Origin of the sequence: Flavobacterium sp. Sd200 (assembly GCF_009826935.1) — a bacterium.
GTDB lineage: Bacteria > Bacteroidota > Bacteroidia > Flavobacteriales > Flavobacteriaceae > Flavobacterium.
This window is the reverse complement of sequence record NZ_WUMN01000004.1, coordinates 403699-445035: the sequence shown is the minus strand read 5'-3', so window position 1 is coordinate 445035 and position 41337 is coordinate 403699. Positions and strand designations below refer to the sequence as shown.

General features: G+C 39.4%; 27 protein-coding genes. 4 read left to right on the top strand and 23 right to left on the bottom strand.

Annotated features, from left to right (window positions below; translation table 11 throughout):
- Nucleotides 1–804: 804 nt before the first annotated feature.
- The 6 genes from rpsA to GR160_RS13765 form a co-directional block, all read right to left on the bottom strand.
- Complete coding sequence (gene rpsA, locus GR160_RS13790) at nucleotides 805–2574, bottom strand: 30S ribosomal protein S1 (protein ID WP_160750451.1); 1770 nt, start codon at nucleotides 2572–2574, stop codon at nucleotides 805–807.
- Nucleotides 2575–2825: 251 nt separating this feature from the next.
- Nucleotides 2826–4202: a nucleoside permease gene (locus GR160_RS13785; protein ID WP_160750450.1), complete on the bottom strand. Its 1377-nt coding sequence runs from the start codon at nucleotides 4200–4202 to the stop codon at nucleotides 2826–2828.
- Between the two features lie 166 nt (nucleotides 4203–4368).
- Nucleotides 4369–5388 (bottom strand): type IX secretion system protein PorQ, encoded by a 1020-nt coding sequence (gene porQ, locus GR160_RS13780; RefSeq protein WP_160750449.1) that lies wholly within the window; start codon nucleotides 5386–5388, stop codon nucleotides 4369–4371.
- A 166-nt stretch (nucleotides 5389–5554) separates the two neighbouring features.
- Nucleotides 5555–8008: an endopeptidase La gene (gene lon, locus GR160_RS13775; protein ID WP_160750448.1), complete on the bottom strand. Its 2454-nt coding sequence runs from the start codon at nucleotides 8006–8008 to the stop codon at nucleotides 5555–5557.
- 195 nt (nucleotides 8009–8203) lie between these two features.
- The gene (locus GR160_RS13770) at nucleotides 8204–9496 is read right to left on the bottom strand and encodes a DUF6252 family protein (RefSeq protein WP_160750447.1); all 1293 of its coding nucleotides are present in this window, start codon (nucleotides 9494–9496) and stop codon (nucleotides 8204–8206) included.
- A 57-nt stretch (nucleotides 9497–9553) separates the two neighbouring features.
- Nucleotides 9554–10843, bottom strand: a complete 1290-nt coding sequence (locus tag GR160_RS13765) for an MFS transporter (RefSeq protein ID WP_160750446.1) — start codon at nucleotides 10841–10843, stop codon at nucleotides 9554–9556.
- 207 nt (nucleotides 10844–11050) lie between these two features.
- On the opposite strand from GR160_RS13765, the gene GR160_RS13760 reads away from it, so the two are divergent.
- Together GR160_RS13760 and GR160_RS13755 are read left to right on the top strand one after the other, a co-directional pair.
- Complete coding sequence (locus tag GR160_RS13760; RefSeq protein WP_160750445.1) at nucleotides 11051–12157, top strand: AI-2E family transporter; 1107 nt, start codon at nucleotides 11051–11053, stop codon at nucleotides 12155–12157.
- 293 nt (nucleotides 12158–12450) lie between these two features.
- The gene (locus GR160_RS13755) at nucleotides 12451–16869 is read left to right on the top strand and encodes an S-layer family protein (protein ID WP_160750444.1); all 4419 of its coding nucleotides are present in this window, start codon (nucleotides 12451–12453) and stop codon (nucleotides 16867–16869) included.
- A 152-nt stretch (nucleotides 16870–17021) separates the two neighbouring features.
- Here GR160_RS13755 and tsaB read toward each other — a convergent pair whose 3' ends face one another.
- The 3 genes from tsaB to GR160_RS13740 are packed head-to-tail and all read right to left on the bottom strand — an operon-like array spanning nucleotide 17022 to nucleotide 20355.
- Entirely contained in the window at nucleotides 17022–17681 is a 660-nt protein-coding gene (gene tsaB, locus GR160_RS13750; protein WP_160750443.1) for a tRNA (adenosine(37)-N6)-threonylcarbamoyltransferase complex dimerization subunit type 1 TsaB, read from the bottom strand.
- Nucleotides 17682–17686: 5 nt separating this feature from the next.
- The gene (locus GR160_RS13745) at nucleotides 17687–18967 is read right to left on the bottom strand and encodes an efflux RND transporter periplasmic adaptor subunit (RefSeq protein WP_160750442.1); all 1281 of its coding nucleotides are present in this window, start codon (nucleotides 18965–18967) and stop codon (nucleotides 17687–17689) included.
- 5 nt (nucleotides 18968–18972) lie between these two features.
- The gene (locus GR160_RS13740; RefSeq protein ID WP_160750441.1) at nucleotides 18973–20355 is read right to left on the bottom strand and encodes a TolC family protein; all 1383 of its coding nucleotides are present in this window, start codon (nucleotides 20353–20355) and stop codon (nucleotides 18973–18975) included.
- Nucleotides 20356–20504: 149 nt separating this feature from the next.
- On the opposite strand from GR160_RS13740, the gene GR160_RS13735 reads away from it, so the two are divergent.
- On the top strand, nucleotides 20505–21899 hold the full coding sequence (locus GR160_RS13735; protein ID WP_160750440.1) for a DUF4403 family protein: 1395 nt from the start codon (nucleotides 20505–20507) through the stop codon (nucleotides 21897–21899).
- 101 nt (nucleotides 21900–22000) lie between these two features.
- Here the strand turns inward: GR160_RS13735 and GR160_RS13730 are convergent, their stop codons facing one another.
- From GR160_RS13730 to GR160_RS13665, 14 genes are all read right to left on the bottom strand, one after another.
- The gene (locus GR160_RS13730) at nucleotides 22001–22255 is read right to left on the bottom strand and encodes a hypothetical protein (RefSeq protein ID WP_160750439.1); all 255 of its coding nucleotides are present in this window, start codon (nucleotides 22253–22255) and stop codon (nucleotides 22001–22003) included.
- Complete coding sequence (locus GR160_RS13725; protein ID WP_160750438.1) at nucleotides 22255–22806, bottom strand: DUF420 domain-containing protein; 552 nt, start codon at nucleotides 22804–22806, stop codon at nucleotides 22255–22257. The genes GR160_RS13730 and GR160_RS13725 overlap by 1 nt, the downstream gene beginning before the upstream one ends.
- Complete coding sequence (locus tag GR160_RS13720) at nucleotides 22806–23429, bottom strand: SCO family protein (protein ID WP_160750437.1); 624 nt, start codon at nucleotides 23427–23429, stop codon at nucleotides 22806–22808. Before GR160_RS13720 ends, GR160_RS13725 begins: the two co-directional genes overlap by 1 nt.
- A 4-nt stretch (nucleotides 23430–23433) precedes the next feature.
- Complete coding sequence (locus GR160_RS13715) at nucleotides 23434–24102, bottom strand: hypothetical protein (RefSeq protein WP_160750436.1); 669 nt, start codon at nucleotides 24100–24102, stop codon at nucleotides 23434–23436.
- 78 nt (nucleotides 24103–24180) lie between these two features.
- Complete coding sequence (locus GR160_RS13710; protein WP_160750435.1) at nucleotides 24181–24537, bottom strand: cytochrome C oxidase subunit IV family protein; 357 nt, start codon at nucleotides 24535–24537, stop codon at nucleotides 24181–24183.
- Between the two features lie 20 nt (nucleotides 24538–24557).
- Nucleotides 24558–25541: a cytochrome c oxidase subunit 3 gene (locus GR160_RS13705; protein ID WP_160750434.1), complete on the bottom strand. Its 984-nt coding sequence runs from the start codon at nucleotides 25539–25541 to the stop codon at nucleotides 24558–24560.
- A gap of 45 nt (nucleotides 25542–25586) precedes the next feature.
- Nucleotides 25587–26174 (bottom strand): cytochrome c oxidase subunit 3, encoded by a 588-nt coding sequence (locus GR160_RS13700; protein WP_160750433.1) that lies wholly within the window; start codon nucleotides 26172–26174, stop codon nucleotides 25587–25589.
- Nucleotides 26175–26180: 6 nt separating this feature from the next.
- Nucleotides 26181–27083 carry a heme o synthase gene (gene cyoE / locus GR160_RS13695; RefSeq protein WP_202390792.1) on the bottom strand — a complete coding sequence of 301 codons (903 nt, stop codon included), beginning with the start codon at nucleotides 27081–27083 and terminating at the stop codon, nucleotides 26181–26183.
- 263 nt (nucleotides 27084–27346) lie between these two features.
- Nucleotides 27347–28090, bottom strand: coding sequence for a deoxyribose-phosphate aldolase (deoC, locus tag GR160_RS13690; protein ID WP_160750431.1), 744 nt, complete (start codon nucleotides 28088–28090; stop codon nucleotides 27347–27349).
- A 45-nt stretch (nucleotides 28091–28135) separates the two neighbouring features.
- Nucleotides 28136–28438, bottom strand: coding sequence for a VanZ family protein (locus GR160_RS13685; protein ID WP_160750430.1), 303 nt, complete (start codon nucleotides 28436–28438; stop codon nucleotides 28136–28138).
- Nucleotides 28439–28499: 61 nt separating this feature from the next.
- Complete coding sequence (gene gcvH, locus GR160_RS13680) at nucleotides 28500–28880, bottom strand: glycine cleavage system protein GcvH (RefSeq protein WP_160750429.1); 381 nt, start codon at nucleotides 28878–28880, stop codon at nucleotides 28500–28502.
- A gap of 66 nt (nucleotides 28881–28946) precedes the next feature.
- On the bottom strand, nucleotides 28947–36338 hold the full coding sequence (gene sprA, locus GR160_RS13675; RefSeq protein WP_160750428.1) for a cell surface protein SprA: 7392 nt from the start codon (nucleotides 36336–36338) through the stop codon (nucleotides 28947–28949).
- Nucleotides 36339–36342: 4 nt separating this feature from the next.
- A complete protein-coding gene (ruvA, locus tag GR160_RS13670) occupies nucleotides 36343–36924 on the bottom strand; it encodes a Holliday junction branch migration protein RuvA (RefSeq protein ID WP_160750427.1) in 582 nt (193 codons plus the stop codon).
- A 192-nt stretch (nucleotides 36925–37116) separates the two neighbouring features.
- Nucleotides 37117–39405, bottom strand: a complete 2289-nt coding sequence (locus GR160_RS13665; RefSeq protein WP_160750426.1) for an NADP-dependent malic enzyme — start codon at nucleotides 39403–39405, stop codon at nucleotides 37117–37119.
- 135 nt (nucleotides 39406–39540) lie between these two features.
- Between GR160_RS13665 and GR160_RS13660 the strand changes: the two genes are divergently transcribed.
- Entirely contained in the window at nucleotides 39541–41319 is a 1779-nt protein-coding gene (locus tag GR160_RS13660; RefSeq protein ID WP_160750425.1) for a DUF885 family protein, read from the top strand.
- Nucleotides 41320–41337 lie beyond the last annotated feature (18 nt).

Here is a 41337-nt window from a genome sequence, read left to right as displayed (position 1 = left end):
GTGCAAACTTTTTTTAAACTTTTTTTTCGATGCTTTCCTCTATAAATACAGCTCCGCCTTTACAGCAAAACTCTTATTATATAAAGGTTTTCTCTTCTTATTGCTTGTATCAGTCTGTCAGTGAACTTGTGCTTGATTGCGGGTGCAAAAGTACCACTCTTTTTTACTTTCGCAAGCTTTTATATAACCTTTTTTTAATCTTTTTTTTAAGTTTTTATTAACTCACTGTTTACCCATACTTTACAACAACACTTTTCCTGAAAGTTTTTTAGGACATTGCCGAATTAACAACACCAACTGTGATTTTTTAAAAGAAATACACCATAACCACCCTTTTTAAGGGCATGATTATAGATTTAGCAAAACAACAGATTTATATTATTAAAGAACTAAAAGAAAAAACATCATTAAGCAAAAAACTTACAATATACTATAGAGAAGAAGACAAAAAAGAATTAAATCTACTCAACTCTCTTGCGCAAAAAGCACCTCACAAAACCTTTTAGTTCTTGATTAAAACCAACCACCTATTTCAAAAAGCAACTTTACATATACATCCTTATCGATTGGAAAACAAAACACTTCTTCTGCACTTTAATTAAATCTTTAAGAGACGTACTTCATCCAACCATAATTTAGCACACCCATTAGAGACTGCTTATCCGAGATAATTCAATAATGAACAGAAAAAACTGATCTCCACCCCTATTGTTTTCTTAAACACATTTCAAGAATTATATCATAAAACAAAAAACCTCCGCATTACTGCGGAGGTTCATTATAAAAATTTATGAATATCAGAGATTATTTGTTTTCTCCTCTTTCCATTCTTTCTTTAAGTTCTGCTAATGCATCGATATCACCAAGAGTGGTTTTCTCTGCAGCGTTAGAAGAAGAAGCAACAGTTTCCTGAGAAGCTCTTACATTTTTCTCTTCTTCATCTTTAAAAGTAGCAGTGTGCGAAGCAACTACTCTTTTAAATTCTTTGTTGAACTCGATTACTTTAAAATCAGCAGTTTCGCCTTTTTTAAGTTTTTTACCGTCTTCTTTCTCAAGGTGTCTTGCAGGAATGAAAGCAACGATATCGTCACCAAACTCTACAGTAGCACCTTTGTCAACGATTTCAGATATTTCACCGTTGTGTACAGTACCTACAGCAAAAGAATCTTCATATTTATCCCAAGGGTTAGCCTGAGTTTGTTTGTGACCAAGAGACAGTTTACGACCTTCAACATCAAGTTCAAGAACTACAACATCAAGTTTATCACCAACATTTACAAACTCACTTGGGTGTTTGATTTTCTTAGTCCAAGAAAGATCTGAGATATAGATAAGTCCGTCGATACCCTCTTCAAGTTCTACGAATATACCAAAGTTTGTAAAGTTACGAACGATACCCGTGTGTTTAGAACCTACAGGATATTTAGACGTGATGTCTGTCCAAGGATCCTGAGAAAGTTGTTTGATACCAAGAGACATTTTACGATCATCCCTGTCAAGAGTAAGGATAACAGCTTCTACCTCATCACCAACTTTTACGAAATCCTGAGCTGAACGCAGGTGCGTAGACCATGACATTTCAGAAACGTGGATAAGACCTTCTACACCTTCTGCAACTTCGATAAATGCACCGTAGTCAGCAATAACAACTACTTTACCTTTAACTTTATCACCTACCTGTAGGTTTGCGTCAAGCGCATCCCATGGGTGAGCGTGAAGTTGTTTAAGACCAAGTTGGATACGTGTTTTCTCGTCATCAAAGTCAAGTATAACCACGTTAAGTTTCTGGTCAAGTTCAAGAACTTCACTTGGGTGGTTGATACGGCTCCAAGAAAGATCTGTAATGTGGATAAGACCATCAACACCACCAAGGTCGATGAATACACCGTATGAAGTAATGTTTTTAACAACACCTTCAAGAACCTGGCCTTTTTCAAGCTGACCGATGATCTCTTTTTTCTGAACCTCAATATCAGCCTCAATAAGAGCTTTGTGAGATACTACTACGTTTTTAAATTCGTGGTTGATCTTAACAACTTTGAATTCCATAGTTTTGTTTACATACTGATCGTAATCCCTGATAGGTTTTACGTCTATTTGAGAACCAGGAAGGAACGCTTCGATGCCAAATACATCTACGATCATACCACCTTTAGTTCTGCATTTAACGAAACCGTTAACGATCTCGCCAGTTTCATTAGCATTGATAACCCTATCCCAAGCTTTGATAGTACGTGCTTTTTTGTGAGAAAGCACTAACTGGCCTGATTTATCTTCACGAACGTCGATAAGTACTTCTACTTTATCACCAACTTTTAGGTTTGGATTGTAACGGAACTCGTTAAGAGAAATAACACCTTCCGATTTTGCGTTGATGTCTACAATTGCATCCCTGTCAGTGATTCTTACTACAGTACCTTCTACCACCTCGTCACTGTCAGTTGAAATGAACGTTTTTTCAACTAAGTTTTCGAACTCTCTCAGGTTTTGCTCATCTACTGCATCAATACCTTCTTCAAAGTTGTGCCAGTTAAATTCCTGTAAAAATTGTTCGTTTGTTTTTTGCTCAGACATATTCTGAATTTAAAATTTGTATCCTGAGTCCTATGGGTTTTTTATGCATCTAAAACAGCAGGAGCGTTTTACATAAAAATAGTTTTTATTTTCCTCTTCTAAACCCTATATGCAGAAAAGGTGCGCAAAGGTACGTTTATTATTTTAAATAACAAGCACTTTGCACACCTAATTTTATAATCCTGACTACTTTACGCTTTAATCAGGTAATTTGTTTATTCGATAAATCGGTAATTTGAAAATATCAGAATTTAATGTTTAACCTCTGCCACAGCATTGGGGGCATGTTTATGCTTAAATAATATAGCAAATGCAACCGCCACAACTAATGCATATCCTGCAAAAGCCAGCCATATATCGTGCCACTCACGTAGCATAATAGGATTACTCAACATTCCATTAGATGTTAGCCCTGCTCCTCTTTCTTTTATAAAATCAAGAAGATGGCTGTTATCAACATCAGTATCTAAATGAACAGCAAGTTCGTTTAGATTAGTAAATGTTTCGGTATAATAAGTAGCTATCACCCATCCGGCAATAGTACTGCCCGCCCATGCTCCAAATCCATTAGTCATCATCATAAAGATGCCCTGTGCTGATGAACGTATTTTAGGGCTCGTAGTAGTTTCTACAAACAAAGAACCCGAAACGTTAAAGAAATCGAATGCCATGCCATAAACAATACATGAAAGTATGATCATCCACAAACCGTTTACAGGATCGCCATAAGCAAAAAGCCCAAAGCGAAGCACCCACGCCAACATACTGATAAGCATTACCTGTTTAATACCAAAACGTTTTAAGAAATATGGGATAGCCAGTATAAAAAGCGTTTCTGATATTTGGGAAATAGACATTATTATGGTTGAATATTTTACCACAAATGATTCGGCATATTTAGGAAATATCCTGAACTCATCTAAAAACACATCGCCATAGGCATTGGTAAGTTGTAATGCTCCTCCTAAAAACATAGAGAATATAAAGAAAAGAGCTATTTTGTAGGTTCCGAAAAGTTTAAAAGCCTCTAACCCCAGCGTTTCTATTAAAGTAGCATTAGCCTTAGTGTTTTGTGGCGGACATTTTGGCAATGTAAACGCATACACTCCTAAAAGTATTGCAAAACCACCTGCTATATAAAACTGAAACTCCGATGCTTTACTGCCTGTAAGATTGGTCATCCACATGGCAGCAATAAAGCCAACGGTTCCCCAAACACGAATTGGTGGGAAATCCTTAACCACATCGCTTCCCGGATTATTCTTTAAAGCCGTATAAGCAATAGAATTGTGCAGGGCAATTGTAGGCATGTAAAAACACATAGCTACAAGCATTACATATATAAACGTCGACGGATCTTCTACTCTTGTAAGGGTAAATAAGGCACATGCATATAAAAAATGCAGCACTCCATAAAGTTTTTCTGCATTTACCCACCTGTCGGCAATAATACCGGTAAGTATAGGCATAAATATAGATGCTATGCCCATAGTTGCAAACACCTGTCCAAACTGGGTTCCTTCCCACTGTTTGGTGCCAAACCAATAATTAGCAACTGTTATAAGCCAGGCTCCCCAAACAAAAAACTGAAGGAAACTCATTAAAATAAGGCGATTTTTAATTCCCATAAAAAGGCAGGTAACTTGAATTAACATTTAATTAACGGTCGTAAAACTATTAATAAAAAATGGAATTCAAACAAATACAGCAGTTAAAGTTACAGGATTAAGTATAGGGAAAGTTTTACAGTTGTTTTTTTTGACTTTACAACTTTATGACTTTCGCACTTTAGACTTATTGCAGGTTTATCATCAAACCGAATAAACTGGTATTTGCAGCAAGCGTATAACGCGAGTAAGAATAATCGAAACGTATTTTATTAAAGCGCAACGACATTCCTAATGATATACCCGAGAAGTTTCTTTTTTCTACCACACGCAGCTCCTCACTCCTTCTAAAGTTATACCCAAGTCTTATATTGAAAGGTTTTCCAGGAAAAAGCTCAGCACCGGCAATTACGTGGCGCAGTGCATTATTAAAAAATGATACTTTTTCTTCTGTACTGCCGCCCTCAATATTTTGCTCAGCACGGTTAGGGTTCGAAAAGGCAATATTCCATTGCTGAAGATTTTCCAGAGTTAAATGCCAGCGAATAGGCACATTTTCCATTTTTTGCGAAATCCCGGCAATTATTTCAAACGGTAGCGGTTCAAACTCTCCGGCATAAGTAGTAAACTGCGACCCTATATTTCTCAGTGAAATACCATAGGTAATTTCGTTATATTCGTCTATATACAAAGCTCCAAGATCCAAAGCCCCTCCAAAAGAGTTATAACTTTCCAGTGTAGAAGAAATTAGTTTAGCATTGAAACCAATATAAAAATCAGAATAGGGAATATTGTATGAAGTACCTCCCGATAAAGCTATTTCGCTTCCTGTAAAATCTCCGGTAAGTAAACCGGCCTCGTCCCTACCCTCAAAAGTGCCGTAGTTTACATAGTTAACCCCTAACTGAATTGTGGGAGTATAACGATCGTATTTATAAGCATAGGCAGCTGTACCATAAGTAACCTCACCATAATAGCTGCCATAATTTACAGATAGTTGCTTATCCATTTCGTCATTAATGGTAGCAGGGTTAAAAAAGCCCTGATTTACATCATAATCATAAAGGGTAACTATTTTACCTCCAAGTGCGGCCTGGCGGGGCGATGTAACAAGATTTAAAAACTGATAAGTATATTTACCGCCTATCTGACCATATGACACAGCTGTTACAAAGAATAATAGGACAGGGTAAATTTTTTTAAACATGTTACTTTTTGGACGTTTTGCATTACTATTAACGCGAATGCGAAGATATTATTTTTTAAATAAATTTAACAGGTAAAAAAATAGCCGTAACCATTAGGTTAAAAATAGACCTAAAACAAAAAAGGCGGTCAAAAAACTGACCGCCCGAAATATGATCGAATGTGTTTTACACAAGAGTTTTGGCGTTTTTAGCCGTTTCATCTGTAAGCGCAAATTTAAGCACATCACTCATTTCGCGTACGTAATGAAAAGTCACGCCTTCAAGATACTCCTGCTTGATTTCATCTACATCGCGTTTGTTCTCTACACACAGTATTATCTCTTTTATATTAGCCCTTTTAGCAGCTAATATCTTTTCTTTAATACCGCCCACAGGCAACACACGCCCACGAAGGGTAATTTCGCCCGTCATGGCAAGATGTTTCTTTATCTTTTTTTGCGTAAAGGTAGACACCAACGATGTTAGCATAGCCACGCCTGCACTTGGCCCGTCTTTAGGGGTTGCCCCCTCAGGCACGTGTATATGCACATTGTAGTTTGAAATTACCTCCTGTGCAATACCCAACTGCTCGGCATTAGATTTTATATACTCTAAAGCTATAGTAGCCGACTCTTTCATTACCGTTCCAAGATTACCTGTCATGGTTAAATGACCTTTACCTTTGCTCAATATACTTTCTATGAACAATATATCGCCACCAACACTTGTCCAGGCAAGCCCCGTTACAACTCCGGCTACATCATTATTTTCATACTTATCGCGCTCCATTTTAGGCGCTCCCAGTATATTTATAATATCCTCATCAGTCAGCTTACTATTATATTCCTCCTCCATAGCTATAGATTTGGCAATATTTCTAATTACTTTAGCAATTTGTTTTTCAAGACCACGAACACCGCTCTCGCGTGTGTAACCCACAACTATTTTTTCTAATTGTTTTTTTCCAATGGTAACATCTTTGGCAGTAAGACCATGTTCTTTTATTTGCTTAGGTAATAAATGCTTTTTAGCTATCTCTATTTTTTCTTCAATAGTATAACCCGTCATGTTTATGATCTCCATCCTGTCGCGAAGTGCAGGCTGAATAGTACTCATATTATTAGACGTTGCTATAAACATTACCTTAGAAAGATCAAAACCAAGTTCAAGGAAATTATCATAGAATTCCTTGTTCTGCTCCGGGTCTAATACTTCCAGTAAGGCAGATGAAGGATCGCCATGATTGCTCACACTAAGTTTATCTATCTCATCAAGCACAAAAACAGGATTTGCCGTACCCGCCTTTTTAAGGCTTTGGATGATCCTGCCCGGCATAGCACCAATATAGGTTTTTCTGTGCCCCCTTATCTCAGCCTCATCACGAAGGCCACCTAAAGATATACGAATGTATTCGCGTCCTAAAGCTTCTGCTACTGATTTACCAATAGATGTTTTACCTACACCCGGAGGCCCGTAAAGACACAATATTGGCGATTTCATATCATTACGCAACTTTAATACGGCAAGATGCTCTATAATACGCTTCTTAACATCTTCAAGCCCGTAATGATCGCGGTTAAGTATCTTATCGGCACGTTTAAGGTCGAAATTATCTTTGCTAAACTCATTCCATGGGAGGTCTATCAATAGCTCAAGATAATTGCGCTGGGTTCCGTAATCCGGAGCCTGAGGGTTCATACGCTGCAACTTGGAAAGCTCCTTTTCGAACTGTTGCTTTGTTTTATCGTCCCATTTTTTGGAACGTGCTTTTGCACGTATATCTTCTATCTCCTGATCGTGAGATACACCACCCAGCTCTTCCTGAATGGTTTTCATTTGCTGGTGCAGAAAATACTCACGCTGCTGCTGGTCAAGATCAAAACGAACTTTGCTTTGAATATCATTTTTAAGCTCCAGTTTTTGCAGCTCAAGGTTCATAAACCTCAACGTTTCGAGTGCACGCTCCTTAAGGTCGCTCACAGCAAGAAGGTCCTGCTTTTCTTTGACCAAAAGGTTCATATTACTGCTTACAAAATTTATCAGGAACGAATCGCTCTCAATATTCTTGATAGCAAATGTAGCTTCGGTAGGAATATTAGGGCTCTCCTTTATGATCTGTATAGCAAGATCCTTAATACTTTCAATGATAGTACTAAACTCAGCATCTTTTTGTTCCGGTCGCGTTTCTTCAAACTCCTTTATGATAGCCTTCAGGTAAGGCTCCTCATCGGTAACTGTATCGATCTCGAAACGTTTTTTTCCCTGTAAGATAATAGTGGTATTTCCATCAGGCATTTTAAGCACTCTTAAAATGCGTGCCACTGTACCCACCATGTTAATATCGGCAGGTGTAGGATCTTCAATACTCTCATCTTTTTGAGCAACCACACCAATTACCTTACCGGCAGCATTGGCATCGTTTATAAGCTTTATAGATTTGTCCCTACCTGCTGTAATTGGTATTACCACCCCTGGAAAAAGCACCATATTTCGCAACGGCAAAATAGGAAGGCTTTCCGGAAGAAGTTCATTATTCATTTCCTCCTCGTCTTCGGGGGTCATTAACGGAATCAATTCGGCATCCGTATCCAGCTCCTGCAGTGACAAACTGTCAATATTTAAAATTCTTTGCTTAGACATATCCTTATTAAAGTCATTTTGTCATTAAAAACTTAGTTATGTACAGAGGGCTTTAAAAAGAATAAGCCATGTAAATGCTGTAAATCAATACTTATCAATCAACAAAGCAGTTTGCAGCACCAGTATATGACAATGATTGTGCCATAAAAAAATCCGCCCAAAGTGGGCGGATCAATATTCTATAAGATCAATGTATTAGAAGTCGTACTCAACATCAAAAGATCCGGCAGTTACAGTATGTATAACTGCGCCCGCTTCATTCTTAACATCAAAGCTAAATGTACCTTTTATTCTTGTACCTGTATTTTCTGTTATAACAAGGCTTCCACCGTTAATGTTATAAGTAACACCTGCAGCTGTAGTATAAGAAGCTCTCGTATTTGCATTGATAGAGTTAACAAAAACATACGTGCCGGGAACAGTGGTTTCTTTTACATAAATACCAATCGTTTCGTTAGTATGCGTTCCACGAATAAATACAATATCTTCCTGAGCATTCACAACAATAATATCAGCAGGGGCATAAGTATTGGCTGTGCCATCTACAGTTGCTCCAAAAAGATCAGGGTCAGACTGTTCGATATCATAAGGTATGTTTTCAAAAACACCGTTTGTAAATGTAATGTTTGGCAATCCGGCAGCAGTATCAGTATAAATACCAACAAAATTAAATGTTCCGGATACGGTATGGTTTACCTCATCAACTGCAGTAATAACTACTGTACCTGTATTATCTGCATTAACATAGCTGTTATCTGCGTCATCATCTGTAACATAGCTCATAACAGCATTAGTATATGTACCAACATCGTTACCGCCCTCTAAATATATTGCAACAGTCTCACCATTAGTACCTCTTATACCGCCTACAGCCAATGTACCTGCTCCCATAGAAGCACCAGCTTCTGAAGCAACAAACGTTTGACCGTCAAACTGTACTGAGAATAAAGATGTACCGGGACCAGGGTTAACCGGTGGTGCTGTATAAGCTATATTTGTAAACGAACCGTTTGTAAATGCTATAGACGGAAGATTTTCGGCAGGAAGCGAATAATATCCTGTAAAGCTAAATATACCTGTAATTGTGCGGCGTGCAGTATCTATGCTGTAAATAGTTACCGAACCTGTTGGCACATTAGCAGGGTTTATATTAGAATAATAGTTAGGGTTAACACCAGGATCGTAAGTAATGTTAGTTACTGTATAAGTACCTGTTGTTGTGGCAGGAACTGTTATTGTAAAATTTTCTCCAAAATTACCTGCATAACCTTTAATAACTATTTCACCATCACCAAGATAAGCAACAGTGCTGTCGGCAACAAATGTACGCTCCCCAAAATCTACCTGAAAATTGGCAGGTGTCTGTACCGGTTCATCATCAGAATCATCAACTAAAAGTAATGGGTCTACAGGCTCTGTTTGACATGAGACAACGCCCATTAGTGTAAACAACACCATGAAAATCGACAGTATTCTCATTCTTTTCATAACATTAATTTATTGAATTTTTTAAAGTTCCAAATATAAAGCAATAAAATTAAAAACCTAATGTTTTTTTAATACTCGCGTCAATAAAAATATGCCTGCCAAAAAAAACACTGTAAGGAAAATTACCGAATAGCGCATACTGCCAAAAGCCTGGTCTATAGCCCCATATAGCAGCATCCCTATTACAATACCTATTTTCTCTGTAACGTCATAAAAACTGAAATAAGATGCAGTGTCATCTGTTTGAGGTAAAAACTTAGAATAGGTACTTCTTGACAACGATTGTATGCCTCCCATTACCAACCCCACAAAACCTGCCGTTATGTAAAAATGCAGCGGAAGGGTAACAAAATAGGCACATATACATATTACGGCCCATATACTGTTTATTGCTATAAGTGTCTTTATATTTCCATATTTAGCCGACATCCGTGAAGTAATTATTGCTCCTGCCACAGCCACAAGCTGTATTAAAAGTATGCTCACTATAAGTCCCATGGTTTTAGCTCCATTGCCACCCCATTCAACTTCCTCGGCACCAAAATAAGTAGCCACAAGCATAACGGTCTGTACCGCCATACTATAAACAAAAAAAGCTCCTAAATAGCGCTTAAGCGTAATATCTGCGCTAAGCTGTTTCCATACCTTACGAAGTTCTTTGAACCCGTTAAACACCACATCACCGGTAACCTTATTTTTTTTATTGCCTTTTGGCAGATAATAATAGGTGTACTGACTAAAAACTATCCACCACACCCCTACCGATACAAAAGAGTAACGCATCATCTGTTCTTTTTCGCTGTCTTCTACAAGCATAACCATGGCAAGGTTTATAATAAGGAGTATAACGCTGCCAATATATCCCATAGAATAGCCCCGGGCACTCACGGCATCCTGCTGTTCAGGATAGGCAATATCCGGCAGGTAGGAATTGTAAAAAACAAGGCTTCCCCAAAAACCAATAAGTCCAAAAAAATAAAAAACAAGGCTGACATAAATATTCTCGAGACTAAACCAATAAAGACCAATACATGACAATGCACCTATATAACAAAACAGTTTAAGGAAACTTTTTTTGTTACCGGCATAATCAGCAATACCCGAAAGCAACGGAGATATAAAAGCCACTACCAAAAAGGCAAATGCTGTTACAAAACTTATAAGTGCTGTGCTTTTAACCGATGTGCCAAATACCTCAATGTGCTTTACGCCCCTGAGTTCGAATATCAGGTCATAAAAAATAGGGAATATTGCCGAAGCTATCACAAGGCTGTACACTGAGTTTGCCCAGTCGTAAAATGCCCATGCATTGAGCAGCTTTTTGCTGCCTTTTTCTAATTGTGCCATAAAGTGTGGTTTGTACCTCAAAACTAATCTATTTTTTTAAATATAAAACAGCCGTTGGGTTATGGCTCTATGAAATTTACAAAGAGTATTCCAGCCATGAAACTTCACTACTTCTATATTGAGCAAATCATAATTACTGCTTAAATTATAGCAGAGATTACAAAAAACAAGTAGCTTTGGTAACGTAAGAAAAAATCCTGCTAAACCATGGTAAAAACCACTCCCCCATTTTATACAAAACTGGCAAATATAAGTATCAGTATACTCGCCATAGGCTATATAGCAATAATAGGCAAAACTATACTCGCACCGCTTATTATTGCTTTACTGTTTGCCATGCTGCTCATTCCGGCAGCCAGCTTTTTGGAGCGCAGGTTAAAATTTCCAAGGGCATTATCGTCGTTTGCAGTACTTATAATTTTAGTAGGGCTCATTAGTGGGGTAATGATTTTGCTGGGCAGCCAGCTTTCGGAATTCTCTCAGGATATACCCGCCTTTGAGAATCAACTTATGGATTCGCTCGAAGCATTACAAAACTGGATAGCACAATCATTTCATATTGACAATAACAAACAGGCTGAGTATATAAACAACACCACATCTGAAGCATTAGGTAAAGGCACAGCACTTGTTGGTGCAACCCTTATGTCGTTATCGTCTTCGTTACTATTTATGGTCTTCATTTTTTTGTACACCTTTTTCCTGCTCATGCACCGAGGCCTGCTGCTTCGATTCGTGTTAGCCTTGTTTCATGACAGCCATAGCCCTGTGGTGCGCGAGGTAGTAAGCAAAATTCAATATATTATAAGGAAGTATATAATGGGACTACTGTTGCAAATGGCAATTGTTGCTACATTAAGCTGTACAGTTTTTACTGTATTGGGCATTAAATATGCTTTTTTATTAGGCACACTAACGGGCATATTGAACGTAATACCTTATGTAGGTATTTTTATTTCACTCTTGCTGTCGGTACTGGTAACCTTCGCCACAGCCACAACTACCGATGTACTTTTTGTAATCATTGCCCTGACGGTTATACACCTGATAGACGGCAACTACATTATGCCAAAAATTGTAGGTTCTAAAGTAAAGCTCAACACACTAACATCGGTATTAGGACTGGTCTTGGGCGAAATGCTTTGGGGCATTACAGGCATGTTCCTGGCTATACCTGTAATTGCCATTGCAAAAGTAATTTTTGACCGTGTAGAAGGGCTCAAACCATGGGGCATGGTATTAGGAGAAGATGAAACCCCAACAAGCATTGAAACCATACCTTCGGATGAAGAATTGCCGCCACTGAAAGACTAGATACGAATTAGTATAACAAAACAATCCCGTAAATTTTGTCCGATAATTTGGTGCAAAGTTTACGGGATTTTCTTTTTCCCTTCAAAAACAGCTACACATAACCGTTCGACCAACAGTATTTTAGCAACAATTACAACCCAATAAAAACCAATCATCTACACATAAATACCACCCACCGAAAACTTGCCCCAAAGGCAAACTCATAACTGTTACTTTGTTTAAAATTAAAGGATTAAAATTCTTTACAGCATCCAAATACTAAAAACAATTATTATTTACAAAGTAGTTTAGTTATGAGAAACCAATACAAAATAGGGGAATACATACTAATGTTAATGTTGTTTGTTGCAGGAAATATGTTTGCACAAGCTCCCACTTTATCATCTTTTACACCAGTAAGGGTAACACAAAAAACAGTGGTTACTATTACAGGCACTAATTTTACAGGTGCCACTGCCGTAAAATTTGGAGGCACAAATGCTTCATCTTTTACAGTGGTAAACAGCAGTACTATTACTGCAATGGTAGCATCGGGTACAACAGGAGTAGTATCGGTAACTACGCCATCGGGTACGGTTAACTCTACTGCAAATATAACCTACATAGCACCTACGGCTACCCCGGCCACGGCAGCTATTAACCGTATTATTACCGACTGGAATGGCTATTGGTCTTCTACATCGGCAACAGTAGCACCAAACCAGCCTAATACCCGCCATAACCTTACGGCTTTTAGATATGGTACAACAATATACTCTACAGGTGTAGACAATGCAAGACTTAATACCAGCATAGGAGCAGCAAACTATACCGCTGCCGACTTTAGGGCGCTTCCTATTAACACCATTACTGGTGTTACCGGAAATGCGAGTTATCTTGCAATGGGAAGCCTTATAGACGGGAGCATATCTACAGCTACTCATACCGCTCCGGGTATAGCAGGATTAAAAGTAAGAGATGTACTTATAGACGGTGCTAAAGGCTTAGATCTTGGCACAGGTGTTACTAATCTTAGTTCAACAGCAGTTTTATACTTTGATGTAAATAATATTGTGACTTCTAAAATTTCAGATACTGAACCGGATATTCTTATCACTCAGATTGCTTCGCCAAGCAGCGTTGAAGATATTTACTGTTTTGTTGATGCCGATGGTAATATTATTGGTAACCCTATGTCGGCCAGCCTTAGCTCTGTTGGCATTGTAGGCACATACAGGCTCGACCTTTTTACTTTGCAGACCGGACAGCCTTACAGCACGGTAACTCCATCGGGAAGCGGGGAGAACAACAATACCAGAGACATAAGGATGATTGCTTTTAAACTTTCAGACTTTGGAATTACAAGTACAAACGCAGCCAGCGTAGCAAAATTTAAATACATGCCCGGCGGCGACAGCGATACTGCTTTTACTGCATACAATGCCGGAGCATTTGTTATACCTGCTCCGGTAATTACGACACAGCCTGTATCTCAGGTAGTATGCCCCGGTGCGGGCAGTGCAACCTTTAGTGTTACTGCTACAGGAGCTCCCCTTACCTACCAATGGAGAAAAGACGGAATTGATATTACAGGAGCAACCGGTTCTACTTATACAATTCCTAATGTACAGGCATCTAACGTTGCAACCTACAGTGTAGTGGTAAGTAACGAGTCGGGATCTGTTATTAGTAACTCTGTTTATCTAAATACTATAATTGCAGTGCAGCCGGTATCTGCCGCTACATGCCAGGGTACAGCAACAAGCATTAATGTAGTGGCTAATGGGGCTAGTTTAACTTACCAATGGTACAGGAATACTATAAACTCTAACAGTGGAGGCGCTCCTATAGCAAACGCAACTTCATCTACTTATTCACCTGTGGTTACAGCAGCATCTACAGTATATTACTACTGTGTAATATTAAATTTAGGCTCGGGCTGTGCAGGAGCAACAACAAATGCCGTGGCCGTAACCGTATCGGCACCAAGTGCAGCAGGTTCAACATCTGCAAATCAGTCAATATGCAACAATAGTAGTACAACAGTAAGTATAACAGGATCAACAGGCAGCATACAATGGCAGGAATCTACAGATAACAGCAACTGGACAAATACTACAGGTGGCAGCGGTGCAACAACAGCTACTTATACTACACCAACACTTACAGCTACTACTTACTACAGGGCTATTGTAACCAGTGGCACTTGCGGAAGCGCAATATCATCAACCATTACAGTTACTGTTTCACCGGTATCTGTATCAGGAACAATATCTGCTGACCAATCTGTGTGTAACGGATCGATAACAATTGTAAGTATTAGTAATTATACAGGTTCTATACAATGGCAAAGGTCTTTAAACAATACTACATGGGCAAACGTTACAGGTGGTAGTGGATCAACCTCTGCTACTTATACCACTCCTGCGCTTACTGCTACAACATACTACAGGGCTATTGTAACCAGCGGAACATGCAGCAGTGCTACAAGCAATACAGTTACCGTAACCGTTAACCCTACGGTTAATGCAGGAACAACATCTGATAATCAAACCATATGCAGTGGCAGCATTACTACTGTAAGTATAACAGGAGCTACAGGAAACATACAATGGCAGCAATCTGCTAACAACAACACATGGTCAAACGTAAGCGGAGGCAGTGGTTCTAATACAGCAACTTATACTACTCCGGCTCTTAACGCACCTGTCTATTACAGAGCACTGGTAACAACCAGTAGCTGTGGTACAGCTACATCTTCTGCCATTGCAATAAGTGTTTCGCCTGCATCAGTGGCAGGTAATGCATCAGGCAGTACAACTATATGCCTTGGTGCTACAGCAAGTGTTAGTGTTAGCGGCACGGTTGGTAATATACAATGGCAGCAATCTGTAAACAATACTGTATGGAATAACATTGATGGTGCAACCGCAGCAACTTACAACACACCAGCGCTTACAGCTACAACATACTACAGGGTTACTGCAACAAGCGGAGTATGCAGTAGTGCTGTAAGCAATATTGTAACAGTAACTGTAAACGAAACCAACAGTTGGACAGGAGCTATAAATACCGACTGGAATACTCCTGGCAACTGGGCCTGTACTATGCTGCCAACGCTCAATACTATTGTAGTTATACCTGCAGCTCCGGCAAACCAGCCACAGGTACATGGCATAAGCGGACTTGCAAAAACCCTTACCGTAGATGCAGGAGCACGTGTTACCATACTTACAGGAGGAACACTAAGAGTGGCTAATCAGGTAACAGTAGCATCTACAGGAAATGTAACCGTGCAAAACAACGGTGCTCTTGTTCAGGATAATGATGTGATAAACGATGGTGCTGTTACGGTTATAAAAAACAGTAACCCTTTATACAGGCTTGATTACACTATGTGGTCTTCTCCTGTACAGGATCAAAACCTGCTTGCCTTTTCACCACAAACATCGGTAGGGCGCTTTTATGAGTACAAATACGGATTCGACACTACACTTAATGCCAGCGTAGAGCAATACTTTATAGTTCCACCGGCAACAACAACTTTTGAGGCTGCAAAAGGCTATCTTATACGTATGCCAAATAGCGATAATACCCCAGGATATAATGGCGGTACCTCTTCAATGACTTATATTGGCACATTTACAGGAAGACCTAACAATGGTACGATAATCAAAACTGCATCTGTAGAAGGCAATAGATATACCGCAGTAGGTAACCCTTACCCATCACCAATAAGCATCGAAGACTTTTTTAACCAAAACGAGGGTGTGTTAGATGAAGATTCTGCCTTATATTTTTGGAGAAAAAGGAATAATTATCTTGTGTCATCTTACGCTACAGTAACCAAAGCCTGCTATACATCAAACAGTGCATTGGGTGGTGGTGGCGAACAGGCCGATTATTTTACAGGTACTGAAACAAACTGGCTGATAGCACAAGGACAGGGATTTATTGTAAAGACCGCTCAAAACCCAACAAATGCCAATATTACATTTACCAACAGCATGAGGAGGGCTGCCCCAACAAGCGGTACTCAATCTTTCTTTAGAACGGCACAATCTACAGCATCTCGCATATGGATTAACCTTACCGGTGCCGAAAGCAGCTTTAGCCAAACAGCTATTGCCTATATGGATAATGCAACACTGGGTATAGATTATGGTTATGATGGCAAACAACTTGGTGATGGTAACAACATATCGTTTTACACCCTGGCAGGAGAAACCAACCTGTCTATACAGGCAAGGCCGGCTTTTACGATAAGTGATGTCGCACCTATGGGTTTTAAAGCTACAGCTACCGGACAATATACTATTACAATTGACCATACAGACGGTTTGTTTGCCCAGGGTCAGGAAGTTTATTTAAAAGATAACCTTACCGGAACCACAACAAGCCTTGAGCAGGCGTATACTTTTACAAGTGAGGCAGGTACATTTAACACAAGGTTTGAGCTTATGTATACTGATGCACAACTTGGTACAGATGCACCGCAGCTTAACAATAATAGTGTGATTGTTTATAAAGAAGGAAATACTATCAATATAAACACAGGAACTGCTGAAATGACTAATGTAACTATCTATGATGTTCGTGGCAGGAAACTTTACAGCAACAACGAAGCTAATACTACCAGAACCGCCGTATCAAATCTTCAGGCAGCACAGGAAGTACTTGTGGTAGAAATAAATACTGTAAAAGGTAAAGTAAGCAAAAAGATAGTGTACTAATTAAAATCAGGTATATTCATCCCCATTGTTTTAAAAAGCAATGGGGATTTTTTGCATTTTACACCAACACAAAAGATATTTAAATATTTCAGAGTAGGGAAATAAAAAGAAATCAAATCACTTTCGAAGTGATGCCTCATTAAAAGATAAAGTTATTTCCCTACAATAAAATCTTTGAGGTAATACGGTTCAAAGTAGGCAACATCTTCAAAGACATCTTGTGTAAATTTATTGTAAGACAGCAAGCCCATTTGAGCAGCCGAAGGATATATTACATCATCATGATACACAAATTTTCCCGCAGGCAGGACTTCATTATATTTTGCGGCACCATCGCCCACTAAGTGTATGGCACCACTAATATCGTCATAAAAACCTTCTGTAATAATTTCGGCTTTGGTCTCACGTACCTTGTTATATCCGGCATCAAAAACAGCAGTATAGGCTTCCATACGACGGGCATCTATCATTGGTATAATAGCGCCATTTTCAACACTTATTTTTCTGGCTAAAAGTTCCAGTGTGTCTACAGCTATTAAAGGTAAATTTAGGGCATAACAAAATCCCTTCGCCGCAGAAACCCCTATGCGCAATCCTGTATAAGACCCCGGCCCCATACTTATTGCTACTGCATTGAGATCTGAAAATTGTATATTACTTTGCTGTAACACCTCTTCAATAAAAACATGTAGTTTTTCGGCATGGGCATAGCCTTCTCCTGCAAATTCTTTGAGGGCAATTGTAACCCCATCTTTAGCAACCGCCACAGAGCAGTTTTTTGTAGCCGTTTCTATATTTAAAATAAATGCCATCCTGCTTATTTTCCTCCTTTAGGTTTTAGAACCACTTTATCGTTGGGGTTAAGTTCTTTGCTAACCAGTGTAAAAGGTCCGGTTATAACTTCATCACCTTTTTTAAGGCCAGATATTATTTCTATATTAGTATCATCCTGAATACCTGTAGTAATAGTTTTTAATAGTGCCTTATCACCCGAACGCACAAAAACACATTCATACCTTTTTTCGTGAGCATTATTTTCCTCTTTATTATTGTTTGGAACAGGTGCCTTAACATCGTCCTGTTTAACTGCGGTAGTATCTGCCTTTACAACAACAGCACTAATGGGCACTGCTAATACATTTACTTTTTTCTCGGTAATAATATCTACAGTAGCAGTCATACCCGGCCTGAAAGGCGAATAGTTTGCAGGCTTACCTTTAAGCATATCTTCATACGATTCTTTAAGAATACGCACTTTTACTTTAAAATTCGTAACCTGATCGGCAGTAAGATCGTCACTGGCAGAGTTAGAAATGCTTGTAACAGTTCCTTTAAATTTTCGTTTCAAATAAGCATCAACTTCAATATCGGCATCATCGCCAATCTCAACTTTTACAATATCATTCTCATTAACCTCTACCTCTACCTCCATATTATTGAGGTTGGCTACACGCATAATTTCTGTACCTATATTTTGTTGTGTACCTAAAACACGCTCGCCAAGTTCTGTGCTCAATAAGGATATGGTACCATCTACCGGAGAATATATAGTAGTCCTGTTAAGGTTATCGCGTGCCTCCGTTACACTCGCCCCTGCACTCTGCACATTAAAATAGGCTGATTGTTTGGATGCCTGCGCCACCTCGTAGGCCGAGACAATTTTATCCCACTCTGATTTGGAAATAACACCTCTTTCAAAAAGCCTTTTATTCCTTTCATGGTTTGCCTTGGCTTCTTTTAACTGAGCGTCGGCCTGGCTCAGACCTGCCTTGGCAGTAGACATTGCTGCAGAGGTCCTGCTTACACCCGACTCATAAAGATCGGGATTTACACGCACCAAAAGCTGTCCTTTTTTTATTGCCTGTCCTTCTTTAACCGGAAGCTCTATAATTTCTCCTGAAACTTCCGAAGATATTTTTACTTCTACTTCGGGCTGTATCTTTCCGGTAGCCGACACGGTTTCTACTAAAGTTATCTCTTTAACACTGCTGGTCTCTACTTCTTTACCCTTGTCTTTGTCCTTATCTTTAAACACAAAGAAAAGCACAATACCCAAGGTTATTATGGCCAGTAAAATATAAATTGTTTTTTTAGACATAGTGGTTAGTTTTGATAAAGAGGGATGCCAAAGTAAAACTCCAGTATTTTTACCCTGAATATATAATCGTATTTTGTTCGTAAAACTTCTGATTGTGCATTAACCGAAAGAGTTTGCGCCTGGTTAAGGTCGAAAACATTTATAAGTCCTACCTCATATCTTTCTTTTGCATAGTTTAATGCTTCTGCCCTTGCCGTTTGTGCTGCTACCGCTGCTTCATAAGAACGCAGTGCGCCCTGGGCATCGGTAAAAGCTGTGTACACATTTCGCTCAAGGTCTACCTTTTGCTGTTCATAGGTTAGTTTAGCCTTTTCGAGTGCCACCTTATTGCGCTGCACATTGTTTCGAACACTCAAGCCGTTTAGTATAGGAATGTTTAACTGAAATCCGAAAGCATGACCTTTATTATCTACAAACTGGTTCCAAAAAGACGGTTGGTTTGTTAAAACCGGAACCGGAGTACCTCCATCTTCGGGTGTTACATAAGTTACATTATCCGCATAACTAATACGGGTGTTAATACTGTAAAAGCCCCTTAGTGTTGGCTGGTAAGCACCGCGGGCTATTTTTATATCCTGCTGGGCCATATCTAAATTTGCAAGAGCAAGTTTAATCTCTGTACGTATATCTTTAGCCTTATCAAAAATAGCCTGTGGTGTTTGCAGCAACACTTCACTTTGGTCACTGTCATATTCTTCATCGGCAATATCAAAAGCTGCAAAGTCTTCAAGCTGCAATAATTGGGCTAGGCTTAACCTTGAAAGTAGCAACTGATTTTCGGCAGCAATAACCTTTTGCCTGTCAGATGCCACAGTGGCCTCAATATCCAAAAGATCACCTCGCGGAATCTGTCCTCCCTCTACCAATTCAGACGATCTTTTTCCCTGCTCTTCATCTATAGCTAATTGCTGTTGCTGAACTTTCAAATTTTCTTTATTAAAAAGAATTTCTAAAAAAGCATTGGCTACATTTAGCGCAGTATCGTCTTTCATTTTCTGCACCTGATACTGTCCTGCAATTATTGCCATTTTGGCACGCCTGTAGTTCATTTGGTTTTGCAGTCCTTTATAAATATCAAACTGAGCACTTGCACCTGCATTACTATATTGTATAGTTTGCTGTTGCAAAAGGTTGGTTAGCGGATTAATATTTAAACCCACATTCCAGGTATGGCTTCCGGTAACATTTGCCGATGGAAGAAAAGCTCCTAATGCATCCTTTTTTGCAACAGCTGTGGTTTGCAGGTCAAGTTCGGCCTGCCTCACCGAAATGTTGTGTTGAAGGGCATAATCCACACATTCCTGCAAAGTCCATTTTTTTTGCTGTGCTGTAGCTGTAAATACAACTGCAACAAACAATATCAGAGTTTTATAGCGTGTTTTTATCATTAGCAATTGGTTTGCACAGTGGCGCAAAGCAAATTTATTAAATATTGTTTTTATATGTACAGTATTATCTTTTTATTAGACTGTTTATAGTTGATTTTGTTACAAATTAAATTATAATTTTGCGGCGCTATTTTTATAAGATAATATATATGAAATCCCTACTATTCCCTATTATTTTTGCAGCAGGTATGCTTGTATCCGGCTGCTCTACAACAAAAAAAATCGAAGCCTTAAAACCTTTACCCAGCAATACTAACGATGTGGTGTATCAGCAAACCACCTCTTTTATAAGCCTTCCTGTTACCATTGCCATAAGCGATGTGGAAAATCAGATAAACAAATACCTGAGCGGCCTTATTTATGAGGATAAAAGCATGGAAGGCGACGACATAACCATGAAGGTATGGAAAACAGCACCAATAAAATTTACTGAGCAAAAAGGCAAACTGCAAACTATAGTACCAATTAAGGTTACCGCAAACGTGCGCTACGGAACATCGGCTATGGGCATAAACCTATATGACACCCGTGAGTTTAACCTCGATGCAAACATTACCTTTACCAGCAAAGTAGGTCTTAGCAACTGGAAGATGACTACCGAAACAGCTATAACATCTTTAGAATGGAACGAAAGTCCATCGGTTACCATAGCGGGTAAAAAAATGCCTATTACCTACCTTATCAATCCGGCACTTAAAATGTTTAAGTCTAAGATCGAAACAGAGATAGACAAAGCCATAAGCCAGTCGGTTAACTTTAAACCACAGGTTTTGGATGCCCTTGAAAAAGTGAGTACACCGTTCCTTACAAGCGAGCAGTTCCAGACATGGTTTAAACTTACCCCACAGGAACTGTATGTTACCGATGCCATACTGTCTAAAAAGAACATAACCATGGCTATGGGGCTTAAATGCACTATGGAAACTACCGTTGGCCAACAACCAAAAGCCAACTTTAAAAAAGAGAACGTAGCACTCAAAGCCGTAGCTACCATGCCCGATAAAGTAACTGCTACTGTTGCTGCCGTTTCTACTTATGAAAGTACCAGTAAAATTATAACCAAAAACTTTGCAGGACAGGAATTTGGCGACGGCAAGAAAAAAGTGATGGTTCAAAAAGTAGACTTATGGAGCAAAGATTCTAAAATGATCGTTGCTTTAGAACTTACGGGAAGTATTAATGGCACTATATACCTTTCAGGCTATCCTAACTACAACGCAGTTACTAAAGAAATTTATTTTGACCAGATGGATTATGTGTTGGACACTAAAAGTGCTCTCATGCGCACCGCCAATTGGCTTGCAAGTGGCATTATACTGAAAAAAATACAGGAAAACTGCCGTTACTCTATCAAACAAAACCTTGAAGACGGTAAAAAAAGCATGCAGCCCTATTTAAACAACTACTCGCCAATGGCAGGTATTTTTGTAAACGGAACACTTGACGACTTTGTTTTTGACAAAGTAGAACTTACCAACAATGCTATTATTGCCTTTATAAAAGGAAGCGGCAAAATTGACCTTAAAGTTGACGGAATGAAGTAGAGATGTTGCACCGCAACGTCTAAAGACAATAATCCTCTAATAATTCTGAATGATAGACGTTGCGGTGCAACGTCTCTACGAACCTAAAAGAGGCAGCAGTATTAATTACCTGCTGCCTCTTTTTCTTTTTTAGCCTGTCTTGCTTTTTTCATTTGCCTGTACACCGCAAACCCCACAAGAGCTACAAGCAGGTACGGAAATATCATTAGATATACAATACCATCGTTAACACCCTCGGGTTTAATAGGAGCATCGCTGGTTTCTAAAGCAGCACGGCACATAGCGCACTGTGCATTGCCTGCCACCGTGAACAAGACGAAAAACAAAATGCTGTATAGTATTCTTTTTAATTGCATTAGTGCTGGTAATAAGGAGAGATCATTAAATACACAATAACGCCCGTCACTGCAACATACATCCATAATGGATAAGTAATCCTGGCCAGCTTTCTATGACGTGCATAACTGCCGCTTATACCCCTCACATAAGTAAACAACACAAAAGGTATTATTATTACTGATAAGGAAATATGTGTTATGAGTATAAAGAAATATATTGGTCTGATGATTCCTTCACCCCCAAAAGGTGTAGAGTCTGACGTCATGTGATAAGCCACATACATTACTAAAAATGACACCGAGCAGCCAATGGCAAACTTTACAAGCTTTTCATGCAATGCACGATTACCCTTCTTTATTGCCGATACTGCCAAAAAAAGCAATATGGCAGTCAACCCATTTATAGCAGCATAAATTGGAGGTAAAAAAGACAACGGCTTAACATCATAGCCCAACTTGCGCAGGTTGACACCAAAAAGAGCTGCCACAGCAAGAGGTATTATTACAGAAACCGCAATAATCCAGCCCCTGTATTTTTGTTCGATATTTTTTTGTTCTATAGTTTCCATTATTCTTCAAGTAGTTTTTTAATATCTTCTTTAATAGCCGTTACCCCCGGCTCTTCGAGTCCGTCATAATACAAAATAGGGTTACCGAAAGTATCTTTACGGCAACGGATGTTACCTTCTTTATCTATAAGCGCAAACATACCTGAATGTTCAAAACCGCCGGCTACTTCCTTATTCACCCCGGCATAGAGCTTAAAATCTTTTGCAAGATTATATATATAATCACGGTCGCCCGTAAGCATGTGCCAATTATAATTTTTAACACCAAGTTCTTTAGCGTGCTCTTTTAAAACCTGAGGCGTATCATTTTCCGGATTAATAGTGATAGAAGCTATACCAAACTTAGGGTTGCCATAATACTCCTGTTGCAGTTTAAGCATGTTTTGGTTCATCTTTGGGCAAATGGTTGGGCAGGTCGTAAAAAAGAACTCCAGCACATATACCTTGCCTTTATAATCTTCGTTAGAGATTTTTTTTCCATCCTGGTTTGTTAGCACAAACTGTGGAGCGGGTCCTATTTCTACAAGGTCAGACTTTTGAAATTTGGCAACGATTTTTGGTACCGCCCAAATTCCGAATATCAATACAATAAAAGATATTCCTATATACGATTTGTTTTTCATGAAATTAAATTTCCCTTTTTGCGCCTTTTAAAGTATCATTCTTCCTAAGGGCAAGGCGGTACTCCCTCAGCACGATCTTAACATCGTCGGTCATTTCATTATGGAGCTCAGCAGCAGAAAAAGTATTGTATCCATCTCTGTATTCACTGTCCATTTTGTTCTTGGTCTCTCCTTTTCTGCCACGAACATTCAGCGATTTATCTACAATAAACACATTAAATGTACCCAGATCATCTCCCAATTGTTCTTTAACCTTTAACGAAGCATAAAACCTTTTTATAGCTTCAGGAGAAGTAAATACAAATTTCCAGTTACTGATATCGCCCATGCTCTTCAGGCTCAACTCTACCTGTTTTACACTCTCCTGAGTACCATCCGGCATCAACATCACAATTTGAAAATCCTTAAATGCTCTGTATTTCCCGTTTATTTTTTGATCAAGGTTAAAAATACTTTCTTTACGCTTCACAACATCGTTACCCAAAAATCCAAGAATTGTAATTTTGTCTTTTAGCTGTACAACGCTATCCGTAAAAGTTTTACCCTGCGGCAACTCGCTCACATTTTTGGTTATTACAGGCAAAAACAACGAGTTGTGCTTTGCCATAGAAAAGTAAATGTACAGTACAAGCGGCAAGGCAAGAAGGCCAAGAAGAACGATTTTTTTCTTCATAAAAGAAATGCAATTAATATGCTGCAAAATTAAAAAAGGCGGTTGATATAACCGCCTTTTTTAGTAATTAATGTGCTATTAAAAAATCCACTTGTAATGTGATGTATTAAACACATCAAATATATAATTACCTTCAATAAGTAAGATGAACACTAAATAGATAATTAAGAATACCAACGGGGCTACAATAGACCACCTGAAACTGCTTTTTTCGCCTTCAAGGTGCATGAATGCCCACATAATATAGTATGCCTTTACAATTGTAAGAACAATGAAAATCCAGTTAAGTAAATTTAACCTAAACAAGCTGTTCATTACAAGAGCATCCGGCTTGATAATACCAAATATAACTTCTACTGTTGTTATTACAGAAAGGATTGCAAAAACTGTCCATATCCTTTTTAAGTTTGACCCGTGATGAGCTTCGTGTGCCATAATTCTTTAAATTTTAATAATTAAACAAGGTAGAAGAATGTAAATACAAATACCCAAACTAAGTCTACAAAGTGCCAGTAAAGACCAACTTTTTCAACCATTTCGTAGCTTCTTCTCTTCTCGTAAGTACCGTAAATTACGTTAAGGAAAATAAGGATGTTAAGTATAACTCCCGAGAATACGTGGAAGCCGTGGAAACCTGTAATAAAGAAGAAGAAATCGGCAAAAAGCTTGTGACCATATTCGTTATGCTCAAGGTTTGCACCTTTAACAAACAATGCACCGCCTTTTATAGCTTCAAGAGACTGCTCTCTTGTAAGGATTTCTTTCTTTTTAGTATCAGGATTAATTTTTTCTGTACGTATAACAACATTAGAATGCGCTTTAAGACCTGCTTCAACTTCTGCAACTGTAAATTCAGGCAGGGCAGCAGCCTCTTCAAACCAAATACCATTACTACGTGTTTTGTCTACTCTTTCAGATGGCAACTTAGCAGCAAATTCCTCCACAGCAATTCTTTTCCCAGTCGTAGCATCTACAAACTGCAACAAAGAACCACCTTTAGTTTCTACAGCACCAAACTCGCCACCAATAAAGTTTTTCCACTCCCATGCCTGAGAACCAAGGAATATAAAACCACCTACAATAGTAAGCAGCATATATATTGCAACTTTAGTTTTTTGTAACTGATGACCTGCATCCACAGCAAGAACCATGGTAACAGATGAGAAGATAAGGATAAATGTCATTAATGCCACATAATACATTGGTGCATCTACACCATGCATAAACGGAAAGTGCGTAAACACTTCATCCGCAATTGGCCATGTGCCAATGAATTTAAACCTTGAAAATCCATAAGCGGCAAGAAATCCTGAGAAAGTAAGAGCATCGGAAACGATGAAGAACCACATCATCATTTTGCCATAGCTCGCTCCCATAGGCTCATTTCCGCCGTCCCATGTTTTGCCAGTAGTGGCTGTAGTAGTAACTGTAGCTGCCATAAAACGTTAGTATGTTAAAAGTTTTCAAATTTACATTTTTTTCTATTAATAGAAATAGAAAAATAAAAACAAATATACCCACAAAACATCAAGAAAGTGCCAAAACATTGCACCTAACTCTATACCAAGGGTTTGTACAGGAGTGTATTTTTGTTTAAAATGATTATAAATTACTGTTAAAAGCACGATCATACCTGCAACAAGGTGCGCAAGGTGCGCAACCGTTACCGTATACACAAAGGTAGAAGTAATATTACTCTCAGAACCCGTAAAAAAATAGCCTGCGCTAATTATTTGGCTAAACCCATAAAACTGCAAATAAACAAACGCAGCACCTAACACCAATGTAGCCAAAAGCAAACCTGACGCCGCAGGGCGGTTATTACTTTTTATTGCCTTTATTGCAAGGTGAAATGTAGCACTGCTTATAATTATTACAACCGTACTTATACTGAATGCTTGCGGAAGCACAAAGTCTTTAACCCAATCCGGACGCGAAGTACTAACCACATAAGCACTGGTTAAACCCGCAAACATCATAAACATACTTATCATGGCAAACCATAACAGCATTTTTTTAGACCTTGCATTCCTTTCGTAGTGCTCGTCAAGCGTCATTTTTATCTTCTCCATTTTATATTATCTGATAAATTTATCTATTACATATATTACCTGCAGCAGCGAAATATAAGACACGCTAACAAGCATTAGCTTTCTTGCAGTTACGGCATCCATTTTTTTATACAGTTTTACTGCATTGGCAAGCATCCATAATCCTAATAAAAACACAATTACTGCTGCAACATAGCTGAGCTTAAGACTGCCCGTAAAACCCGTAACCGGAAGCAACGACGCAGGTATTAGCCAACATGTGTATAAAATAATCTGTAATGCAGTTTTTTTGTCGCGTTTACCTGTTGGCAACATAAAGAAACCACCTTTCTTATAATCATCAAACAAAAACCAGCCAATAGCCCAAAAATGAGGGAACTGCCAAAAAAACTGTATTAAAAACAGGGTTCCTGCCTCAATATCAAAATCGTTGGTAGCCGCTACCCAGCCCAGCATAAAAGGTATAGCACCCGGAAAAGCCCCCACAAACACCGCTAATGGTGTTATAGTTTTAAGCGGTGTATAAATACTTGTGTATAAAAAAATAGAAATTGCCCCAAACATTGCAGTAATAGGGTTAATACTATAAAGTATAGCAATACCCGCAACCGTTAAGACCGCACCTAATATAAATGCATTTCGCACTGATATTTTACCCGATGGCACCGGGCGGTTCTTAGTCCTGTCCATTAAGGCATCAAGGTCTTTTTCAATGATCTGGTTAAACACGTTTGATGCGCCAACCATGCAGTAGCCACCAATTGTAAGAAGAATAAGTGTAGACCAGCTAAAAGGATATTCATCTGAAAAGCCAAGCAGATAGCCGGCCACAGATGAAAACACTACACTAATTGCGAGCCTTGCCTTTGTAATTGCAGTAAAATCGGCAAGGAGCGAGCGAAAAGTAACGTCGTTTTTTGAAGCGTTCAAAATAATTTTCATTGGTTTTTCAAAAACTGGTGCAAAGATAGCCAAAAAACTAACCCCAAAAACAACAAAAAGGTTTTAAAACCCCGATAAAAAAATATTTTACAACTTTTTATACCCTACACGCAACCTTTTAATAAATCATGCATCTACACTATATAACAGCCTTGCAGTGCTATAGGAGGTTGCTATGAAAAAGAAAAAAGGTTACAATTAATTGCTATGAAAGAGAGAAGCCTTCCTGAACCAGGAAGGTTTTTCTGTTTTTAATATCCTCCTTCAGCAATTTTACCATCTGCAATAGCTTTGGCAGATGATGTACCTATACGTTTCACACCAAGCTGAATCATCTGAACGGCTTCGTCATAATTACGCACCCCACCCGCTGCTTTAACGGGCAAAGGAGCAGACGCCTCTAACATCAACTTTATACCCTCAACAGTAGCTCCATTAGGTTTTCCGTCTTGAGTTTTATAAAAACCTGTAGACGATTTAACGAAAACCTTTTGCCAGTATTGTTCTTCAAAATTCTGAATGATCACTTCCCTGATAAGACTGCTCAGTGCAATCATTTCTTTGTTAGTAAGAGCTGCAATTTCAATGATCCACTTTACGGTTTTACCATTTTTCAATCCTAACTGAGAACATTGCAATACCTGATCTTTGACTAATGCCTCCTCCCCTGCTTTAAAAGCCGTATAGTTTACCACAAAATCAAGATCATCTGCACCATCTGCAATAGCCTGTTGTGCTTCTTCCAGTTTTTTGGCAAGGCTTTCGGTTCCTTCAGGAAAATCTATAACTGTCCCCACCAAAACTTCCGACTGTGCAGCCACGATCATTTCTTTAGCAAATGCGACACGGTCAGGTCTTATCATTACTAACTTAAAATTTTGTGTTATAGCTTCGGCAATAACCGTTCGGGCAACTTCTAAATTTTCAGGTTGCGATAAACCTGCCTGCTCAGCAGTTTTTAAATAGGTAGAATCTAAATATTGCTTTATATCCATAGTGTTCTAAAAAAGCGATCCCGAACCAAATGGTTCGGGATCAGATTATTTTTTTTGCCTATTTATAAGCCAAAACAGTAAAATAGCTATTGCACTGCCCGATGTGTTTGCAACTACATCTTTTAAATCGGCACTGCGATCATTGGTAAAAAGGCCTTGGCAAATTTCCATTAAAATACCATAGAGCACTGCCCCTGTAAAAACATAAAGCAGTTGTTTATTTAAGCTTAATGCTCTTTTATATTTAATGTAACCAAACCAAAAGAACGTAAATACAAAATAAAATGTGGCATGCACATATTTATCTACATTTTCTCCTTTTACCGGAACAGATTCAAACCTGTTCATACTTACCAGGCAACAAACGGCAATAAATATTGTCCAAACTATTGCTGCTGCCAGATAAAAATTACGCACCTATAAGCTCTTTATATTGTTCGCTGTCTAAAAGTTCGCTCACTTCATCAGGGTTGGCAATTTTAACTTTTACCATCCATCCGGCTCCATAAGGGTCAGAGTTTACTTTTTCCGGAGTAGTTTCAAGTTCTTCGTTAAACTCAAATATCTCGCCCGATAGCGGAAGGAAAAGATCTGACACTGTTTTTACAGCCTCAACCGTACCAAAAACCTCGTCTTTACCAAGTTCCTGATCAAGGGTTTCAACCTCTACATATACAATATCTCCCAATTCTTTTTGTGCAAAATCTGTAATACCTACAGTTGCAACGTCGCCTTCGATTTTAACCCACTCGTGGTCTTTGGTGTATTTTAATTCAGCCGGAATGTTCATGTGTTGTTGTTTTGTTTTACGGCAAATGTATGTTTTATAAAAATAATTTTAAAATCTTTTTTAGCATTAATTACCAAAATTATATCTAAGGGTAAAGCCCGCACGAATGTTGGTAATAGGATATGCAGTAGAAATTACAGCTTTGGAGAACGAATGGTCGTAATAGAAAATGGCTGTAAGGTTTTTACTAAAGGCATAATCAGCCGTTAGTTTAACCGTCCATATATTCTGACCGCCGCCAAGCTGGTTATTATCATAATCCAGATAACGTACTATCGTTTCGTTTTTACGTAAAGTAAAATCTGCCTTGATGTTGATATCACTCTTAATGGTGTTGGTAGGGTTATCTGCAAGAGAAGAGTTAATAATAACATCTTTAATACGGTAGCCAAGTCCAACAATATACTCATTGCCCTTAACCTCTGTAAGCAGGTTGTTATCAAAACTCATGTTAAGGGTACGGTCTTTCCTAACCTCTGCTAAAACCTTAAATGAGTTTTTCATGGTCATATCTACTCTAATAAGCGGATTGAACTGCTCGGCAAGGTTGATATTCGATATTATATTTTTAGTATAGAAGTTACCCACACCATTGTTATCACGCCCGTTATTTTCAGAATTATTAAATTCAAAATTAGAACGGTAGGCATTAATGTTATAAGAAGCCCTGTAGCCATGATGTATCGAGAAGCTCTTGAACTTTTCTTTAAAGAAAGTATATCGCATCAACCCGGTATATTTAACTACCCAGTTAGGCAACGGAACATCACGGAAAATACCTGTAGAAACCTTACCTGCATCCTGCCCGGTATAAGCTGCAAGGAAAGCAGGAAGTAATACCGACTGGCTGTTCTTACCAAAGCCTTCAGGATAACCGGCATTAGCTGTTGCAAAATCTGCGGAATTTCCTGTAGATATATATCTTGGTATAGCATCTGCACTGCCATAATATTGTTCTGCAAGCCTGTTGGCTATTATCATCCTGTTCTCCCTCATCTGATCGAATGCAGCAGAGCCATTTACATCGCTCTTGCTGAATGCCGTTCTAATAAGTATTGTAGATACCTGGAAGTTACCATAGTTGTAAGGTGACCTCGGATTATATAACCCATCAGTTACATCATATTGTTCTGAGTAGTTGTCCGTAGAAGTTTTATCAGCTGTAAGCTCTATTTTAAAATCAGGGAACAAATCTACCGATGCCGCTAACTTCAGGTCTTTGGTATTTACCTGAGTATAGTTTTGGTTGAAATCCTGATATCCGGTAAGATATCCGGCACGCGCAGCATCATAACGCACGTCGGCCTGGCTACCCCACACAAAACCAAGACTTGGCTTAGTAGTTCCTAAAAAACCTATCCCCGGAAGGAATCCCGGTAGTTGTGTACCGTTTGTTTCTGTATAGTTTATATTGATGTTCTTAACACTGGTTACAATACCCAACAAACCGTTTACGAACACATTACCCGATTGCTCCTGTTTAGGTGCAGCCGTAATTTTTTCACCAGGTTTAGGCGGCGCTTTTGGCGCAGCATTTTTAGCAGGTGCTTTTTTCTTAGGTCCAAGTCCTATGTACTTATAGAACATATCCATGGTAAGCGAAGCATTCAGTTTATGCGAGTTGGCATTCTGTATAGTATTACCTAAAGCAATACCATCAGAAGTAAATGCCAATGCATCTGTAGATCGCTGCCAGTTATAGTTACCTGTATAGCTGTAGGTAGATTTTATAAAACTAAGCGCAGGTATTTTGTTAATTGGCAGATCGTAATTTATTACAAACTGCTGGGTGTGGCTGTTAGCTGTACCAGTATCCCAAAAACCTTCAAAAACAGTATATTCCTGTATAGGAGCACCGTCCTCATCTAAATAATTCCTTACAATGTTGCTCGTAGCAACAGAGTAGTTAAACTTAAGCGACTTTGTAATATTATAGTTAAAGCCATACTGATAGTTAAAGAAATAATTTCTTCTGTACAGCGGGCTTATAGCTATACCATCTACATCTACATTTCGATATTGTTGCCTGTTGTATTGCCTGATAATATTGGAACTGAACGATATGTTAGACGGCAGGTAGTTAAAGTTGAAATCGCTTAGCATTTTCCAATACTGGCTTTTTTTCATAAACGCAGTATTCTTAAACGGCTCAACCGGCTTGTTCTGGAAAGCATAGCTATAATCGGCCGTTGCCCTAACCTGCTGGTCAAGCAAATCTTCTATCTCATAATCATGGTGCTGGGTTTGGTTAAACGAATAACCAAGCGTAAGGTTTTCAGGATCATAAACATGTTGTTTTTGCTCCTGGCTTCTTTCTTTCTTAACACCTATAAAGTTAATGCTCTTGGTTTTAGTATAATCAATAGCACGGTTCTTAATATTTTCTTTTTCAGCCTCATCCTGGGTAATATCCAACAGCTGATCCAACTTAACATCCTGATAGAACGGATCGTACTCAGGAGTAATAATCTGTTCTCCCACGCTGTAGTTAAACGGAATGGTCATTCCCCATTTCTTAGGCAACAATTTACCTGCATTAATGTTGGTAACAAGATTATACTGCTTGGTGTCTTCCCTGCTCCTCTCATTAGGACTTTGCTCAATGGTACCAAAACCTATGGTGCTTATATTACCTGTAGCCGATAGGGTTAAAAGATCGGCAAAGTTGGTGTCCATACTTGCCACAGCCGCCATACCGCCTTTATTATCCATATCCGAAAGGCGCAGCTCATTAAACCATACCTCTCCCCTCATGTGTTTGCGGTTGGTTAACGGGTTTTTAATACCCACCATTAGCGTACGCACAAAACCAAAGTTAGGGTTACCTTTAATACCAATAATAAGCTCGGCATTGGCACCACTCAACGACGGATCAAGTTCGCCGGCAGTTTTGTAATATACACCGTTGGCATCAGGGGTTCCGGCAGTGTTTTGCAACACCATTATTTTTAGTTTGGTAAGCAGGTCTAACGATACGTTTATCTCATTCTCTTCGGGCCATATCGATTCTTCCCTTGTACTGTTAAACTCTGTCCTGACCAACGGTCTTTCTATCTGGTAGAAGTTATCGGTAAAATCATTACCAAAACGAAGGAAACCTACAATTTCTTTCATCCCGGCCTGAAGGATATCATCCGGTAAACCTGACGCCAATGGAAGAGCCTCAGCATGCAGGAACATCCTGAGCTTTTTGTACTGGCGCATATCAACATTTACGTTTTTAAATACCGCACGCGAATCGCCCGGTTCAAGACCGGCATCTGCTGCCGTAGATCCGTTTGTTGCATATACCCTTAACGATAATGCCTGTTCATTTTGGTTGATAACCGCATTGTTGCTGTATAACTGCTCACGCACTACGCCAGGTGGCGATTTATAAGGTATAGGCCTTCTGTCTCCGTTTTCCTGAACGTTCAACGATACTACATCAAAGCCCGTATAATCGCTTTCTTCATCGTTAGGATCCTCGTCTACACCAATATCCATTGAGTTTGTGTATCTCCTCCACTCGCTCCTTACAAGGTCCATAGCTCCAATTCGCAACGTTACCTGTTTCCTGAAGCCAGTCATTACAAGCCTCATAAAACGTATCGACCTAACATCGCTAATGCCGTTTACAGCATTACGTGTTGCAGCATCTATTGGCACTTTATATAAAAGCCATCTTCCGGTTACCCTACCTCCATCACTCGTATTGCGGTCAAAAGGCCTTTCGTCTACAACATACCCTGTACCTGGGGTTGCATTAGGCTCTACAGGAATGGTGTACCTAAAATAGGCATCTATGGTATTCATTGTGTTGTCCTTATTGATGTCTTCCACATCTGGCAAGGTAGTAGATCCCCTGTTTGTGGCACCAACATCTACAGGAGAGTTGCCCTGTGTGCCGTTATAATTTTTATAGCGCTCTACAACATTACCGCTTGCCGATAAAAAGAACTGGTAATTATCTGCAGCAGGGTCTTCGTAGCCTCTAAAATCAGGAAACTCCTGTGCCTCTTCGGCATCATTAAGACCGTCAAGCCCCACATCCTGAAGTCCACGGTTGGCACTGTTGGTATCAAAAGCATATATAAGCGATTGCGAAACCGGAACTTTACCCCAATCGGTATCAACAGTAATAGCATTTCCATCAGTTCCCGGAAGACCGTTCTCATATTGCTTCCTGTTGTCTTTTAAAATATCTTCCGAAAGTTCACCTAAGTGTATCTCGAATGTTCCTGTATTGTCTGTAGTAGTAATGGGGTCTGGGCTGGCTCCATAAGCATAAGGATCCATCATCCAAAACTGGATATACTCTACGTTGGTTTGTTCAAAATTAGTAGAGGTAATGCTTCGCATAATACCCGCCCAGTTATTAACCGCCTGATCTTCGGTAAAGCCGTTAGTAGCTGCAGCAATTGGGTTATAATTGTAAGGTCCCCTTTCCTGTGGAAAATAACTCAGGTCTAACGTTGTTACCACATTGGTAGAGCCCGGCACTACATCGGTTACAGGATAAAGTTCTTCATAATATATACGCCTGTTTACGTTGCTGGATACATCCCTGTCGCTAATTCCGGTTGGCCTTTGGCTGTTAGTATAAAACACAGGGTCGATACTATACCAGGCAAGCTTGGCTCTTTTATGCCCTGTAGAAATATCGGCAGCCGGCTCAATAAACACAGGAGGGTTAGACCCCGGCGTAACCTCCCATGGCACACTCGATAACGACCAGCCTGATGCCGCACGTACATCTATAGTGGTTTGTGTTCCTTCAAAGTCATCTACATAGGTAGTAGCCTCCCCATTAAACTGGTCGGCTTTAGAGGCTCCCGGTTTTAGATAAGCGATCTCTCCCCTGAACGAAAAGTTTGATGGCACATCAGTATCCATTGTAGGGAGCTTGTTTACGAGGCGTGTAAAAAATGGCACCTCTGTACTAAAGGTTGTATTGAAACCATAAATAGTATTGTTTACAGATTCCTGACCGTAGTTCGTTTTACTCGTAAAAGGTCTCTCAGACATTTTAAGAATGGTACCCCCGATAAGGAATTTATCACTGAATTTATGTTCTACGTTTACACCATAAAAACGTCTTGTCTGCTGGCCAAAAGTTGCGTTGTTCTCTGTAGAAACTTCAATAGGTGTATTAGAAGCCTGTAATGATGTATCAAGTATCTGTACTGTTCCTGCCTGATAGTTTACCGTATAATCCTGACCTTCAACAAGGGTTCGGCCTCCGGCAGTTACCACTACAGAACCCTGAGGCACATTAAATGCCCCAAGCGATATACCGTTTGCCCCGGTAGATTTATAACGACCTTTTAGCTGGAACTTATTTTTTTGACTTTGCTGCAATGCCGATGCCTGTGTACTCTTATACATATCGCGATACACATACTTTTGCTGGTTTGGATTAAAAGTATTTTCGGGTGCGCTATGATAGTCCGTATTGCCTGATGTATTGGTTCCCAGTTTGTCATAAAGGTATTCTCCAAAGGGCTCAACGGTTGTAAATATAATTCGCCCGTTTTGAGTATCTACGGTCATTCCCGGCACAAAGTCAAAGAAACCGTCACCACCCACCTGTGGGTCGTTGGCATAGGTAAGCCTATCTACATTGAACACCCTTAATAATGGGGTATCTGCCACTTCAGCCTGACCATTTTCTCCATTTGGCAATGGTAATGGTATATTACCGCTTTGGTCTTTAAAAGGTGTAATATAGTTTAATGGAGAAGGGTCTGTGTACATGATGTTAAACCTGAAGTCCTCCTGAGAAAGCTGATAGGCATTAGGTATCTGGTACACGTTTTTCATCATCAAATCCCATACCGGCTCATTTACCTTAACCAAGTTACCCTTAAGCATCTTTAATATAAGGCTTTGGGTAGAAATATTATTTGTTGTAGAAACACCGGTCGTCGGATCTGTAGTAATGTCTACATTGGTAGCCGCTACACCATCGGTACCAAACTCACCTACCTGGAAAACCTGATCTCCTACCGTATATTGGTAAGCAACTGCAAGAACTTCGTCGTTATTTAGTTTTTGATTAAGCGATATGTAACCTAACTGAGTGTTGTAGGTATATTCGCTTGTAGTAAGTTTACGTGCATTTTCAAGCTTGGCATAATCTGTACCCTCGCTCGCACTAACTGTATTAAAGCTGTTCCTGTCTGTAGTTACAATTTCCCTTATACTTGAATTCAGGTAACCACCGCTATTAATAGCAGCAGGATCTAATTTATTGTTTGCATTATCCGGGTAACTGTTTGGAGGTACATTATAAAATGTCGCTCCGGCATCGTTAAACCCTACTGCCTGGTCACTTATATCTATACCGGTATCATTACCTGTTTGCGGGTTCCTTTTAGTAAGCTGTGATTCACCTAAATCCTGAAGCGCTAAAATATTCCTTGAGTTATTCTCTGTAGCATTAATACGGTTTTGCTTATTGGTAACCCAAACCTCTATACGTGTAATTTGCACACGGCTGTCTATCAATGGATAGCTCCTTAGAGCCGCATCATATCGGTTACGGAAATATTGCGAAAGGAAATAATGCCTGTCGGCGTCATAGTCTAAAGCAAATAGTTCAAAATCCTGAACGGTACCACCTCCCTGGGCTGTAACTGTTTTGGTTTGCGATTTTTGTTCAGAATAAATACCTGTAACGGTAGTGCGCCCAAACTGAAATTGTCCTTTAACACCAAAAAGGCTTTGCGCTCCCCTAACCAACGAGTTAGAAAGCGGAAAGCTTACGTTACCTACCTCTATCTTCTGGATAATATCATCCTCTGTAGGGGTATATTCTAATTTTATAAGATTTTGAAATGCAAAAGTACTTTCGGTATCATAATTTGCGGTTACGCCCAATCGTGTACCTACTTTGCCCTGAAGGCTCATGCTTATGCGCTGGTCAAAATCGAAGGTAAAAGTTTTTCGGTTGCGGGGCGAAAGCGAAGGGTTATCCTGTTTAGTGTAACGCACTCCAAGATCCATCTCTACCGAACCTTGTGGCTTAACATCAATTGTATTTCCTCCAAAAATGGTTTCAAAAAAACTGGAGTTTACATAATAGCGGGGCAACAGGTCTTTTTGCTCTTTCTCTGTTCCTTTGCCATCAATGGCTTTAGATTTTTGTTGATAATACTCGCGTATAGACTCCCGTAAAACAAGTTCCTGGTATTCATCGGGCGTAAGTATTATGGGGTAATTAATATTAAACCCTTCAAACTTATTGGTATATATATAGCGGTTTGTAACCGGATCATAAGAATAAGCCCCTACAATGCTTGTTGGGTTCTTAAGCTCTACCTTACCGGAATTATAACCTTTTATAGTATCCTGTGCTGCTTCATTATCTTCTTCTTCGTCTACCTGAGCCTGCGCAAGTACACTTAAAAAAAGAAAAATTACAGAAAGGGTATATTTTAATTTTATATAAAAATCTTTAAAGTACTCTGTTTTCAAGTGACTATAAATGTTTTAATGCTTGTTTAATAATTGCTTCCACACCCGCTTGCGGGTTTTCTTTAACAATTTTTTCTACAGCCTTTTCAGCTAACTTTTTGTTAAAGCCCAAAACCTCTAAGGCAGATAACGCTTCATCTTTATTTGTATTGTAGCCTGTAACAGAAAGTTCTTCCATATCATACAGTTTTAACACTTTATCCTTAAGGTCCAGGATAATGCGTTGTGCTGTTTTACTGCCAATACCTTTAATAGATTGTATTACTCCTACATTACCGCTGCCTATAGAATTGATAACCTCTTTCGGTTCTAACGACGACAACATAGTTCGTGCGGTTCCTGCCCCTACTCCAGATACTGAAATTAGTAACTTAAAAAGCTCTCTTTCTGCTTTTTCCATAAAACCAAAAAGAGTATGGGCATCTTCTTTTATCTGTAAATATGTGTATAATCTTATTTTTTCAGAGTCCGGCAGCAACGAAAAGGTATGCAGCGAAATATTAACGTGGTATCCCACACCGTGGCAGTCTATTACCACTTCGGTAGGTGTTTTTTCTACCAGTCGTCCCTCAAGGTGTGCTATCATATCTGTTTTTTAAGCGTTTCCAAAAATAGGAAATTTATTTTACCCGTGCGTTTTTTGTTATGAGGCAAAAAATTAAGTCACGAATTTCACTGATTTAAGGGATTTCATTTTGCGTAAATCTATCCAAAATATAATGAATCTACATTCCGGATTATTTGTGAAAATTTGTGCAATTCGCGACTAAATCTTTATTTATTTTTTCGGCATTTTAAGGCGTTTTTCCTTTTCCTGAGCGTCTACAACTGCCACAGCAGCCATGTTTACCATTTCTTCTACACTGGCATTAAACTGTACTATATGCACAGGTTTCTCCATCCCCATAAGTATAGGCCCAATAGAAACAACTTTATCTAACTCCTTTAGCAATTTATACGTAATGTTTGCCGAATCAAGGTTAGGAAAAATTAGCGTATTTACTTTTTTGCCTGCCAGTTTAGAGAACGGGAATTTAGATTCATGCAGTTCGACATTAAGGGCAAAGTCGGCCTGCACCTCACCATCTACAATAAGGTCAGGATGATTTTTGTGAAGATAGGCCACTGCCTCACGAACTTTTACAGCCCCGGGATCAGTAGATGAGCCAAAGTTTGAGAACGACACCATGGCAATTACCGGCTCTATACCAAAAAGCCTTGCCGTACTTGCCGTTAGCAATGCAATTTTTGCAAGATCATCAGCTGTCGGGTTAGGGTTTATAGCAGTATCCGAAAGGAACATAGGACCGCGTTTGGTAAGCATCATATTGGTAGTAGCAATACGGCTCACATTTGGCATCCTGTCAATAAGCTGCAAAATTGGCTTAACCGACAATGGGTAATTACGAGAATACCCTGTAATCATGGCATCGGCATCTCCGGTATTTACCATCATTGCCGCATAATAATTTCGTTGGCGCATTAACTTTTGAGCATCAAGCAAATTAATACCACGCCTTTTTTTAGACTGCCAAAATGCTTGGGCATAATCTTCCAGCCTGTCGTTACCAGCTTCTTTAGGGTCTACTATTTGTACATTTTCGTCAAAACCAAGCTCTTCCTTAAGTTCTTCAATAGTTTCGCGAGCCCCTAAAAGTATCGGCTCGCCTATGCCCTCTTCCATTACAATTTGTGCTGCTTTAAGCACATCAAGCTGGTCTGCCTCAGCAAACACTATGCGTTTAGGCGCACTCTTGGCACGGTTTGTTAGCAGGCGCACCATTTTATTATCGTTACCCAAACGGTCTAACAACTCTTCGCTGTACTTGTCCCAGTCGGTAATTGGTTTTTGAGCCACACCGCTTTCCATAGCAGCACGTGCCACGGCAGGAGCTACAACAGCAATAAGCCTTGGGTCAAAAGGTTTTGGTATAATGTAATCGCGGCCAAATATAAGCTTTGTCTCCCCATAGGCAATGTTTACCTGTTCCGGCACACTTGCCTTGGCTAACTCAGCAAGGGCATGCACGGCAGCCATTTTCATAGCCTCATTAATCTTTGTGGCACGAACATCTAAAGCACCACGAAAAATATAAGGAAAACCAAGAACGTTATTAACCTGGTTAGGATGATCGCTACGGCCCGTTGCCATAATAACATCTTTGCGTGTAGAAACAGCAAGGTCATAATTAATTTCCGGAACCGGATTAGCCATAGCAAACACTATAGGGTCGTGCGCCATGGTAAGCAGCATTTCCGGCGTTAGCACATTGCCTACCGAAAGTCCAAGGAACATATCGGCACCGTTAACGGCTTCGGCAAGTGATTTTGGTTCGCCGTCCTTGGCATACTTTGCATGTAACGGGAAAAGGTTTGGCCTGCTCTTTACGATCATGCCATCTATATCGAACATAGTAATGTTCTCTACTTTTACGCCAAGCAAAAGGTATAAAGCAGCACAGCTTAACGCCGCCGAACCTGCACCCGATACTACAATTTTAAGGTCTTCCAGTTTTTTACCTGCAAGCTCGGCTGCATTTATTAATGCCGCAGATGATATTATTGCCGTACCATGCTGGTCGTCGTGCATTACCGGTATGTTCAGTTCTTCAACCAAACGCCTTTCTATTTCAAAAGACTCCGGTGCTTTTATATCTTCAAGGTTAATACCTCCAAAAGTTGGGGCTATTGCCTTTACAGTTTCTACAAATTTGTCAATATCTTTAGAGTCTACCTCTATGTCAAAAACATCAATATCGGCAAATATTTTAAACAAAAGACCCTTACCTTCCATCACAGGCTTAGAGGCTTCAGGGCCAATATCGCCCAGTCCAAGAACGGCAGTACCGTTACTGATTACTGCTACAAGATTACCTTTTGCAGTATATTTATATACTTTGCTTACATCTTTATGTATTTCTATACACGGCTCTGCCACACCTGGCGAGTAAGCTAACGTTAAATCTCTTTGAGTTGCATACGGCTTTGTGGGTACTACCGCTATTTTGCCGGGCTGCGGCTTTGCATGATACAATAATGCTTCCCTTCTTTTGCTGTACTGGTTCATTATTATGGGTTTGATTAACTAACTTACAAAGGTAAACCTATGGTTTGATTAGAAAAATTTTTATGTACATTCTTTTGCACAGGTTTAAATGTGTAAAAACAGTGTATCTTTATACTGGTAAAAAATAATCTTTTTATGAAAAAATATGTCGTTATGTGCTGTGTTTTAGCCACCGCCCTGCAATCCTGCAAAAATGATAGTAAAAAAGCGGTAACCGAACCGAATGATAAGGTTAAAGAAATTACTGAAAATTATCATCAGGAACGCCTAAAGCTATACCCGTGGGAAGCAACTACGGCCGGTGATGACCGCTACAACAACCTTATGCCTAACACGCTTGACGATGCCTATATAAAGCAGACCAAAGATTTTTTTACTAAGTACAAAGAACAGATAGCATCTGTAAAAGACGAAGATCTTAGTGAAAACGACCTTATAAGCAAACAGCTACTGCTATGGGAGTGTAATATTAATTTAGAGCGCTATGCTTTTAAGGAAGAGCTTATGCCTGTTAATCAGTTTTGGTCGGTCATACTTACTACTGCACAATTTGCAAGCGGTCAGAGTATGCAGCCTTTTAAAACCGTAAAAGATTACAACAACTGGCTTGAGAGGCTTGAAAGCTTTAAACTATGGCTTGCCAGTGCGCAGCAGCGAATGAAAGAAGGCGTGACCAAAGGCTATGTATTGCCAAAAGCACTAACAGTTAAAGTAATTCCGCAGTTAAAGGATATGACTGTAAGCGATGTCAAAACACATTTATTTTACAGTCCCATAAATACTTTCCCTGACACCTTTACCGATGCCGAGAAAAAAGAACTGACCGATAAATACACTAAAATCATCAGCGAAAAACTCATACCATCTTTTACCAGCTTATACAATTATGTCAGCACTGATTATCTTGCCGCAAGCAGGAGCACAAGCGGAATATCTGCTTTACCTAATGGCGATAAGTACTACCAATATCTTATAAAGCTGTACACTACCACTGATATGACAGCCGACGAGATACATAAACTTGGGCTTAAGGAAGTGGAACGTATTTCGGCCGAGATGGAAAAAATAAAAAATCAGGTAGGGTTTAAAGGCACGCTAAAAGAGTTCTTTAATTATGTGCGTACCAAAAAAGAACTGATGCCTTTTACTAAACCCGAGCAGGTTATTGCCCACTACAATGGCATTTATGACAGGATGAAGCCCAACCTTGACAAGATATTTGACCTGAAACCCAAAGCAGGATTTGAAGTAAGAAGAACCGAGGCTTTTAGGGAGGCCAGTGCCAGTGCCGAATACAATCAACCATCGCTTGACGGATCGCGCCCGGGCATTTTTTACGTTCCGCTGCCCGATGTTACCAAATACAATACCTACGATAATGAAAGCTTGTTTTTGCATGAAGCCATACCGGGCCACCACTACCAGATAGCATTGCAACAGGAAAACACCAGCCTGCCGTCATTCCGTAAAACAATATGGTTTACTGTCTATGGCGAAGGTTGGGCACTGTATGCCGAATCGCTTGGTAAAGAACTTGGCCTGTACACCGACCCTTATCAATATTTTGGCACCCTTAGTTTAGAAATTCACCGTGCCATTCGCCTTGTAGTAGACACAGGGCTGCATACCAAAGGATGGACGCGCGAGCAGGCCATACAATACTCCCTTGATCATGAAGCTGAGGGCGAAGAAAGCATTATTGCCGAAATAGAGCGCTATATGGCTATACCGGGACAGGCACTTGCCTATAAAATTGGCCAGTTAAAAATACGCGAACTGCGCACTAAGGCTGAGAAAGAATTGGGAGATAAGTTTAGCATTAAAGAATATCACAACCAGGTACTGGATGCCGGATGCTTGCCTATTAAGGTTTTTGAGGATAAGATTAACAGGTGGATTGAGGGGAAGAAGTAGTTTTTATGGAACGTGAAT

Excerpts from the sequence above, each read along its gene's own strand:
- rpsA (WP_160750451.1), bottom strand. The coding sequence starts at position 2,574 with ATGTCTGAGCAAAAAACAAACGAACAATTTTTACAGGAATTTAACTGG.
- GR160_RS13785 (WP_160750450.1), bottom strand. The coding sequence starts at position 4,202 with ATGGGAATTAAAAATCGCCTTATTTTAATGAGTTTCCTTCAGTTTTTT.
- porQ (WP_160750449.1), bottom strand. The coding sequence starts at position 5,388 with ATGTTTAAAAAAATTTACCCTGTCCTATTATTCTTTGTAACAGCTGTG.
- lon (WP_160750448.1), bottom strand. The coding sequence starts at position 8,008 with ATGTCTAAGCAAAGAATTTTAAATATTGACAGTTTGTCACTGCAGGAG.
- GR160_RS13770 (WP_160750447.1), bottom strand. The coding sequence starts at position 9,496 with ATGAAAAGAATGAGAATACTGTCGATTTTCATGGTGTTGTTTACACTA.
- GR160_RS13765 (WP_160750446.1), bottom strand. The coding sequence starts at position 10,843 with ATGGCACAATTAGAAAAAGGCAGCAAAAAGCTGCTCAATGCATGGGCA.
- GR160_RS13760 (WP_160750445.1), top strand. The coding sequence starts at position 11,051 with ATGGTAAAAACCACTCCCCCATTTTATACAAAACTGGCAAATATAAGT.
- GR160_RS13755 (WP_160750444.1), top strand. The coding sequence starts at position 12,451 with ATGAGAAACCAATACAAAATAGGGGAATACATACTAATGTTAATGTTG.
- tsaB (WP_160750443.1), bottom strand. The coding sequence starts at position 17,681 with ATGGCATTTATTTTAAATATAGAAACGGCTACAAAAAACTGCTCTGTG.
- GR160_RS13745 (WP_160750442.1), bottom strand. The coding sequence starts at position 18,967 with ATGTCTAAAAAAACAATTTATATTTTACTGGCCATAATAACCTTGGGT.
- GR160_RS13740 (WP_160750441.1), bottom strand. The coding sequence starts at position 20,355 with ATGATAAAAACACGCTATAAAACTCTGATATTGTTTGTTGCAGTTGTA.
- GR160_RS13735 (WP_160750440.1), top strand. The coding sequence starts at position 20,505 with ATGAAATCCCTACTATTCCCTATTATTTTTGCAGCAGGTATGCTTGTA.
- GR160_RS13730 (WP_160750439.1), bottom strand. The coding sequence starts at position 22,255 with ATGCAATTAAAAAGAATACTATACAGCATTTTGTTTTTCGTCTTGTTC.
- GR160_RS13725 (WP_160750438.1), bottom strand. The coding sequence starts at position 22,806 with ATGGAAACTATAGAACAAAAAAATATCGAACAAAAATACAGGGGCTGG.
- GR160_RS13720 (WP_160750437.1), bottom strand. The coding sequence starts at position 23,429 with ATGAAAAACAAATCGTATATAGGAATATCTTTTATTGTATTGATATTC.
- GR160_RS13715 (WP_160750436.1), bottom strand. The coding sequence starts at position 24,102 with ATGAAGAAAAAAATCGTTCTTCTTGGCCTTCTTGCCTTGCCGCTTGTA.
- GR160_RS13710 (WP_160750435.1), bottom strand. The coding sequence starts at position 24,537 with ATGGCACACGAAGCTCATCACGGGTCAAACTTAAAAAGGATATGGACA.
- GR160_RS13705 (WP_160750434.1), bottom strand. The coding sequence starts at position 25,541 with ATGGCAGCTACAGTTACTACTACAGCCACTACTGGCAAAACATGGGAC.
- GR160_RS13700 (WP_160750433.1), bottom strand. The coding sequence starts at position 26,174 with ATGGAGAAGATAAAAATGACGCTTGACGAGCACTACGAAAGGAATGCA.
- deoC (WP_160750431.1), bottom strand. The coding sequence starts at position 28,090 with ATGGATATAAAGCAATATTTAGATTCTACCTATTTAAAAACTGCTGAG.
- GR160_RS13685 (WP_160750430.1), bottom strand. The coding sequence starts at position 28,438 with ATGAACAGGTTTGAATCTGTTCCGGTAAAAGGAGAAAATGTAGATAAA.
- gcvH (WP_160750429.1), bottom strand. The coding sequence starts at position 28,880 with ATGAACATTCCGGCTGAATTAAAATACACCAAAGACCACGAGTGGGTT.
- ruvA (WP_160750427.1), bottom strand. The coding sequence starts at position 36,924 with ATGATAGCACACCTTGAGGGACGACTGGTAGAAAAAACACCTACCGAA.
- GR160_RS13665 (WP_160750426.1), bottom strand. The coding sequence starts at position 39,405 with ATGAACCAGTACAGCAAAAGAAGGGAAGCATTATTGTATCATGCAAAG.
- GR160_RS13660 (WP_160750425.1), top strand. The coding sequence starts at position 39,541 with ATGAAAAAATATGTCGTTATGTGCTGTGTTTTAGCCACCGCCCTGCAA.